Genomic DNA, 57,671 nt, shown 5'->3' with positions numbered 1-57,671 from the left:
GACCTAAGTAGGCCACCCCGAACTTCTCAGAACGCCACTTCAGGGATGGGCGCCAGAACCGAAAGGCACCGACTGCATGACCGAGACCCTGCCCGACGTCCAACTGCTCGAAGAAGCACGTCCAGGGCGAGTCCGTTCAGCAATCAGGCGCTCGGTCGTCCAGCGCGGCCGTCTGGTCGATCTCGCGATCATGGTGACGTTCACCGTCGCGGCGATCTACGTGATGTCGAACCTGTGGAGCGACCTGCAGTCCGGCTACCTGTTCAACGCGGGGCGCGACCAGGCGATGTGGGAATGGTTCTTCGCCGACACCGCCCACGCGCTCGCGCAGTTCCGCAGCCCGCTGTTCAGTGACCTGCAGAACTACCCACTCGGCGTGAACCTGATGGCCAATACCGCCATGTTCGGGATCAGCATCCCGCTGGCCCCGATCACGCTGATCTTCGGACCCACGGCCACGTATGCGATCGGGCTGACTGCCGGCCTCGGCGGCACCGCTATCGCCTGGTACTGGGCATTCTCGAGACACGTACTGACCGGCGTCTCGGTCCGCTCCAAGGTCGCCGCCGCCGTCGGCGCGGGGTTCTGCGGATTTGCACCGGCCATGATCTCGCATGCCAACGGCCATCCGAACTTCGTCGCGTTCTTCGTGCTTCCGTTCATCTTCTTGCAGGTAGTGCGCATCTCGAACGGCAAGCGTCCGGTTCGCGACGGAATCGTTCTCGGCCTGCTCGTCGCGTGGCAGATCTTCCTCGGCGAAGAACCGCTCCTCATCTTCACGATGTCGGCGATGGTGTTCGGCGCCGCGTATGCCCTGCCCGACCTGGCCAAGTCACGCGAGGCGATCAAGCGCGCGATGCCCGGCCTCGTGATCGGCGGTGCGGTCACACTCTTGATCACCGCAGTGCCGCTGTGGTCGCAGTTCTTCGGCCCAGCGAGCTACGACGGCGTCTCACACGGTCAGGCCGGCAACGACACCGCTGCCCTCACCACGTTCCCGACCGAGTCGGTTGCGGGAGATCCCGAGGGCGCCGAGTTCCGGATGAACCCGACCGAGGAGAACGCGTACTTCGGGTGGCCGCTGGTGATCCTGCTCCTCGGTGCCACGGTGTGGTTGTGGCGCATCCGTCTGACCCGCGCTGCCGCCGCCGTGATCGTGGTCATGGGTGTGCTCTCGCTCGGTTCCGAACTGATCATCGACGGTGACAAGACCGGCATCACCCTGCCGTGGAAACTTCTCGCCGACCTGCCGCTGTTCGAATCGGTGCTCGAATCCCGTTTCGCCATGGGCGCGATTCCGGCGATCGGACTGCTGCTCACCCTCGGCACCTACCGCGCCTTTGTCGAACTTCGTGGACCGCGCCGCACTGCTGCCGGTGTCTGGCTGGTGGCTCTCGCCGTCGCGATGATTCCTCTCATCCCGACACCCATCGACGCCGATCAACGATCTGCGACGCCCGAATTCATCACCAGCGGCTCGTGGGAGAACTACGTCAGCGACGGCACCCTGGTGACGGTCCCCGTCGCGAGCGCGGAAGACGCCCGCGCACTGAGTTGGCAGGTCGACGCCGACTTCGGGTTCCCGATTGCCGGCGGATACTTCGTCGGCCCGGATTCGAAGACCCGCGCCGGAATCTACGGCGCCGAGTCCCGACCCACCTCGACCCTGCTGGTCAATACCAAACAAACCGGCAAGGTCCCGTTGATCGACGTGGGCACCAGGGCGAACGCACTGACCGACCTGCGGTACTGGCACGCCGACGTTCTGGTACTTCCGCGATTCAAAGGTGACGACGCCCTGCGCCACACTGTCGACGAACTGGTCGGCTTCGAGGCCAAGCGCGTCGACGACGTGTGGGTGTGGGACGTACGAGACCTCGTGAGCGGCAAGACCTCGAACCAGAGCTAGTCAACGGCGGGGTTGATCAGCGAGTCATGATCACCGGACCGTCTTCGGTGATCGCGACCGTGTGCTCACTGTGCGCAGCCCTGGCGCCCGAAACGGTACGAAGGGTCCACCCGTCGGCGTCGTGCCGGTAGTCGTCGGTTCCGTCGGCGATGAGCATCGGTTCGATGGCGATGACCAGGCCGGGACGCAGCCGGAAGCCTTTGCCTGCTCGACCTTCGTTGGGCACGTCCGGTCCTTCGTGCATCTCACGGCCGATGCCGTGACCACCGTGATCGGCGAGCATGCCGTATCCGAGGCCGCGCGCGTACTGTCCGATCGCGGCACCGATGTCGCCCAATCGGTTTCCGGGCTGGGCGGCGGCGATCCCGCGGGCCAGTGCCTGATCGGTCGCGTCGATCAGTGCCTGATCCTCACTGCTCCCCTGCCCGACAGTGAAGCTGATGGCGGAGTCGCCGCACCATCCGTCGAGTCTCGCACCGCAGTCGATGCTGACCAGGTCACCGTCACGGAGTCGGTACCCATTCGGGATACCGTGCACCACAGCATCGTTCACGCTCGCACAGATGGCACCGGGGAACGGTGTCGGCGCCGTTGCCGGCCGGTAGTTCAAGAACAGTGCCGAGGCACCGGCCGCCGAAATAACCTCCGCGGCAACGGCGTCCAATTCGAGCAACGTCACCCCGACGCTCGCCGCCTCACGCGCTGCAGCCAGAGCCTGCGCCGTGATTCTTCCCGCCGCCGCCATCGCGTCGATTTCGCCTGCGGTCTTGATTTCGACCATCTCGAACACCTTCCTTGTCGAATAACTATACCGGTATTACTATAAGCACATGGTGCGCGTACCGCTGACGGCGGAAGAACTCGAACGAGGACTACGACTGGGTGAACTCCTGCGATCAGCACGGGGAGACCGAAGCATGGTTCAGGTAGCGCTCGACGCCGGCATCTCGGTCGAAACGCTGCGCAAGATCGAAACCGGCCGCATCGCGACACCCGCCTTCTTCACCATCAGCGCGGTCGCGGAAGTGTTGGGTATTTCACTCGACACCATCGCCCGAACACTTGAAACACCACAATCCGAACAGGAAGTTGCATCCTGAGTAGTTCTCTCAGGATGTGCGGGCCCACACTCGCCTAACATCGTTCCTTGTGCCGTCTGAAGTAGTAGTGCCCCCGAAACCCGTGCCCACTGGCCCCGAAGCTCCCCGAGAATCGGATTCCCAGAGAGTCCGGACGGCACGACTCATCGCGATAATCACCGGCCTTCTGGGCCTGCTTCTCGCACTTGCGACGCCGTTCCTGCCCGTCAAGCAGGAAGCCGCAAGCATCGACTGGCCGCAGGGTGGGACCGTCAACAGCGTTTCGTCACCGCTGATCTCCTACTCGCCCACGTCGCTGGACATCACCATCCCGTGCTCGACCCTCGACCAGTTGGGCGGCAGCGGCGGCACACTGCTCTCGACCATGCCGAACGGGGCGCCGGACCGAAACGCCCGCGGCCTCACCGTCCGCACCACTGCCGACCGCCTCGAAGCACTCACTCGCGATTCGGTTCTGATCTCGGTTCCGCTCGATCAACTCAGCGGATGCACCGCGCTCACCATCACGACCAACTCCGAGCAGACCGTCGCGGCCGTCACCGGTGTCGACGGCGTCAGCACCACCCTGACCGGCGACTACCGCCCACAGGTTGTCGGCATCTTCACCGACTTGCAGGGCGCAGCGCCCGCCGGACTGTCCGCCCACATGGACGTCGACTCCCGGTTCTCGTCCAGCCCCACACTTCTCAAACTGTTCGCGATGATCGTCGCGGCACTCTCGACCATCGTCTCGCTGTACGCACTGCACCGGATCGACGGCGTCGACGGCCGTCGTGCGCGGCGCTTCCTGCCGGCGCGATGGTGGAAGTTCACCGGCATCGACGCCCTGGTGATCGGCACGCTGGCGCTGTGGCATGTGTTCGGCGCCAACACTTCCGACGACGGTTACCTGCTCGGCATGGCCCGAGTCTCGGAGCACTCCGGGTACATGGCCAATTACTTCCGCTGGTTCGGCGTCCCCGAAGCGCCGTTCGGTTGGTACTACGACGTGCTGGCGCTGTTCGCGAAGGTCAGCACCGCGAGCATGTGGATGCGCCTGCCCGCGTTGATCGCCGGCATTCTGTGCTGGATGGTCATCAGCCGCGAGGTGATACCGCGACTCGGTGTTGCGGTGCGCCGCAACAAGGTTGCCATCTGGACTGGCGGGCTCGTGTTCCTGGCCTTCTGGTTGCCGTACAACAACGGCCTGCGTCCCGAGCCCATCATCGCCCTCGGCGCTCTGCTCACCTGGTGCTCCATCGAACGCGCGATCGCCACCGGACGTCTGTTGCCCGCCGCGATGGCCGTGCTGATCGCCGCATTCTCGTTGGCCGCCGGGCCTTCCGGTCTGATCGCGATCGGCGCGTTGATCGCCGGCGCCCGGCCGATCCTGCAGATCCTGATCGCCCGCGGCAAGCGTGTCGGCTTCCTGTCCCAGATCATGCCGATCCTCGCGGCCGGAACCGTGGTTCTCGTCGCGGTCTTCGCAGATCAAACCCTCGCGACAGTTCTCGAGTCGACGAGGGTGCGAACGGCCGTCGGGCCGAACGTTCCGTGGTTCGAGGAACGGTTGCGTTGGGACGCATTGATGACCATCTCCCCCGACGGTTCGTTGGCGCGCCGCTTCGGCATGTTCGTCATGATTGTCGGGCTCGTCTTCTGCGTCATGATGATCCTGCGCAAGGGCCGGATCCCGGGCACCGCGATCGGGCCGTCGCGCCGGATCCTCGGCATCGTGTTCGCGTCACTGCTCCTGATGCAGTTCACCCCCACCAAGTGGACTCACCACTTCGGTGTGTACGCCGGTCTGGCCGCCACGGTTGCCGTGCTCGCCGCCGTCGGCGTGAGTGCGTCGAGCATGCGTTCGAAACGAAACCGCGCGCTGTTCGCCGCGGGCATCCTGTTCATCCTCGCTGTGGCGTTCACCAGCTCCAACGGCTGGTGGTACGTCTCGAGTTACGGCGTCCCGTGGTGGGACAAGCCGCCGTCAATCGCCGGCAAGGGATTCTCGACGGCCTTCCTCGGTCTGACGATCCTCGCGCTGCTGTTGGCCGCGTGGTACCACGTCATGGAGCCGCGCGAGCGAAACGGTGCGGAAGACAGCGTCAAGAAGACAAGGCGACTTCGCCTTCTCGCCCCGTCACCGTTGACCATCGCGGCCGGAGCCGTAGTGCTGTTCGAGGTGCTGTCCCTACTCAAGGGAGCCGTTGCTCAGTACCCCGCGTATTCGATCGGCAAGTCCAACATCGAATCCGTCTTCGGCGGAAGCTGCGGTCTCGCGGGCGAGGTACTCGTCGAGTCCGATCCGAACGCCGGCGTTCTGCAATTGACGGATCGGCCCACCGATCTCGCCGGCGCGGGTGCGTTCGGCGCGAGTGAGTCGACCGGATTCTCGCCGGACGGAGTCGCCGGCGACCTCACAGCCGACGCAGAAGACTCGACGGCAGGCAGTGCAAACAGCCTCGACACCTCGACCTCGCAGTCCGGCACCACCACGCCGGGAACCGGATCCGGCACCGCCGGTGGCTCGCAGTCGACGGCAGGCGTCAACGGCAGCAACGTCGCACTCCCGTTCGGGCTCGACCCCGCAAAAACCCCGGTGCTCGGTAGTTACGGGGCGGCGCAGGCCGCTGCGCTGACCACCGGTTGGTACTCACTGCCCGAGCGCAACGACGCCGCACCGCTCCTGACCGTCGCGGCCGCCGGACGCATCCGCTACGTCAACTCCGACGGCATCGTCACCCCCGGTGCGGTCCTGCAGGTCGAGTACGGCAAGAAGCAGGCAGACGGGAGCGTCGACGCGCTGGGACGTGTCGATCCGATCGACATCGGCCCGTCGCCGTCGTGGCGCAACCTGCGCGTTCCGATGGATCAACTGCCCGCCGACGCCGACACCGTGCGTCTGGTGGCCAGTGACACCGACATCAGTGCAGATCAATGGTTGGCGGTGACACCGCCGCGAGTGCCGACCATGCGCACACTGCAGGACGTCGTCGGATCCACCGATCCGGTGCTGATGGACTGGGCCGTCGGACTGGCCTTCCCGTGCCAGCGTCCGGTGGATCACCTGTACGGCATCGCCGAGATCCCCGAGTGGCGCATCCTGCCCGACCGCATCGGCGCGGAGTCCACCAACGCCTGGCAGGACCACTACGGCGGCGGACCGCTCGGCTGGACCACCGAACTGCTCTCGGCCAGGGCATTGCCGACCTACCTCGACAACGACTGGGATCGGGACTGGGGTTCGCTCGAGCAGTACACACCGCTCGATTCGGACGCAGTTCCCGCGCAAATGAACGTCACCACCGAGACGCGTTCGGGCACCTGGACGCCGGGCCCGATTCGTTACCAGTCGTAACTGTTACGCGTGGACCTACCAACCACCTGGGCACGGTAGGTCCACGCTCAGCCCTGACATACCATCGGTAGCCGTGCCCGACGCAGTGACAGCTTCACCTCAGACTTCGAGTTCGCCGCCTCCTGCTGGTCAGGATGCCCGCGAGCGTTTCCATCGCACTCGATGGGTTGCGATCATCGCCGGCTTGCTCGGCTTCGTGCTCGCACTGGCAACTCCGCTGCTTCCCGTCGTGCAGACGACGGCGTCGGTCAACTGGCCGCAGAACGGCGTGATCGGTGACGTCGAGGCACCTCTGATGGCGCAGGTTCCCATCGACGTCAACGCGTCGATCCCCTGCAGCGCGGTCAGCTCGCTGCCCGAGGGCGGCGGCATCCTGCTGTCGACGGCACCAGCACAGGGCGACGGCGCTGCACTCTCGTCGATGTTCGTCCGGGTGTCCGCGACCAGCGTCGACGTGCTCGATCGCAACGTCGTCGTCGCTTCGGCGGCGCGCGAGGACGTCGAGTCGAGTCGCTGCGGCGCCATCGCGTTCAGTTCTGACGTCAACCGGACCACGGCAGAGTTCGTCGGTCTGACCTATCCCGACGGCAATCCGATTCGTGGTCAGCTCGACGGAGACTTCCGCCCGCAGGTGGTCGGCGTCTTCAGCGACCTGCCCGACGGCGCTGCTCCCGAGGGCCTCGGCTTCTCGATGACGATCGACTCACGTTTCTCGTCGAGCCCCAGCGTCTTGAAGCTGGTCGCGATGATCGTGGCCGTCCTCTCGACCATCGTCGCTCTGGTCGCCCTGGCCCGCCTCGACGGCACCGACGGCCGCAAGCACCGACGCTTCCTTCCCGAACGCTGGTGGAAGTTCTCCGGCATCGACGGGGTTGTGGTCGGAACGCTGGTCGTCTGGCACTTCATCGGCGCGAACACCGCCGACGACGGTTACCTCCTCACCATGGCCCGAGTCTCGCCGGACGCGGGATACATGGCCAACTACTTCCGTTGGTTCGGCGTTCCCGAGGCCCCGTTCGGTTGGTACTACGAAGTACTGGCCGTAATGGCGAAGATCTCGACCGCGAGCCCGTTCATGCGTCTGCCCGCTCTGCTCGCCGGAATCCTGTGCTGGATGGTCATCAGCCGCGAGGTCGTCCCGCGTCTCGGCCGGGCGGTTCGCCGGAGCAACGTCGCCCTCTGGACCGGCGGGCTGGTATTCCTGTCCTTCTGGCTGGCATACAACAACGGTCTTCGCCCCGAGCCCATCGTGGCTCTCGGCGCACTGCTCACCTGGTGCTCCATCGAGCGCGCCATCGCCACCGGACGCCTTTTCCCTGCGGCGACCGCGATCTTGATCGGCGCCTTCACTCTTGCCGCCGCGCCCACCGGATTGATGTGTATCGCAGCCCTTCTCGCCGGTGTCCGCCCACTGGTGCGCATCGTCGTCAAGCGTCACCGGCTGGTCGGCACACTGCCGCTTCTCGCTCCGATCGCCGCTGCCGGAACCATCGTGCTGGTGGTCATCTTCGCCGATCAGACCTTCGCCGGCGTCATGGAAGCCACCCGCGTCCGAACGATCATCGGCCCCAATCTCGAGTGGTATCAGGACTTCCTGCGCTACTACTACCTCTTCGTCCAGACGGTCGACGGCTCGGTTGCCCGACGCTTCGCGTTCTTGACGATGATCCTGTGCCTCTTCACGACACTCTTCGTGTTGCTGCGCCGCGGCCGCGTCCCCGGCGCCGCGACAGGTCCGTCGTGGCGCCTCGTCGGCGTCGTCTTCGGCACGATGTTCCTGATGATGTTCAACCCCACCAAGTGGACTCACCACTTCGGTGCGTACGCGGGCATCGCCGGTTCTCTCGCCGCGCTGACCGCCGTCGCCGTGTCCGCGTCGGCCCTGCGCTCGCGTCGTAACCGATCGGTGTTCGTGGCCGGACTGCTCCTGATGCTGGCGTTGACGTTCGCCGGCATCAACGGCTACTGGTACGTCTCGAGTTACGGCGTGCCGTGGTTCGACAAGACCATCTCCTACGACGGCCGTGAATCCAACACACTGTTCCTCGCACTCTTTGCTCTCGCCTTGGCTTTTGCCGCGTGGCAGTACCTGCGTGAGGGATTTGCCGCCCCGCCCGAGAAGCCGAACACGGCCAAGGGCAGACGAATTCGCAAGTTCGCGGCCGCCCCGCTCACCGTGATTGCCGGTCTGATGGTCCTCTTCGAGGTGCTCTCCCTACTCAAGGGCGCAGTGTCGCAGTACCCGGCGTACTCGCTGGGTCGAAGCAACATCGAGGCACTCGCGGGCAAGACCTGCGGCATGGCCGAGGACGTACTGGTGGAGACCGACGTCAATTCCGGGAATCTGCGGCCACTGACCGCTCCCGGATTCAACGCCGAGGATCCGCTGTCCGGAGTTGATTCGAAGGGCTTCTCCCCCAATGGGGTTCCCAGCGATCTGACTGCGGATTACATCGAGGTCAAGCAGGGCATGGGCAATACCGACAACCAGAGTGTCGGCCCCAGCTTCGCCACCGGCTCCGGTGCCGGAACCAGCGGCGGCACCGGCAACGTCGGCGTCAACGGCAGCACGGCCAAGCTCCCCTTCGGTCTCGATCCTTCGAAGACGCCGGTCATGGGCAGCTACCAGCCCGGCGTACAGGAACCCGCTTCCCTCATCTCGAGTTGGTACGGATTACCCACTCGCAGTGAGGAATCACCGTTGGTGGTCATGTCCGTCGCCGGGCGCGTGTGGTCCGTCGACAACACCGGTGCCATCACGTACGGCCAGTCGCTGCTGGTCGAGTACGGCAAGACTCAGCCCGACGGAACCGTGCAGGTCCAGGGTTCGTACATGCCGCGAGACATCGGACCCGCACCGTCGTGGCGCAACGTCCGTATCCCCATCGACGAACTCGCGCCGGACGCCGACGCCGTTCGCGTGGTCGCGTTCGATCCCAACCTCACTGGCGATCAGTGGATGGCATTCACGCCGCCGCGCGTGCCCAAGCTCGAGTCCCTGAACTCGTACATCGGCAACGAGCAGCCGGTTCTCCTGGACTGGGCTGTCGGCCTTCAGTTCCCGTGCCAACGTCCGTTCACGCATCAGAACGGCGTGGCCGAGATGCCGAACTTCCGCATCCTCCCGGACCGGCCCCTGGCCGTCAGCTCCACCGACACCTGGCAGTCCGCGGACAACGGCGGCCCGCTCGGGTTCACCGAGGTCATCGCCGGGGCAACGACGGTTCCGACGTACCTGAAGGACGACTGGGCGCGGGACTGGGGCTCACTCGAGCGCTACGACCGGTACTTCCCGAATGCTGTTCCGGCAGAGGTGGAGACGGGCACCGCAACCCGCTCGGGCATGTGGATGCCCGGCGAGATGCGGGTGCACTAGCCGGCACTACCTACTCGGGTGACTGCTCGGGTGCGACGTACGGAGACGGCCGAGACCGCTCCGACAACGACGACGCACCCGAGTAGCTGCCCGATACCGGGCCGTTCGCCGAGCAGCACAACCGCCAGCAGTACGGCGAGTACCGGTTGCATGAGCAGGAGCGTCGCGCCCACCTCGGCGGGAAGTCGAGGGAGCGAGTGCCCCATCAGCATCCAGCCGAACACCTGGCCGACCAGCGCCAGTGCCGCGAGCCAGCCGAATGCTTCCCAACCCGGGACGAAATCGATCCGGCCCCAGAGTGATCCGATGACGGACCCGGCGATGCCCGCGGACGTCGTCGAGATCAACACCTGGCTCGCTGCCCGATCCGCCTCGCCCGTACGGCCGACCACGAAGATGTAGCCGCCGTATGCGATTCCGGAGACGAGCGAGAGCGCCGTTCCCCACAGCACGTCGTCGCCGGTTTCCCCACCTCCGAACACGCCGCCCGCCAAGGCAATTCCCGTGAACATGAACGGTAGGGCGAACACGAAGCGCATCGGAACCCGATTGCCGAATACCAACCAGGACAGTGCGGGCACGACAACCACCTGCACGTTCACGACGACGCTCGCCATCCCCGCGCCGATCATGAGAATCGACTGCGACCACAACGCGAAATCCAGTCCGAGCAAAAGACCGCCCAGCACCTGCAGAACGACTGCCCGCCGGCTCGGCTTGCCCACCCGGCGGTATTCCCGCCACGCCAACCACGCCAGTGGCGGCAAGGCCAGGAAACAACGGAAGAAGACGGCCGTCGAGGGCCCGACATCGGCCAGCTTGATGAGGAGCGAACTGATCGAGATCGCGGCCGCGCCTCCGACGACCAGCAATCGAGGGTCGATGCGCCCCTGAGGAGTACGGGCATGGGTCGGTGTGTGCGTGGTCGAGGAGGTCAGAATGGTCACTCGACAATGTTCCTGCCGCTAACTATTCAGCACAAGCAATTGTTCAGACCGTATATTCGGTAGTATTACTACCGTGTTGAATCTCGAAAGACTTCGCGCCCTGCACGCTGTCGCCGAGAACGGATCAGTGGCGGCAGCCGCCCGCACCTTGCATGTCACACCATCCGGAATTTCGCAGCAGTTGAATAAACTCGAGCGCGAAGTCGGTGTTCCGCTCCTCGAACCGCAGGGCCGCGGTGTGCGACTCACCGAAGCGGGCCGAATCCTCGCTCGCCGAACCGCAGAGGTTCTCTCGACGCTCGCCCAGGCCGAGGCGGAAATCGCGTCGCTGCAGAGCGAGGTGACGGGCCGCGTGCGTATCGGAGCCCTGGTCTCCCCCAGCAGGACAGTGCTGCCGCGAGCCATCGCCGAGATCAGGCACGCGCACCCCCAGCTCGAAATCACCTTCAACGAAGGCGAATCCGAAGAACTGCTCCCCGCACTGATTCGCCGCGACCTCGACGTCGTGGTGGTCGACAGTTGGAGCACTCTGCCCGTCGAACTTCCCGACGGACTCTCCTTCACGCCTGTGTACGACGACGTGGCGCTGCTCGCTCTCCCGGCGTCACATCCGCTGGCGGAGAACAAGGTTGTCGCGCTCAGCGAACTGTCCGAACATGCCTGGGCTACGTGGACACGGGGAACGGATTTTCACACCTTCACCGTCAGGACCCTGCGCGCGCAGGGGTTCGACCCTCGAATCGAGTACGAGGTCGCCGAGTTTCCCACCCAGGTCGAATTCGTCGCTCAGGGCCTCGCCGTCGCTTTGATTCCACGACTGGCGAGAGTTGTACCACCGGAAGGTGTTCGAATGCTCGACACGGCCCCGCCGCTCAGCCGAGACATCTACCTCGCCTGGCGGACCGACAGCGAGAGGCCCGCCGTCCTGGCGACGATAGAAGCGCTACGCCGCCAGTTCGACGCCCTCGGTGACAAGAAGAATTAGAGCGGCATCAAGTTGTGCTTGCGCGGGTTCTTGAAGATCGTCTTGTCCTTGAGCAACCTCAGAGCCTTGCGGATTTCGAGACGCGTCTGCGAAGGCTCGATCACCGCGTCGATGTATCCGCGCTCAGCCGCGATGTACGGCGTCGCGACGAACTCGTTGTAGAAGTTGATCAGCTGAGCACGCACCGCGGGTGCGTTCTCGCCCGCCTCGGCGAGCTGACGACGTCCCATGATGTTGACGGCACCCTCGGCACCCATCACGGCGATACGTGCCGTCGGCCATGCGAGGTTGATATCGGCACCGAGCTGCTTGCAACCCATGACGGCATAACCGCCGCCGTACGCCTTGCGAACCACCACCGTCACCTTCGGGACAGTAGCTTCGATGTACGCGAACAGGAAACGCCCGCCACGCTTGATGACACCGACCTTTTCCTGATCGACGCCGGGAAGGAAGCCCGGTGTGTCGACGACAAAAACGAGCGGGATGCTGAAAGCGTCGCACAGGCGCACAAAATGGGCAGCCTTGTCGGAGCTGTCTGCATCGAGGGCGCCACTGAGGTACGTGGGCTGGTTGGCCACGACACCGACGGGCAGGCCGTCGACGCGGGAGAACCCGGTGATCACGTTGTGCGCGACCTGGGCTCCGATTTCGTGGAAGGTTCCGTCGTCGAAGATCCGCAGAATGATGTCGTGCATGTCGTAGCCGGCGTTGTCGGCATCCGGCATGAAGGCGTTGAGTTCGAGATCCGACTCGGTGATCTCGGGTTCGAGGCCCGGGTTGATCAGCGGCGCCTTCTCCGTGCACGAGGACGGCATGAAGCTCAGGTACTCACGGACCCAGTCGAATGCAGCCTTCTCGTCGGGAGCGACGTGATGGATGTTTCCGTACTCCGCCTGCTTGCGTGCTCCGCCCAGATCCTCGAGGCTGACCTCTTCGCCGGTGACCGACTTGATGACGTCGGGTCCGGTGACGAACATGTACGACTCTTCGGTCGCGACCACGACGTCGGTGTTGATCGGTGCGTACACGGCACCGCCGGCGCACTTACCGAGGATGACCGAGATCTGCGGGCAGACGCCGGACAAAGGCTCCTGACGTGAACCCATGTTGGCGTACCAGGCCAATGAGGAAACGGCATCCTGGATTCGAGCTCCACCGGAATCGTTGATACCGACGACCGGGCAACCAACCTTCAGCGCAAAATCGTTGACAGCTGCGACCTTACGGCCGAACATCTCTCCGGCGGCACCGCCGAACACAGTCTGATCGTGCGCGAACACGGCAACCGGCCGCCCCTCGACGGTTCCGTGACCGGTCATGACGCCGTCGCTGTACGGATTGTCCTCGCCCGCCATCTTCACCAGGGCGCCGACCTCGACGAAGCTACCGGGATCGAGCAACATGTCGATGCGCTGGCGCGGCGTACTGTGCCCTGCTGCATCGCGCTTGGCAATGGCCCGAGCCGAGCCGGGTTCCTTTGCCTTCTCCAACTTTTCGCGGAGTTCAGCGAGCTTCTCCGCGGTGGTTGTCGTCACTTCTGAACTCCGGTTTCCGATGCTTTGGTCTGGGCTGTCTCGATCTGGGCCAGCTTTGTGGTGAGGTCTGCCGCGACCTTCGCGATGTACGGCTCGTCGACGATCTGCAGGTGATCCCCGCCGATGTAGACGACCTCGAGGTTCTTCACGTAGTCACCCCAACCACCGTCTGCCTTGCGGGTCTTGAATGCAGGCTCGAGCGTCATCAGCTCGTCGTGGTACTTGTCGGCCATGTAGAGCACGACGTCTCCGTCGTAGCTGCTGAACGCGGCAGTCTGGATGGCGCGGTTGTCCAACCAGGACGTCCGCTGATGCTCGATGATGCCGCCGGGAATCTTGGCGCCGCTCATCTTGATCATGTCCATCAAGATCTGGATCTGATCCTCGTCGGCTTCGGTGGAGGCCAGAACGTCAAGCGGCAGCGGAACATCCAGGTTGTAGGTGCGCTTGGCGAACTTGCCGTAGCGCTCCCAACGCTTGCGACGTTCCTCCTCGGTGTCCGGCACGACCTCGCCGGCCATCACGGTGTCGAGAAGTCCGACCACACGCACGTCGGCGCCCTGCTCACGCAACAACTTCGCGACCGCATACGACATCACGCCGCCGAACGACCAGCCGCACAGCACGTACGGCCCGTCACCCTGGATCTCGCGAAGCAGCGGAACGTAGGCAGCAGCGCGGGTTTCGATCGAGCCCTCGACCCGCTCGAACCCGTACATCGGCGTGCCGGCAGGCAGGCGCTTGAGCAAAGGCTCGTACGTCACCGTCGAACCACCGGCAGCATGGAAGACGAATACCGGTACGGCCGTGGAACCTTCAGGACGGGCACGCAGAGTACGAACGAGTCCGTCGATCTTTCCGTCGTCCTCGAGGTACTGGCGAACGACGTCCGCAAGCTCTTCGATGGTGGTGGAGTCGAGAACGTCGTCGAGAGTGATCTCGCCGCCCGCACGCTCGGAAAGCCGAGCAGCAAGCTTCTCGGCGACCTCGTCACCGACGATCGGCAGATCGTTGAAGATGCCCTTGGCCGACTTCCCGGTGACGACGGCCCACGTCGCAAACGTCAAGCGCTCGGCCGCATCTCGCGGCGGAACGTCGGAGCCGGCATCGTCGGCAGTTCCGGCACGCGAAGGATCGGCGGGCGCGGCAGCCGGTACAGCCGCCGCAACGGGAGCAGTGGCAGGTAATTCCGTCGCCACCTCGGCGGGAGCAGCGTCCTCGTCGTCAGCAGCATCGGCCGCCAACTTCTCCGCGGCCTGCTTGTCGGCCATCGCCTGAACCTCTTCGCGATTGTCGATCGCGTAACGCAGGTACTTGTTGACCTCGTTGAGGCTCGCGTCCTTGACTGCTTGGAGCTGGAGCTGAGGAATGTCGAACTCGTACTCGACGCGGTTCTTGATACGCATCGCCATGAGCGAGTCGAGACCCAGTTCGATGAGCGGAACCTCGGCCGGAAGATCCTCCGGCGAGTACCCCATCGACTCGGCGACAACGATCTTGAGGCGGTCGTCGAGGCTCTGCGAACCGTTCGGATCCCACTTGTCTCCGGCGTCTTCGACGACCTCGGCCAGGGTTTCCATCGTTGCGCTGGTCTTGACCGGCGCGCTGACGACCAGCTCGGGCAGCGGCTCACCGGACGTGACGACGGCGTCGAACAGCAGACGGAACGTAGCGCCCTCACGAGCGTGCACCTGCACCGACGCTCCACCCGGGTGCGGGTTGAGTGTCGTCGTCAGGGTCGCGGCACCGGCCAGCTCACCGTGCGGAACAGCGGCGGTCAGAGAGACATCCGAGAGCACCTGTCCGGCAGCAGCGCTCACCAGCACCGCCAGGTCGGTGACGGCGGACGCGTCGACCTCCCACACGTGGCGGCCGTCGGGCAGAGCGACGTGCGAACCGGGAACGCGAGCCGAACCACCGGCACTGACGCGAATGTCGAGCCAGTACGGCTTGCGCACGAACGCGGTACGCGGAACTGATGCGAAATCGCCTGCGGGAAGCAGAGATTCGAGATTCACGGCATGGCCGTGCACGTACAGCTGCGCGAGAGCAGCAAGCACACCTGCGGACTCGTCTTCCTTACGCTTGAGCGTCTGGATGAGCTCCATGTCGTGCAGGCCCGAATCGAAAGCAGTGGCCGCCACCGACATCAGCGTCACCGGGTTGGGTGCAAGCTCGACAAAAGTGGTGTGGCCGTGGGCAACTGCACCGCGCACCGCATTGGTGAAGTACACGCTGTGGCGAAGACCCTTGACCCAGTACGCCTCTTGATGGATCGGCTCGTGACCGGGACGGTAGAAGGTGTCCTTGTCGACGGACGAGTAGACGCCGAGCTTCAACGTGGTCGGCTCGATACCGGCCAACTCCGCGGCGAGTTCGCCGAGCAACGGATCTACCTGCGACGTATGGCTGGCGCCCTTGGTCTGCAGGACACGCGCCATCTTGCCGTCGGCCTCGGCGGCAGCGACGATCGCCTCGATGTCCGGCTGCGGTCCACCGATCACCGTGTGCGTCGGAGCTGCGTAAACGCAGACCTCGAGCTTGGGGTACGTGGGCAGCAGCGCCTCGATCTCGGATGCGCTGTACTCGAGCAGTGCCATCAGACGGATGTCGTCACCGACAAGTGCGCCCTCGGCCTCACCCATCAGCCGTGAACGTGAACAGATCACGCGGACAGCGTCTTCCAGGTTCAGACCGCCGGAAACGTACGCGGCAGCGGCCTCACCCATCGAGTGCGGAACCACGGCTTCGGCCTCGGCTCCGTGGTGGCGCAGCAACGCAGCCAGACCGACCTGGATGGTGAAGATTCCCACCTGTGCGGTCTCGACGTTGTACTCGATCGAATCGTCGAGGAACATCTCGACCATCGAGTAACCGGCCTCGTCCTGGATCAGCGCGTCGACCTCGTCGACGGCTGCCTTGAAGGCCGCGTTCTCCGTGTACAACTGCTTGGCCATCTTGCGGTGCTGCGAGCCGAAGCCCGAGAACACCCACACCGCACCCTTGGGCGACGGCGAGTCGGCCGAGAAGACGCCCTGGGCCGGCTTGCCCGCGGCGACAGCGCGCAGCGAGCTGATGGCCTCGGACCGCGTCTTCGCCACAACAGCGGCGCGCGAGCGTCCGTGGTTGCGACGCGAAAGTGTGCGGGCGACGTCGGCGAGGGGCGTCTTGCTTCCCTCTTCGGTCTCGAGCCAGTCGGCCAGATCGGCAGCTGCGCGGCGACGACGCGAAGGCAGCGCGCCGGACACGGCCAGCACAACCGTGATCTCGTCCTCTGCTGCCGGTTCGTCCACGACCGGGGCATCCACAACCGGTTCTTCGACGACGGCGTCGGCAGGCACGTATTCCTTAACCACGACGTGGGCGTTGGTTCCGCCGAAACCGAAGCCGGAAACACCGGCGACGGCCTTACCGGTGTAACGCGGCCAGTCGGTGGCCTCGGGCGTCACCTGCAGGTGCGCCTTCTCGAAGTCGATGTGCGGGTTGGGGCCCAGGTAGTTGATCGTCGCGGGAATCTTGTTTTCCTGCATCGCCAGAACGACCTTGATCAGGCCGGCGGCGCCTGCAGCTGCTTCCAGATGCCCGAAGTTGGTCTTCGCGCTACCGAGCAGTGCCGGCTTGTCGTCGTCACGGCCACGACCGACAACTCGGCTGAGAGCGTCGGCCTCGATGGGATCACCGAGATCGGTACCCGTTCCGTGAGCCTCGATGTAGTCGACGGTGGTCGGCACGATGCCGGCGTCGCGGTACGCGAAACGCAACACGTCGGCCTGGGCATCGGGGTTGGGCGCGAGCAGACCGTTGGAACGGCCGTCCTGGTTGATCGCGGATCCGGCGATCACCGCCAGGATGGAATCGCCGTCACGCTCGGCGTCTTCGAGGCGCTTGAGCACAACGAGTCCACCACCCTCGCTGCGAACGATTCCCTGAGCCTGAGCGGAGAAGGCACGCAGTTTGCCGTCGGGAGCGAGCATCCCGGTCTGATCGAAACCGAGAGTTCCGGGAGGGGCCAGCAGCATGTTGACGCCACCGGCCAGCGCGATGTTGGAATCGCCGCTGCGCAGCGAGCGCACAGCCTCGTGAACGGCAACCAGCGAAGACGAGCACGCGGTGTCCAGAGCGATGGACGGTCCACGGAAATCGAAGAAGTACGAGACCCGGTTCGCGACGATGGCCGTCGACGTTCCGGTCAGCGCGTACGGGTGCGCCGTCGTCGGATCACTGACCGCGAGCAGCTGGTAGTCGTTGGCGGAACTGCCGATGAAAACACCGACCTGCTTGCCCTTGAGCCCACTGGCCGGAATGCGAGCGTGCTCGAGTGCTTCCCACGCGAGTTCGAGAGCGAGGCGCTGCTGCGGATCTACGTTGACGACCTCGAGCGGAGACATCGCGAAGAACTCGGCGTCGAAACCCTTGACGTCGTCGAGGTACCCGCCCTTGGTGTTGGCGTTCTCGACCGCAGCCTTGATGGCGGGGTCTGACATGAACTCGGCCCAGCGGTCCTCGGGGAGGTCGCTGATGCCGTCGCGTCCGGCCGCCAGCATTTCCCACATGTCCGAAGGCGTGTGCCCGGCACCGGGGAATCTTGTGGAGAGTCCGACGATGGCGATGTCGTGAGCGTCCGTCGCGGCGCCTGAGACGTAGTACGACGCGTCGATGGTCTCCTCCGGCGCCTCGGGCTCACCTTCGATGATCCGAGTCGCCAGCGAAGCGATGGTGGGGTGTTGGTAGGCAACCGTGGCGGTCAGCGTGACGCCGAGCAGATCCTCGATGTCGCCGCTCAGCGCAACTGCGTCGCGTGAAGCGAGCCCGAACTCTTCCATCGGGCGGTCGTCCGTGATCGTCGACACCGGCTGACCGGTCGCGTTGGCGATCCAGTTGCGAAGCCACTCACGCAACTGCGCGACACTCATCTCGCTCACAACGTCTTTGCTCTGCGCACCATCTTGTTCAACCATCAACTCACCAAGCCACCGATCATGAAGGGACTGCTCCTCAAACGCTATCGGGGAATGCGGTCTGCTGATAGCCGCCTCGCAACGTTCCCTCGATATAGCTCGCTTTACACGCGCGGCGAGCGATCTTGCCGCTGGACGTACGCGGAATCGAACCGGCAGGAACGAGCAGGATGTCTCGGGCCGTGACGCCGTGACGGGAAGAAATCGCCGCACGCACGGTGTCCGCGATCGGCTGCGGATCCGCCTTGCCTGCACCAGGAGCACGCTCGGCCACGATGACCAGCTGCTCCGAGGAATCGTCGTCGTCGAACTTCAGACCCGAATGCGTGTTGGAGAACACGACAGAAGGCAACTGGTTGGCCGGTACGGCAAACGCAGCGATGAATCCGGGACGCAGAGCGGGGCTGGCTTCCTGAGCCGAAGACTCGAGGTCCTGCGGGTAGTGATTGCGGCCGTCGACGATCACGAGGTCCTTGACGCGACCGGTGATGTACAGCTCGCCGTCGACGTAGACGCCGAAGTCGCCGGTACGCATCCAATTGGCATCCGCCGGTGTGCCCTCGGTGTGGCTGTCTTCGCTCAACCGGTTGTCCAGCTTGTTGTGGAAGGTCTCGGCCGTCTCGTCGGGGCGTCCCCAGTAGCCGATGCCGATGTTCTCGCCGTGCAGCCAGATCTCGCCGACGTGATTGTCGGGAACCTCGGTCAGCGTCTCGGGATCGACGATCGCCGCCCACTGACTGCGCGAGACGTACCCACAGGAGACCTGCGCGATCGCGTTCTCGGAGTACTGGTCGACGATGACCATGCGGCCCTTGTTGAGTTCCGTGCGGTCGACGTAGATGACCTTGGCCTCGTCGGAATGCTTGGTGGAGGAGACGAAGAGCGTCGCTTCGGCCATGCCGTACGAGGGCTTGATCGCAGTCTTGGGCAGACCGTACTGAGCAAAAGCCTCGTTGAACTTGCGCATCGACGACGTCGTGACCGGCTCACTGCCGTTGATCAGTCCGATGACGTTGCTCAGGTCGAGTGTCTCGCCGTCCTTCGGCAAGCCGCGTGCGGCAGCATGCTCGAACGCGAAGTTGGGAGCAGCAGCAAAAGTGCCGGCGCCGTCGGACACCGCAGCAAGTTCCTTGATCCACCGGTACGGCCGCTGCACGAAAGCGCGCGGGCTCATGATGGTGATGTACTTGCCGCCCAGAGCAGGCAGGATGACCGTCAGCAGGCCCATGTCGTGGAACAGCGGCAGCCACGTGACGCCGCGTGAGTCCTCGTTGAGCTCGATGGAATCGACCATCTGGAGCGCATTCGTTCCCACAGCGCGGTGGGTGATCTCCACACCGGCGGGAACTCGGGTCGAACCGGAGGTGTACTGCAGGTACGCGATGTCGTCGAGCTCGATGTCGGGGCGAACCCACGTTTCACCGACGGTGTCGGGAATCGCGTCGACGGCAATGATGCGCGGTCGCTCGGCAGCGGGAAGCGAGCGGAACAACTGACGAACACCGGCTGCCGACGATGCGGCAGTCAGAATCGCGGTCGGCTTGCAGTCACCGAGAACAGCGTGGAGACGGTCGCTGTGACCGGGCTCGTCCGGATCGAAGAGCGGCACCGCGATGGAACCGGCCTGAATGGCCGCGAAGAACGAAATGACGTAGTCGAGCCCCTGCGGCGCAAGAATCGCAACACGGTCCCCGCGCTTGGTGACCTGCTGCAGACGGGCTGCAACAGCCCGCAGACGCACACCGAACTGCTCCCAGGTCAGCTCCAGGGCTTCACCGTCACGCTCGCGTGAGTAATCGATGTACCGATACGCGAGCTCGTCCGCGTTGACACGCGAGTGTTGCTCGACGTAGTCGACCAGCGTGAAGCCTGGTTGCAGGCGGATCTGGCCCTTCTCGTCGAGAAAGCCATCGAACAGCGCGTTCATTCCATCTCCTCCGAAGCGATCACACAAGCACTGTCCTTCATGCCTGCGCCCCAGACTTCCTTCGCTCTCTCGGGTCCATCTTCGATCAATCGAATCGCACTTTGTGCGCAACTCACCTGAATCACTTCATCGATCCCAAACCATCGATATGTTACAGATTCGCATCGTCCGTATTCTCCGGCCTACTCGCCCGCCAGTAACGGGATGATCGGGGCGAACGCTTCCATCTGCGTCGGGAAGACCCCGACGTACGACATCGACGTCTTTTCGCGGACCAGTCGAATCTGGTCTGCGATTTCCTCGAAAGTGCCCACAGCCAGGTAGGGAGAGTTCAGCAACTCCTCCACGCTCAGCTTACGATCCACTTCGATGTTCGGCGGAAAACCTTGTTCCAGAGCGGCGATTGCCATCTCGGCAGCCTGCTCTCGATCGTCGGTGATCATGATCATGGTGATGGTCCAGTTGAGTTCGATCTCATCGAAACGCTCGCCGGCGGCTTCGCGGATCCGCTCGACACGTTCGATGGTCTTTTCCATCGTGATTCCGGAGAGCAGAAGGCGCCCGTCACGGTTGGTCGGTGTGGCGACCGAGATGATGTCCGCGTACTTCGCCGCGAGAGCTAGCATCTTCGGGCCGCCGCCGCCCACGATGATCGGTGGCCGCGGGCCCTGCCGCGGTCGGGGGCTGCCTTTGAGGCCGCGCACCTGATAGTGCTTGCCTTCGAAAGTGCATTCCTGCCCGCGCAGCAGAACGTCGAGAATCTGCAGAGACTCCTCGAGCTTCTCGATACGAACGCCCGGGCTCTCGTATGCGATGCCGCCCTTGTCGAACTCTTCCTTCATCCAGCCCGCACCGATGCCGAGTTCGAGTCGGCCGCCGGACAGCACATCGATCGTCGCCGCGTCCTTCGCCAGTACAGCTGGATGGCGGAAGCCGTTGGCCAACACGGCGGTGCCGAGACGGATCTTGTCCGTGGCCACCGCGAGCGCTCCGAGAGCGGCGATCGGGCCGACCTGATTACCCAGGTGATCCGGAATCATGAACGAGTCGTAGCCGAGTTCCTCGGCCTTCTGCGCAAGCTTGACGAAACGTCGCGCACCACCCTCTTCGGCGTTGCCCTCGCCACCGGCCGCAAACCGGAATTTGCGTCGGGCATCGCTGCCGTGGGTGGAACTCATATATCGATCTCCTGTGATGGACACGTACGTCGTACTCGAACTAAAAACTCGGACAAACCGAACCTACTCGCCAGTCACTTACGTGACAGCACTGTAGAGGAAGCCCCCGGACCGTGCAGCACTCTACCGGGACCAAACGAGCAGATTACCCGCGAGCGAACTCCCGAGACGCCCGATTGTGACGAATCAACAGTGCGGCGGTGACTCAACTGTGGGGCGGCGTCGGCGCGGCGTCGATCTTCTCCGCAGCCCACTGTGCCATCCACTGGGTGGCCGTCGTGCCGTTCGGATCAACTTGGAAGGAGTTGTACATCGCGTGCACAGGATTGTTGTAGTACTCGAGCAGTCGCGGTGCCGAACTCAACCAGTTCGTCGGATTGAGAGCAGCGGCCGGAGCGTCGCAGATACCGTCACTGGGCGCACAGATCTGATAGGTCCGGTCGTTGAGGTCACCGAAACCGCCAGGCCTCGGGCCGGTCATCGTGAGACCGGGAAGCTTCAGCCCGTTCAGCGACAACTCGGCGCCGACACCGGCAACGCTTGGGCCAACGGTGTTTCCGAACGCCGGATCGCGCCGACCGTCGGCAATCAAGCCGACGCCCAGAACCAGATCGGCAGGCACCGCGCCGCTGCCGTCACCGATACTCGCTGCGACGTCACCCGCGATCACCGCTCCCTGGGAGAATCCGGTCAGGACGTAGCTCGTGAGCGGGCACTCGGCGTGCCGCTTGATCAGAAAGTCGTTAGTCGCAGCAGTTCCCGCGGCCCGACTGTTGTTGTAGGACTGCTGTCCGTCCGGCGGGATCGCAACCGGATTCGAAAACTGTGCGACATACGGAACGGTGTAGACGTCGGCCCGTGAAGTATCGAACTTCTCCTGCAGAGGACGGGTCACGTTCAGCATCAACGACGCCGGATTGGCCGTCGGGTTGTACGGGTCGTCGGTAGCGCTCGACTCCCACGTACCGGGTATGGCTACCACCTGGACATCGGGGCAACTGGCCGGCTGAGACACCGGAGGCTCCGGACTCGGCGGGATCGGAGTCGGCGAAGGCACCCGCCCGGCCAGGATGTACCAACCGCCGATCACGACCGCTGCGACCACAAGAATGATCAGCAGCGGGATCAGGCACCCACGACGCTTTCCAGACCTCGCCATTTCCCGCTCCTACTTGCAGTAGGTGGCGTTGGCGACGTCGATGTAGATCTGAGCGTTCGCACCTGCCTGATCGGGAGTGATCTGCTTGCCTTCCGCCGACGCTTCCTGGCCGACGAAGGCGGTCACGAAGGTCAGGACCTCGTCGTCGGTCTGAGGACCGGCAGCGCAGATGTAATTGGCCGTGTTGACGGCGATGCTGCCGTCACCGGCCGGGGTGATGCCCTTCGCCTTCAGTCCGTCGAGGAATTTCTGTGCCTCGGGGCTGACCTCGACGACTGTGGGACCCGGGAAGCCCTCGATGCTCTGCGGCTGTTCCGGCGGCGCGGTGGCCGCGGCTCCCGGACTGGTGGGCGCGGCCGATGCCGTCGTGGTCGCCGAGGCGGACGCAGACGCCGAACCGCTCGAGGACGAAGCCGCAGCGGACGTCGTGGTGACCGGATTGGAGGTTGCAGTGGAGTCGTCACTACCGCACGCGACAAGTGCGCCACCCGTGGCGAGCGCCAGGGCGCCGACCGCGATCGCGCGTGCACAAGTGTTTCGGTTACCCGAGAAAAGCGACATCAATGTCCGTCCTTGCCTTCAGTCGAAAGTCCATCAACAGGTTACGCAACGCACGCGGGCGGGCACCGATCCGTGATCGGGCCCGCCCGTCGTGCACCACTGTGAGTTAGTGAACTTCTGTCTTGTCACCGATCACCGTGATGTAGCCGAACTGGAAGTTCTGCTGGACACCACCGGGAATGTCGAACTTGTCACTGATCGGGAATCCGAGTCGTCCACCTTCGTATCCGACGCTCTTCCAACCGTCGAAGAGCGGGCCGTTCTCGACGGACCAAGCACCGGTGCCGGGGCTCCAGTAGATGTTGCCGCCCTCGAACTCGGTGAAGCGTCCGTTGTCCTTGATCGGAACCTCGTTCGACTTCGGGAATCCGAGCCAGCCGTTCTCCCAGCCGAGTTCGCCGTACTTGCCCATGATCATTCCGAGAACCGCGTGAGTTCCGTTGGCGCTGCTGTACATTGCGCCGATCTCGAATCCCTGGACCTTGCCGGGCTTGCCGGGGGTCGCGATCTCGTCGGCGGTCGGGTAGCCGAGCGGGCCACCTTCCCATCCCTGTGCGGACCACTCGGCGAGGATGTCGCCGCTGACGGGGTGAGCGCCGGTCTGCGGGGTCCAGTAGATGGAGCCGTTCTGGAAGTGGTTGAAGCGTCCGCGTCCGTCGGGCGTACCGAGTTCGGGTGTACGCGGGAAGCCGAGCGGGCCGGCCGCTGCTCCGGTGTTCATGTACGCGCCGGCGATACGACCGGCGACAGGCTGAGCGCCCGTTCCACTGGTGAAGTAGATGCGACCGTTGCGGAAGTCCTGTGCCAGGCCACCCGCGACGCTGTACTCGGGCGTGATGCAGTCGCCGATCCAACCGTTGGCTGCAGCCGTCGCACCGATTTCACCCGACGTGCCGCACGCCGGCTTCTCGACCTCGACGCCGATGGCGTTGGCCAACTGCGGCCACAGCTGATGAAGCTCGAACTGCCAGTACGGCCACGAGTGGGTACCGGACGGGCGGTAGTTGACCTGCGCGGGGATTCCCAGCTGGTTCAGCTTGGTCGCGAAGGTCTGCGAGGTCAGGCGAGCGAGGATCTCGAGGCCCATGCCTGCGTAGTTGGTGCTCACACCGGGAATTCCCGACGGCTGGTCGTACGGGCCGGTCGTACCGCTACCGCTGGAGACGTACAGGCTGACGCCCTTGAGCTTCTCGGCGAGCGCGTACGGATCGTGTGCAGCCCACTGCGCGTTGGACGGCGGTCCCCACATCGCGGCCGAGTTGTATCCACCGGCGTCGGTCATCGCGAACTGGATTGCCTGAGGCATGCCGAGCGAAGTGGTGGTGAGGATGCCGGACAGCGAAGCCGCGAACTTGAAGAAGCCGGGGTTACGCGCCGTGAGGAACATCGCGGACGTTCCGCCCATCGACAGTCCGACGACTCCGCGCGTCTGCGTGGTGCGCCAGTCCTTTTCGAGGATGGAGGGCAGTTCCTTGGTCAGGAACGTCTCCCACTGGTAGTTCTTGCCGTTGTCGGGCTGGAGCCAGTCGGAGTAGAAGCTGGATTGACCGCCGACGGGAAGAATGACGTTGACGTTCTTGTCGGCGTAGAAGGACTCTGCGTCGGTTTCGTAAGTCCAGGCGTTCTCGTTGTCGGTCGCGCGAAGACCGTCGAGCATCCAGACCGAGGGGAAGCTGGCCGACGGATTGACGTTCCAATCGCGGGCCAAGAGGATCTGCACCTGAATCGGGATGCCCATCGCGGGAGAGTTCACCCACAGCGCGACGCGACGCTCACTGAGCCAGTCGACCTTCGTGACCGCTGCGCCGGTGGGGTTCTGGGTAGCGGCCGGTGCGGCCTGAGCAGGTGCCGGCGCGGCTGCCGCGGTTCCAGCCGTCGTCAAGCCCGCGGCGATCGGCAGAACCAGCATCGCTGCCAGTGCGCCGACGACCTTTGTCCGGAAGGTTGCCCGGGACCGGCGACGGTCCTCCGTGGCAAGGCCTACTCGCATGAGCTCACTCTCTTTCCTTACGTTCGGTCCGCGCGTCGATCGTGGAGCCGCCTGAGCGGCCAGACCCCCGTTGAAACTATTTCTACACGCAAACGATCCCCGCTTGGGGTAGCCGCGCTGTTACTGGTGGTGCAATTGTTACTGACATCCGGCGCTCGTGCAGCACCTGAATACACAAGTGCCGTCCCGGTTCTCCTTCGAGGAGTCCGGAACGGCACTGGTGAAGTGACTAGGTCACGGGATCGCGCACGATCACCAAGCGTTCATGGTGTCGAGGATCTGGCCGCGAGCCTTCCACAGCTCTGCCGACCAGTACGGCCACGAGTGCGTTCCGTTGGACGGGAAGCTGTAGGTGGCCGGGATACCCAGCGAGTTCATGCGGATCTGGAATGCACGGGTGTTGACCAGGGCGAGAGCTTCGAGGCCCATGCCGTTAGCCGTGTTGTAGTAGTCGATCGGTGCGCGCGGGTGGTCGTATTCACCCGGCAGGCCGCTTGCCGACGAGATGTACATCGACAGGCCCTGCAGACGCGGCGCGAAGACGAACGGGTCGTTGCGCAGCCAGGACGGGCTCCACGGCGGTCCCCACATGGAGTCGACGTTGAAGCGACCGGCATCGAGCATTGCGACGCGGATTGCCTCGCGCATGCCGGGAGCCGAGATGTTCAGGTAGCCCGACAGCGAACCGGCGAACTTGAACTGGTCACGGTGGTAAGCAGCCAGCGTCAGAGCGGCGCTGCCACCCATCGAGAGACCGAGAACCGCGTTGTTGGTGGGCGAAACGCCGTAGTTCGCGAGGAAGTTGGGGAGTTCCTGCGTGAGGAAGGTTTCCCACTTGTACGTGATCTGCTGGCCGTTGAAGTTCGACGGTGCATACCAGTCGCTGTAGAAGCTGGACTCGCCACCGACGGGCATCACGAGGGTGATGTTGTCGTTGCGGTACTGGTCCATCGCATTGGTCTCGAAGCTCCACGCGTTGGCGTCGTTACGCGCACGCAGGCCGTCGAGGAGGTAAAGAGCAGCGTTTCCGCCGCGAGCGGCCCACTGGACCTGGACCTTGATGTTGCCCATCGAGGAGGGCACCCACAGCTCGTCGTATCCGCCCGACTGGACGGTGCGGCTGGGAGCAGTGTGCGCGGGCGCAGCAGAGGCGACAGCACTACCGGCAACACCTGCAGCAAGGGGAAGCACAAGTGCTGCGGCACCGATGGCCAACGCTCGGTGCTTGAGGCGCTGGGTCAGCCTCTTTCTGGCAAAACGCATGGATACTGCTCTCTCTCTTCGTCTGCGGCACCCACTCGGTGAGTGGTTCCGGCGGATTCCGTCGGGGAACAGGCTTTTCTGCCAGCCTGAACGAGTTCAGGTCGGCAGCGGACCTCTTCCAAGTCACACTGCGCTCGCTGGACTTTATGTCACAGGTTCAGCTGTGACAAATAGACAGACCGTTACGTCCCAGTCCGCGAGCGACACCGTCGTCACCCCTGGGGGGGGCGATTCAGGTTAGGTGAATCGTCTTCGAGTACATCGTGGCCAATCGATTCGGTGTTACTGAATCGAAATATTCAAACCTTCAACCGTCGGTGATGCTGATCACATCACCTGGGTGACTCCGGTGGCACGAGCCCGCAGCGTTCCAATTCGTAGGCCGGAACCCGGTCGAATCGGTACTTCGCGAAGTCGAATGCCTGCTGAAAGTTCTGTTTGAATCGGGCCCAGGTCAGCTCGGAGCGGTACGACGTCAGCAGCTCCTGCGTTTCCGGGCAGGTGATGGCCAGCTTCGCGTCCGCAACCCAGTCCTCGTCGAGGAAGAACGGCAGCCACGGGCGAACGTCGATCATTCCCGTGTCCGCGACTACCCAGTCCGGATAGAGATTCTTGTCGTGCCCGATCCGGCCGTCCTCGAGTCGCTCGGTGTGAGCTGCCAGCGGGTACGCCAGCCCCATCTGATCGAGCACGCGGACGTCGAGGCCGACGTTCATGCTCGTCATTCCGAGGTTGAGGAAGAAGACGACGTGCTCGGCCGGCTCTTCGAGCGGTCCGGGCGGTGGGACGACGAACCAGGAGTCGTAGCTCGCCGACGGCAGCAGCAGCCCACCCTCCGGGGTGCGCGCGATGGTCTCGACCATGGCACGCATCCGCGGATAGTCGAGGTAGTCCTCGGCGAGGATCGGGTGCTTGTGACCGGTGTTGAGTGCGTAGAACGCGCGCTCGTCGACGATTCCCGAGCGACCCACCACGGAGCCTTCCGGCATACCCGTCGTGTTGGCGGCGAAGAAAGCCCAGATGATCGTGCCGATCCACAGCACCGCCGAGACACCGAAGATTGCGGTGTCTCGGTTACTGCCGAACGCTGACCGAGCGGGCACCCGCAACGGAATGACCGCGACCGGGATGAGCAGACAGAACAGCACCGGCAACAGGACGCGGCCGTGCATGAAGTCGCCGCCGACGCGCAGCGAGTAGATCCCGAGGATCAGCCCACTGCCGAGAATGAAGGTGACAATCGCCCGCGGGGTACGCAGGAACTGTTGAAAGCGCTGCCACAGGGGACGTGCTGGTTGATCGGTGGCGGTGGCAGGTGCATCCGCTCGGCTTCGCCACACGAGCAGCAGCGCACCGACGAGCAGGAACAGCAACGGCAACCAGAGAAGGTACGGCCCGACGAGGTTCCACAGGTACGCAAAACCCTGCGCCCACTTCGCGCCACCGGCGTCCTTCGACACCGCGGTATTCGGGTACGGCAAGGCGTAATAGCCCATTCGCCAGATCTGATAGGCCACCGGGACAAATCCGGCGACGACCACGATCAGCGTGCGAATCTTCCAGGTCAAGCCGGCGGAGAGAACGATCATCATCAACGCGGCAGCACCGGGAATCGCCATCTCGGGTCGAACCAGTGGTCCGAGACCGGCCACGAACGAGAGAGTCAGGATCGACGCCGTGGACGGCGTCGACGCCTGAGCCCACCGAACGAGCAGTAGCCACAGGAGCGCGATCCAGAAGATCACCAGGCACGTTTCGAGCCCGGACGTGGCGAAATCTCTCGCAGGCGGGACCGCGATGTAGACGAGAACACCTGCCGGGACCAGCAGGATCGTTCCTCCCGCCGACGGCCGAACGCCGCGGTACAGACGACCGGTGCCGAGCATCGCCAGCACGACGGCGGCCGTCGAGAGCACGAGCGCGATCGTCAGGACGACGTATTCGAGGCGGATCTGTGTGAGCCAACTGAACGCGTAGACGATGTACGTCCACGCGGTACTCGTGTTCGCCTCGACACGCTCACCCGCATTGAAGACCGGGCCGTTTCCCGCCAGCAGATTGCGGACGGTTCGTAAGACGATCAGTCCGTCGTCGGCGATCCAGCGACGCTCCCACGCACCCCAGAACATGAGGGCAGCAGCAAGCACCACCCCGCCGAGAAAAACTCCTCGACTGAGGGTGGTGCGATTCGCCGCAGTGTCGACGTGCGGGTCGGCCTCGGTGCGTGGCTCAGACGAGGTAGACAGCGACACCCACTACTCCGATCCACGCAATCGCGAGGAGTTGCAGCACCCGGTCACCGAGCGCGATCTCCTCAGGCTCTCCGGCTTCGCCGCCGTCGACGTCCACCGCGTATCGCAGCACCGCGATGGTGAACGGCACCATCGAGATGGCGTACCAGTTGGTGCCCTTGATGGCGTCCTGTTGGAACGCCCACAGTCCGTAGCAGAGGACCAGCGTCGTCGCTGCCATCGTCCACACGAAACGCAGGTACGTCATCGTGTAGCTCTCGAGGGACTTACGGATCTTCGCGCCGGTCTTCTCGGCCAACTGCAGCTCGGCGTAGCGCTTGCCTGCGGCCATGAAGAGCGAACCGAACGCCATCATCAGCAGGAACCACTGCGAGAGATCGATCTCGGCGGCAACGCCACCGGCGATCGCTCGGAGCAGGAAGCCGGACGAGACGATGCAGATGTCGATGACGGCTTGATGCTTCAGACCGAAGCAGTACGCGAGCTGAATGACGATGTACACGCCCATGACCACGGCGAGTTGCCAGTTGGCCAGGAAGGACAGTCCGATCGCGCCGGCCAGCAGTACGACTGCCATGCCGTAGGCGATATTGACGGGCAGAACTCCGGCCGCGATGGGGCGGAACCTCTTCGTGGGGTGTGCTCGGTCGGCTTCGACGTCCATCGCGTCGTTGACGAGGTAGATGCCCGATGCCGCCATACAGAACACGACGAACGCCAGCGCGACGGGCAGGAGCACGTCGGCTTCGGTGGCGGTTCCGGCCGCGATGGGCGCTGCCAGCACAAGGACGTTCTTGACCCACTGACGTGGGCGAAGCGCCTTGACGATGCCGGCGGGCAGCGACTTCGGGGGTCCGCTGACCGTAGCCGGTTCCTCGCTCATTTATCTCCACATTTCTGTTCGGCTCTGGCTTCTTCGACCCGGCGAACTACCGCCGCGGATGCGGCTCCCAGTGCCGCTCCGGCGAGTACGTCGGTCGGGTAGTGAACTCCCAGGACCAGACGCGAGAGCATCATCGGGGGCACCAGCAACGCCGGTAAGGGTAGCCCGGTAAGTCGACCGATCAGCACAGCCGCTGCCGTCGTCGACGTCGCGTGTGAAGACGGGAAGCTGAGCTTGCTCGGTGTCGAGACGTTGACCTGCACCGACGGATCTGAAGGCCGCTTGCGCCGGACGACTCGTTTGATCACCACGGAGGCGGCGTGTGCACCGAATGCTCCGACAGCTGCTCCGGCCCATTCGCGTCGACGCGGCTTGTCCACGGCAGCTCCGACGGCAGCGATCGCGATCCACCCGAGGGAGTGCTCACCGAAGTGAGACATACCGCGGGCGACCTTGACAGCTCCGGGCAGTTGCCCGACGGTCGATTGAATTCCGGCCAGAATCTGTACTTCAGGAGATACCGAAGACACGTTCCCACCTTTCCGTGCTGGTCAGTGAAGGAACGGCGTCCTGGTACTGCTTCTTGAGCTCAGGGAAACGTGCGGCGAGCTCGCGCCGCAAACGCATGGCTTCCTTGAGCAGTTCGAGGGCCTGCTTGGGGTTGCGCTTGCGGTAGACGACGCCGCGGCCGTCGGCGGTGGTGACGGTGACGCCGTCGACCTGTGAGAGCAGGTACCACCTGGCGTCGATGGTCGGCACGTTGAGCTGAGGACGCTCGTGATGCTCCGGGTGCGCAGGCTTGAGGTTGTGTACCACGGCCTTGCCGACGCGGACGATCTTCGCGACCGGATTGGTCGGCGCGCTCACGTCCCCGACCTCGGCGCCGGAGGGCAGCGGTAGCGCGGTCGCGGAGGGCACCACGACGGCGTCGGGGTACTCCTTGCGCTGCGCGTGGACCTCACCGAGTGCCGTCGGCAGCATGTTCGCGACGTGTTCCGGTCCGGCGAGGAAGTCCGCGATTGCCTTGTTCTGGATCGCGACGGTGGAGTACTCGAGGCACAGCAGGTGCTTGAGAGTCGCCTTCACCGTGTTGACGACAAGGCCGCGGCCGTTGCCCGGCATGTGGAGCGCGGCCACCACCAGACGGTTACGGAGGTGGAAGTACGCCTGCCAGTCGATGGCGTCGTCCTTGTCGCTCCAGGCCATGTGCCAGATCGCGGCACCGGGCAACGTGACGGTCGGGTATCCGGCTTCCTTTGCGCGCAAACCGTATTCGCAGTCGTCCCACTTGATGAACAGAGGCAGCGGCTGCTTGAGTTCTTCCGCGACCTGGCGCGGGATCATGCACATCCACCAGCCGTTGAAGTCGACGTCGATGCGGCGGTGCAGCAGTTTCGAATCTCGCAGCGAATTCTTGGAGAAATCGTGGTCGTATTCGACGTTCGGCGCGGCAGACCACATGAAGATCCCGCGGTTGACCACTTCACCCATCACGTGGAGGTGGCTGCGTTCCTGCAGGTTGAGCATTTGCCCACCCACCAGCATCGGCGACTTCGCGAAGCGCGAGAAAGCGAGCGCGCGAAGGATCGAGTCGGGTTCGATCTCGATGTCGTCGTCCATGAACAGGATGTGCTGGCACTGCGTGGTCTTGAGTGCCTCGTACATGATTCGGCTGTATCCGCCGGAGCCGCCGAGGTTGCCCTGATCGTGAATGGCGAGCCGATCACCAAGTGCTGCAGCAGCTTCGGCGAACCCGGGTTCGTCGCGCACCTTGCGGGTGCCCTGGTCCGGCATGATGACGGCCTTGATCACGTCCGACACCAGCGGATCCGAAGACAGCGCAGCCAGAGCCTTGACTGCGTCGGTCGGGCGATTGAACGTCGGAATACCAACGGCGACCGTCGCTTCGCCGGGAGCCTCGACGGGCGCGTACCAGCCACCACTTTCTACGACTACGGCTGTATCAGTGGTGATGTCGAACCAGATCCAGCCGCCGTCCTCGAACGGTGCCAGTTCCACCTCGAGTTCGACCGCGGCATCGCCGTCGGCAAATTCCTTGCCTTCCACGTGAATTCGCGAGGAGTCCGCCTTGGAACGGTAGACATCGACGCGGCCGTGTCCGGACAGTTCGAGCCGAAGGACCACAGATTTCAGGATGGACCAGCGACGCCAGTAGCTGGCGGGGAACGCGTTGAAGTACGTGGCGAAGGAGACCTCTGTCTCGGCTCCGAGCGCGACGGACGTACGCGAGGTGGAGTGCGCCCGACGACTGTTGGTCGAGGCTTCCTCCAGGTACAGCGTGCGAACGTCGAGTGGTTCGCCGGCGCGGGGAAGGATGATCCGAGAGAGCAGGGACTTGCCGAGGTAGGTCACCTCGTCGCCGGTGACGGTGTCTTCGCCTTCGAGTAGATGACGTGCGTTCATTCGTTCTCCCCTGCCAATTCCGCACCCGTTTCGAGATGCGGGCGCAGGGTGTTCTCGAACATGGTCAGCGCACTGGCGATTGCCATGTGCATGTCCAGGTACTGGTAGGTGCCGAGACGTCCACCGAAGAGGACCTTGTTCTCCGCGGTCTCCTTCTTGGCGCGTGAGCGGTACGCGGCGAGCTTCTCGCGATCCTCGGGCGTGTTGATCGGGTAGTACGGCTCGTCCTTCGCCTCCGCGGCACGTGAGAACTCACGCATGATGACGGTCTTGTCGGCCGGGTACTCGCGCTCCGGGTGGAAGTGACGGAACTCGTGGATGCGGGTGAACGGGACGTCCGCGTCGTTGTAGTTCATGACGGGGGTGCCCTGGAAGTCTCCGGTGGGCAGAACCTCGGTCTCGAAGTCGAGGGTGCGCCATCCGAGCGAACCTTCGGAGTAGTCGAAGTAGCGGTCGAGCGGGCCCGTGTAGATGACAGGTGCGTCGGGGCTGGCGGTGCGAAGTTCGTCGCGGACGTCGAAGTAATCGGTGTCGAGGCGGACCTCGATCTTCGGATCCTTTGCCATGTTCTCGAGCCACGCCGTGTAGCCGTCGACGGGCAGACCCTCGTACGTGTCGTTGAAGTAGCGGTTGTCGAAGTTGTAGCGGACCGGCAGGCGGCTGATGTTCGCCGCGGGCAGCTCGGTGGGGTCGGTCTGCCACTGCTTTGCGGTGTAGTCACGCACGAATGCTTCGTAGAGCGGGCGTCCGATCAGGGAGATCGCCTTCTCTTCGAGGTTGGAGGCATCCTTCGAGTCGATCTCGCTGGACTGCTCGGCGATGAGGGCGCGTGCTTCTTCGGGCGTGAAGTACCGACCGAAGAACTGCGACACGAGGCCGAGTCCCATCGGGAACTGGTACGCCTGTCCCTTGTGCAGCGCGAAGACGCGGTGCTGGTAGTTCGTGAACTCCGTGAACTGGGTGACGTAGTCCCAGACCTTCTTGTTGGAGGTGTGGAACAGGTGGGCACCGTACTTGTGGACCTCGATGCCGGTCTCCGGCTCTGCCTCCGAGTATGCGTTTCCCCCCAGGTGGTGACGGCGATCCAGCACCAGCACGCGCTTACCCAGTTGGGTAGCGGCACGCTCGGCGATGGTCAGCCCGAAGAATCCCGAACCGACGACGATCAGGTCGTACTGGGCACGGGCGGTCTCTGAATTTGCAGCGGTCACGATGAACCAGGGTATCGGACCTGTTCGGAAGCCGAGGGTTGGATGCGTCACCAGGGCCGATGCGGCAAGTCAGGACGCTGCGAGACCGACCAGACCCACGGCACTCGGCACACCCGTCGCATCGAAACCGATGGTGATCGGTTCGTCGACCGGAAAGTGCGCGGGAAGTAGAAGGAGTCCCTCCGACGCGCAGCGTTCGAGAAGTGCGCGGCGGGTGACCCTGGCGATGTCGGGGTCAGCGTCACCGCCCTGGCTGAGGTCCGGGTACAGAAACTGAATCGGATGGTGGATCACGTCGCCGGAGATGACGGCGCCACCGTCGGCGGTGCGAATCTCGATCACGATGTGACCGGGCGTGTGACCGGGCGCGCTGCGCACGACGACGCTTGTGCCTTCGGACTCGGCCAGGACATGACCGTCGTCGACTGCCGCCCACTTCGCCCCGTCCAGAACGGGACGGACGCTGTCCTCGAAGGTCTGTGCGAGATCCGAGACCACTCCTTCGTGTGGACCGTCGGCGGCGAGCTGTTCGAGCGCGGTCAGTTCGGTGCGGTCGAAAATGTAGGTCGCGCGGGGAAAGGTGGGCCGCCAGGTTTCGGCGTCGAGGTTGGTGTTCCAACCACAGTGATCGGGGTGCAGATGTGTGCTGACCACCAGATCCACGTCGTCCACGGCAACGCCGGTGGCTGCGAAGCGCGGGAGGTAGTCGGTGCCGAACATGTGATGCGGCAAGAGGTTCGGCCGGTGCTTGCTGTTGCCGTTGCCGGTGTCGACGACGATGGCCTTGCCGCCGATCTCCACCAGGTAGGTGTGGATGGCAAGTACGAGGTCACCGCTTTCCGCGTCGAAGAACTCCGGTGTCAGACGCACCGATACTTCCTCGATCTCCGTCTCACCCGCGTAGGGAAAAAGCTCTCGCGGCGGGAACGGCCAGTGCGCCAGTTCGGTCAGTTGGGTGATGCGCGCCGATCCGACGTCGATGGTGAAGCTCATCAGTGTTTGCCTTCCGAACAGCTCGATACCGCTTGTAGGCACACAAAGGGCACCCACCGAAATGCTCGGTGGGTGCCCGGTCGGTGTCAATGGTTTTCGACGCCGGTGATCAAAGACTCTTTGCGATGATGCCCTTCATCACTTCGTTGGCACCGGCGTAGATCTTCTGCACGCGGGAGTCCTCGTACATGCGCGCGATCGGGTACTCACGCATGTAGCCGTAGCCGCCGTAAAGCTGCACGCACCGGTCGACGACGGCGCATTGCTGTTCGGTGAGCCAGTACTTGACCATGGCGGCGTCGGCGCCGTCCAGCTCGCCGTTGAGATGATCCTCGATGCAATTGTCGAGGAACACGCGGCAGGTGCGTGCGATCGTCTGACACTCGGCCAGCTCGAAGGCGGTGTTCTGGAACTCGAAGAGACTGTGCCCGAACGCTTGACGCGCCTTGGTGTAGGCGACAGTCTCCTCGACTGCACGCTCGATGGTGCCGATGGCCTGCGCGCCGATGATGAGGCGTTCCTGCACCAACTGCGCCATCAGTTGGCCGAAACCGAGTCCCTCGGACTCGCCGAGGAGATTCGAGACCGGAACGCGAACGTCGGTGAAGGACAGCTCGGACGTATCGGCGCCGTGCTGACCGACTTTGTCGAGCACGCGGCCGACGGCAAAGCCTTCGCAGTCACGAAGATCCACGATCAAGAGCGAGACTCCCTTGGCCCCGGCCTTGGGATCGGTCTTGACGGCGAGCACGATCATGTCGGCGCTGCCACCGTTGGTGATGAAGGTCTTCGACCCGTTCACTACGTAGTGGTCACCGTCGCGGATCGCGGAGGTAGTGATGGCCTTGAGGTCGGAACCTGTTCCGGGCTCGGTCATTCCGATGGCGCCGAGGATTTCACCCGTGGCCATGCCAGGCAGCCAGGCCTTCTTCTGCTCTTCGTTGCCGTACTCGAGGACGTAGTGGGCGACGATGCCACTGTGCACCGAGTTGCCGAGTGCGTAGTCACCGCAATAGCCCTGCGCCTCGAAGACAGCGAGATCGTGCGCGAAAGTTCCACCGCCCCCGCCGTATTCCTCGGGAATCGAGCAGCACAGCAGGCCGAGCTTGCCGGCTTCGAGCCACACGGATCGGTCGACGCGATGCTGAGCGTCCCACTGCTCACGCTTGGCGATGAGTTCACGATCGAAGAAACCACGGGCCAGTTCGGCTACTGCGGTGATCTCGTCGTCGTGCCACGACGGCTTGCGCTTGGTCGCCATGATCAGACCCGCTTCAGCAGGGCTGCGAGTGCCTGTCCGCCGCCGATGCACATGGTGACGATGCCGAATTCGAGGTCGCGCCGGACCATGTCGCGGGCCGCGCGCAGGGTCAGGATGGCTCCGGTGGCGCCGACCGGGTGTCCGAGGGCGATTGCTCCGCCGTACGGGTTGGTCTTCTCCGGATCCAGGCCACTGTCACGGATGACGGCGATGGCCTGCGAAGCGAACGCCTCGTTGACCTCGGCGGTGCCGATGTCGGAGGGCTTCAATCCTGTTTGCGCAAAGAGCTTTTCGAGAGCGAGCACGGGAGCGTAGCCCATCAGGCCGGGCTCCATGGCTGCTGTCGTGACTGTTTCGAGCGTGACCAGTCCGGTGAGGCCGCGCTTGGCTGCCTCGGTGCCCGTCGCGAGGACGAGTGCGCCGGCGCCGTCGTTGATGCCCGACGCGTTACCGGCAGTGACGGATCCGCCCTCTTCGAATGCGGGGCGCAACTTGGCGAGGGTTTCGACGGTGGTTCCGGGCTTGGGATGCTCGTCCTCGGTGACTGTGACGGAGCGCCGACCACCGGTCTCGACGGGAGTGATTTCCTCGGCGAATGCTGCCTTCGCTGCGTCGGTAGCGGCGCGGCGCTGCGATTCGACGGCGAACTCGTCCTGCTGCTCGCGGCTGACGCCGTACTTGCGGGCGACGGCTTCGGCGGTGCGGCCCATGTGGGCTTTGCTGAACGGGTCGGTGAGCATGGCGACGGTGCCGTCGACGAGGCTGCGATCGCCGAGCTTGTAGCCGGATCGGGCAGCGAAGTCGTAGAAGGGCATGCGAGACATGCTCTCGTCGCCGCCGGCGAGGGTGATGGCAGCTGCGCCCCAGCGCATCTGCATCGCCGCAGACCACACGGCCTGCAGGCCGCTGCCACAGAGGCGGTTGACGGTGTAGGCAGGGACGTTCTCGGGCAGCCCGGCGGCGATGCCCACCCGTCGTGCGTTGTAGGCGTCGGGGCCGACCTGGCCGATGCAGCCCATGACGACCTCGTCGATGTCTTCGGGTGCAACGCCGGCGCGGCTCAGCGCGGCCTTGGCTGCTGCGGCGCCCAGCTCGTGTGCGGGGACGTCCTTGAAGACGCCACCGAAGCTACCGACGGGGGTCCTGGCCCCGTCGACGATGACGATCGGTTCGGGTGTGGTCATGATTGTCCCCATCTGCTGTGCTCACGTCGATTTCTTCGTCCGTGGCCGATACTAGGACATCGAAGTATCTCGCAGATGGGGACGTTGGTGTCAGGGTGTGGGAGCGCTCTCGGCCACCGGTACGACCTCGGTCTCGGTGGCTTCGGTGTCTTCGGGGTCTTTGTCGTTCCGATAGCGGTAGAGCCCGATACCCACGAGGATCGCTGCGAGTCCCAGGGACACGAACATCTGACTGCGAGTCGAGTCCAGAGTGAGCATGCCGATGCAGAGCGCGATGATGGCTGCGATCGTGGCGTAGGTCAGGTACGGGAAGAACCACATCTTCAGCTCCAGCTCCTGGCCCGACGCTTCGAGCTTGCGGCGAGTGCGCAACTGGGACACCGAGATGACGAGCCAGACGAACAGCGCGATCGCACCGGAGGAGTTGACCAGGAACAGGAAGACCTTGTCCGGGGAGAGGTAGTTCATGCCGACGGTCAGGAAGCCGACGATCGTCGAGACCAGAACCGCGCGCATGGGTACGCCGGTCTTCTCGATGCGTGAGAGCGACTTGGGGGCGTCGCCGCGACCGGCGAGGGAGAAGATCATGCGGCTCGCGGTGTAGAGACCGGAGTTGAGGCAGGACAGAACCGACGTGAGGACGACGACGTCCATGATGTTGCCTGCGGCCGGAATGCCGTAGGAGTCCATGACGGCGACGTACGGGCTGAGCGCGACGGACGCACTGTCCCAGGGAAGCAGCGTGACGACAACGGCGATCGAGCCGATGTAGAAGATGAGGATTCGCCAGACGACGGATTTGACGGCTGCGCGAACGGCTTCGAGCGGGTTGGCCGATTCACCGGCGGCGATGGTGGCGATTTCGGCGCCGAAGAACGAGAACACGACCACAAGGACTGCGGCGAGCATGGCTCCTGTTCCGTTCGGCAGGAAACCGCCGTGACCGGTCAGGTTGGTCATTCCGGGTGCTTCGACGCCCGGCATCCATCCGCAGATCGCCACGACACCCATGCCGAGGAACGCGATGATGGCGACAACCTTGATGGACGCGAACCAGAACTCGAACTCACCGAAGGACTTGACCGAGATGATGTTGGTCAGCGTCAGCACGATCATCAGAATCAATGCCCAGGTCCACTGGGGAACGCCGGGAACCCAGCGATTCATGATGAGGGCACCGGCGGTGGCCTCGATGCCGAGCACGATGATCCAGAACCACGCGTACAGCCAGCCGATCGAGAAGCCCGCCCAGCGGCCGATGGCCTTGTCGGCGTACGAGGAGAACGAGCCGGTTTCCGGCGACGCTGCCGACATCTCACCGAGCATGCGCATCACGAGGATGACGACGACGCCGGCGAGTGCGTAGGAAATCAGGACGCCTGGGCCCGTCTCCTGGATCGCCACACCGGAGCCGACGAACAGTCCGGCGCCGATGACGCCCGCGATCGCAATCATCGACAGATGCCGCTTCTTCAGCGTGTGCTGAAGTGCCGGCTGGTCTGTACTGGACATCAGTACTCCTTGTGGGCTGTTCGGGAGGTGGATCTTGGTGACGCTCTGCTGGAGCGCATTTTCGATAGCGCCAGTGTCGGACCTTCGGCAAGCTCGCGTCAGGCTCCACTTTGTACAAACGTGACCGCAGGCACTACAAAGTGGCGGGTTCGGGGTGCCAGACTGGACCCATGCCCATCACGCTCCGCCAACTCTGTGCGACCGACCAGTTCGGCCTCCGCGTCCTGGCCGGGCACGACCAGCTCGATCGCACCCTGACCTGGGCACATGTCTCCGAACTTCCCGATCCGACGCCCTTCCTCGACGGCGGCGAACTACTGCTCATCACCGGGGTGTCACTACCGACGACGGCCGCGGAAACGACCCGTTTCGTACGGACCCTGGTTGCGGCCGGAATTGCCGGAATCGGTTTCGGAACCGGCCTCGGATACGAGCAGGCGCCGCAGACTCTGGTGGATGCGGCCACCCGTTTCAGTGTGCCCCTTCTCGATGTCCCGTTGCGAACTCCCTTCATCGCGCTGACCAAAGCGGTCTCGAAGGCGCAATCCGACGACGACATGAAAGCGCTGCGCAGCAACTACCAGAGCCTGCGGCGACTGCTCCAGGCTGCGGTGACGGTCAACGGCACCCGGGCAGTCGTACGACGGGTGGCGGAATTGATCGGCGGATGGGCAGCACTGCTGGACTCGGCCGGTCATACCGTCGAGATCTCGCACACCGCCGCGGCCGCGGGAATCGAGCGAACGGCCCCTGAGCGCGATGCTCGCCCGATGGAGGTCAGCTTCCTCACGAGTGAGAACGAGGACGTCATCTCCCATCCCCTGCTGACGTCGAGGGGAAAGCTGATGGGATACCTCGTCGCCGGTTGCCCTGGCGCCGTCGGTTCGCTGAATCAGGGCATCGTCATCGCAGCCGCATCTCTGCTCACCTTGATGACGGCTCGGACCCGAGATGCGCAGTTGACGATGAACCACTTGCGCACCGTTGCGATGCATCAACTGTTCGAAGGCCAGAATGCGCTCGCCCGCAACATCTCCGGTGAACTATGGGGAGGATTTCCGGTCGAACCTTTCCAGGTCTTCCACGTAGCGGGTCCCAGCGGCCTGCTCGAGAGCGTGTCCGTCTCACTGCTCGACGGCCTCAGCCGCGATCTGGCCTTCGGCATCACCGACGGCGCACTGATCGCCGTAGTCTCGGCCACGGACAGTGGACGAATTCTCGCTCGTGTCAAGGAGATCGACGTAACCGTCGGCGTGTCGGACATGTTGTGGTGGGACGATCTTTCGCGCGCCAGACGCCAAGCCGCGCAGGCAGCAGCCGAGGCCGGCGCCCGCAACCTGCCCTCGATGCGGTTCGCCGAACTCTCGGAGAGTGGATTGTCCGCGTTTCTCGATCAGGATCGCTCGACGGCATTCGCGGCGGCACACTTGCGCCCGCTTCTGGAAGCGAAGGGCGGTAGCGATCTCTACCGGACATTGGCCATGTGGCTGGCACACAACGGGGTGGGCGACGCCGCGGCAACAGCGCTGAATATTCATCGACATACGTTGCGCAGCAGACTCGCTCGGATCGAGAGCCTTCTTCAGCTCGATCTCGGCTCCCCCACGGAACGCGCGGAGTTGTGGCTCGAGTACCGTCTGCTCGGCGACGCTCCGACCATCTGACAAGTCGACCGATATCCCCTGAAGCGACCTGAAGGGCCCCCACCGGATTGCGGCGGAGACCCTTCAGAGTCGATACGTGCGAGTCGCTACCGACCGACCTTCCCCTAGCTTCCGCCCGTCGGTATCCACTCGCGGAGCACGTTGGCATCAACTACCTGCGCACCCAAAACCTTTGTCCAGATGATGGTTCCGTTTTCGTAGACACGGAAAGTGCCTGCTTCGGAGGGCAACTGCATCTCCGGGCCGACAGGAGCACCGAGAGAGCCGGTTTCACCGCCGAGCTCCCGATACTTCTTCTCGATCTGCGTCTCCGTAACCGTACCCGATGGATCCTCGGATGGCGAATTGGATTCCGGCACTGTTGATTCCGAATCCGGTGCCACTACCACACCCGCACCGTCACCGATGGTGAACCAGTCCGATTTCAGGCCGAGTTTCTGACGGAACTGCATTCCGGTCGCGCCGACCGTGCCGCTTGTACCGACTACCTCGACTGCCGTCACTCGTCCACCGTCGGTGCCGAATCCGTTGCGCGAGAGAATCTTGAGCGATTGCAGCGCGCCGACCCCGAAGGCGTCCGCAATCTGCCCTGCGGTCAGATTCACGGTCCAATCGTGATTGGGAGACAGTGCGTCGCCAAGATCTTCGACGGCCGGGAACTCACCGCCGGAGCTGTAACCTCCTGTGGACGAGGAGAATTCAGTGGCCACGATCTTGCCGTCACGTGACAGAACGGCGCCGACGGTGGAGCGAACCGCTTCGGTGGTGCGGGGATCTTCCTTACCCGCCCCGCCGTACACCTGGCAGTCCTGTGTGTCGCAGGTGTCGGCATACGAGGACCGATGTTCGGTTGCAGCGTACGATCGCGCTGCCACGGCTTGAGCCCGGAGTGCTTCGGCCCCACCGGAATCGGCCCATTCCGCCTTTGCCTCCACCGGTACTACGCCGAGCAGGTAATCCTCCATGTCGAGAAGATTCACCGTCCGCGCCGAGTCGTTGTCGAGCACGACGCCGAGGGCACCACGATAGGGCGCGTCGTTGTCGCACAGCTTCAGGAGCTGGTCGGCGGGTCGATCAGGACCGAGATCCACCGGGTCCACCCACGGATGATCGGTGACCGCTTCCCAGACGACCCCACCACCACATCCACTGGTGACGACCACTTGTGCACCGCCACCGGGCAGTGCAGTGAGGTGGGCGGCCTCGCCGGGCGCGGTGCGCTGGCCGTTGACCACCAGGCCGGCGTCGGAGTAGACGTCGAGCGTCGAGTTGTCCTGGGCCGTGAGCCGCACACTCATCTGCGCGGGCGGAATGGAGTCCAGGACAGTTCCGCCGTAGTAGTGACTGAGGATTCGCTCGCCGGACCACCCGTCATTCTTGGCATAGCCGTAAGCGCCCCACTGGCCCATTCCGCGGCCGTGTCCGTTGCCGTGACCGGAGAGCGTGAATTGTGTATCGGCGGCGACGGCGTGCAAAATCGACGGCTCGTCAGCGCGGATTTGCGTGAAACCTCCGATCGCGACGCCGAGTGCGAGAGCTGGAACGAGTCCGAGGACCGAGACCCGCATCAGTGAGGTTCGCCTCCCGGGTCCGCCCACCAGAAAGCGACCTGCGCGACCGGACACAGGCTTCTTACCTGCAGTTCCGCTTCTTCCGCTTCTCGCCATCAATGCTCTCCTCATCGCTACCGGCCTCACGAGTCCGCGAAGTCGGTACTCCGCGCGCAGGCCAGTCCACAACGATTTAACTAAAGTCTCACCCTAAGGTTGAGCGTTATGGACTTTTGTGACTAGTGTGGCAAGAGTGTTTGGAGTTAGCAACACCAGTCACACGAGTCACACCAGCATCACGAGTTGCAGACGTACGCGTCCGAAAACTGGAGTTCAACCCCAGAACATGGCATCCGACCTGCTCGGATCCGGTTTTGAAGGATTCCGTTCACGGCCGTCATCGGCCCTGAAGTTCGCTCGCAAGTAACTACAACCGAGGAGTAATCCCTTGCCACACCGTCGACCGAAGCCCTCGCTCGTACTCGGGGCTGTAGCCGCAGTGGCTGTCGCAAGTCCTTTTGCGGTCTACGGCTTCACGAGCACTACGTCCGATGTACGTTCCGCGAACGAAACGACGTCAGTAGCAGTGCCGACCCAGATCGCAGAGGTGCTCCTCGCGTCGGTGCCCGACATCATCATTCCGGTCAAGGAGCTGACCGGTCTCGATCTCCCCGACATCAACCTCGGTGATCTGAGAAATCTCAAGCTCCCGACCGAAATCCCGCTACCTCCCGGGATCACGCTGCCGACCGAGCTGTTCCCGGCACCCGCTGCTCCCGGCGGCCCGACCGAGACCGCTCCGGTTCCTTCCCTGGAAGAGCCAGGCGCTGTGGTCAAGGAAGTCACCCGCGACTCTCCGTTCAGCATGGTCGCGTTGACCTCGGACACGATCGCCTCGGCGCAGTCCAAGGTCCGCGCCCTCGCCGAAGACGGCACCTGGGGCCCGTGGTTCACCCCTGACGCCATCGACTCCGCCAGCTCGGATCAGGCCACCAACTCCGGCACCGCCACCGAACCGGTCTTCGTCGGCGCCACCAAGTCCATCCAGATCCTCACCCCGCAGGGTGCCGCTGCCCCCGCAGCCGAGGCTGTGCCGGTTCCGGCTCCGGAAGCAGCACCCGTGCCGGAAGCCGCACCGGCTCCGGAAGCCGCACCCGCTGAGGCGCCTGCGCCTGCTGAAGCACCCGCGGCCACCGGCGAACTCGGGTACACCCCAGCTTCGGTGTCCAAGCCGCTTCGCCAGGTGACGACGGCAGCAGATGCCGTCACCGCCGTGTTGATCGACCCGGGTGCCAGCGAGGCAGACAGCAATCTGCAGGCCGTCGCAGCGCCGCTCGGCGGCAGCGGACCGTCCGTCATCACCCGCGCACAGTGGGGCGCAGACGAGTCACTTCGGTGCGACTCCCCCACGTACGACGACTTCATCGGCGGCGCGACCGTTCACCACACCGCGGGTAGCAACAACTACACCAAGGAAGAATCGGCCGGCATCGTCCGCTCGATCTACGCCTACCACGCACGGACTCTCGGCTGGTGCGACGTCGGATACAACGTCCTCGTCGACAAGTACGGTCAGACCTTCGAAGGCCGCGCAGGCGGACTCGACAAGGCAGTGCAGGGCGCACACGCCGGCGGCTTCAACGAGAACACCACCGGTATCGCGATGATGGGTGACTACTCCACCGTCGAGCCTTCGCAGGCGACGCTCAACGCCGTCGGCAAGTTCCTCGGTTGGAAGCTCGGCATGGCTGGACTCGATCCCAAGGGCCGAACGACGATGTACTCCGAGGGCACCGAGTTCACGCCGTACCCGCAAGGCGCAGCAGTCGATCTGCCGATCATCTTCGCGCACCGCGACGTCGGAAACACGGCTTGCCCTGGCGATGCCGCATACGCACACATGAACGACATCCGGAACATCGCGGCCGCGAACATCGGGGGATCGTTGAACCCGTCGAACCCCTCCAATCCGTCGACGCCTGCGCCCAAGCCGACCACTCCGGTCGACACGGTCACCGGTGGCACCGGATCGTCGATCCCGGATCTGGTCACCCAGATTCTGAAGATCACCGACAATTCACCGCTCGCGCAGAAGTGGATCGCCGAAGGTGGTGACCTCGGACGCCTCGGCCAGGCGCTGTCCGGAATCCTGCAGGCGAAACTCGGCAACCAGGGTGCGTTGTTCCAGAACGGCGCTGTTTACACCTCACCCAACGGCGGAGTGTTCACCGTGCTCGGCGAGATCTTCAAGTCGTGGCAGAGCTTCGGTTCCGACGCTGGTGAACTCGGATTGCCGATCTCGGACGAGTACTCGATCCCGGACGGCCTGCGCAGCGATTTCGAGAACGGTTCGCTGATCTTCAACCAGATCACGGGCATGGTCACCAAGGTCCTCAAGACCTACAACGAAACCTTTGCCCAGGAAATGGCCAACAGCGCGCCTGTCGGCTGACAGTCGAGCAGTACACGTCCTCGGGCGCTGGTGGGTTCTACGACCACCAGCGCTCGAGGACTTTTGCGACCCCGTTCTCCGAATTGGTGTCCGTGACCTCGTCGGCTGCGGCTTTGGCTTCGGGGTGAGCGTTCCCCATGGCCACGCCGAGGCGTGCCATCCCCAGCATCGGGATGTCGTTGGGCATGTCCCCGAAGGCAACCAGACCCGACAGGTCGAAACCGAACCGCTCCGCGGCGGCAACCAGTCCCGATGCCTTCGTGATTCCCGGCGCCGAAAGTTCGATCAGTCCGTTCTCGGTGGAATACGTCATGTCGGCGAGCGCACCGACGTGTGGGGCGAGCGTGTCGTACATCGCCGTGCTGGTCATGCCCGGACGACGAATCAGGAGTTTGACGGCAGGCGCCGCAAGCACTTCGTCCTCGGACATCTCGGTGTTGTCCGGATTGAGCCAGGCGTGTTCGTAATCCGGTGAGCTGACGAACTGCGGAGTGGCGGCGTCATGTGCGCTCTCCCCCACCCGTTCCGCGGCCAAACCCGACCCGGGGAGTGCGACCAAAGCCAGTTCGGAGAGTTCGGTGAGTGCGTCGACCGACAAGGTCGCGGCACTGAGGACGCGGTCGGCGTAGCTGTCGTACACAACGGCTCCGTTGGCGCAGACGGCGAGTGGCGCGTATCCCAAGCCTTCGACGACGGGCGAAATCCAACGCGGAGGACGCCCGGTTGCCAGTAGGAACGGCGTGCCGGATTCGACGACGGCATGCACGGCGGCGCGGGTGCGGGCGCTGACCAACTCGTCGTGATCGATCAGGGTGCCGTCGACATCGGAGGCGACCAAGGTCGGGCGGTCAGGGCTGATACGACGGTCTGGGCTCACACCGCCATTGTGCCCGTCCGGTACGACGGTCTCGTTCAGCGCGCCCGCTTCGCGCGTCCGCACCGCACCGGACATCGCGAAACCTCGAGAGATTCGCACAAATCGCATTTCAGTCCGACCGGTCTGGTATCTATTGCGGGAGAACACGACTTTCACAAAGGGAGAAACGCCCATGTCCGTGCCGCCCGATCTGCCCCCGCCGCCCTACGGGAACTCCCAGCCCTATGGGAACTCCCAGCCTTACGGGAACTCGCAGCCTCAATTCCAGGTGCCTCCGCCGCAACCGCAACCTGAGAAGAAGTCGAGGAAGTGGCCGTGGATTGCCGGTGCGGTCGTCGTGTTGCTCGTCGTCGCAGGCCTCCTCGGTGGACGCGACAAGGACGACTCGAAGTCCACCGCTGCACCGACCACCACCGCTGCACCGACTACCACTGCTTCTACGACGCCTGCAGCTGTCGCACCGATCGTCAGTGCGCCGCCCGCTGCTCCCGCCCCGCCGTCCAGCAAGGTGGCGGCGCCCACGACGACCACTTACCAGGCGCCTGCACCTGTGGTCACTCCGACAGTTGCGCCTGCCCCGGCCAGGCCGCAGGTCAGTTCCGGTCAGCGAAACGCCGTCCGATCTGCCCAGCAGTACATCGACATGACTGCCTTCTCCCGCAGCGGACTGATCGAACAGCTCGAGTACGAAGGGTTCTCCACCGAGGATGCGACGTACGCGGTGGATAATTTGAACGCGGACTGGAACAAGCAGGCTGCACTGAGCGCCGAGCAATACCTCGAGATGACGTCGTTCTCCAGGTCCGGACTGATCGAGCAGCTCGAATACGAGGGCTTCACGAGTGCGCAGGCCGAGTACGGAGCTGACGCCGTGTACTGACGCATCAGCGCACAGCGCCCTTCTCTCAACGCGCCCGCTTCGCTCGTTCCTGTGCGTCCATTGCGGCGGCTTCCTCCGGTGTGGGTGCGCCACCGCCGAGTCGCCGCGGCACCCAGTACGCCCCGGGCTCGTGCACGAACCCGTCCTGCACGTGGCGCAGGATTGCATCCATCTCGATGCGCAGGATCTCGCTCAATGCTTCGGCGGGCTCGACCGGATCGATCGGTGCGCCCACTTCCACCGAGATCGGGAAGCGATTGCGGCCCAGATTCTTCGGTCCACCCTTGGTGACGATCCGCTGGGCGCCCCAGACGATGAGCGGAATGATCGGAACACCGGCGTCGATGGCCATCCGAGCTGCCCCGGATTTCATTTCCTTGATCTCGAAGCTCCGGCTGATCGTCGCCTCCGGGTAGACGCCCACCAACTCGCCCCGCTTCAGGGCGTCGACTCCGGCTCGATACGCCTGCGCTCCGGCAGAGCGATCGACTTCGATGACTCCGCATCCACGCATGAGGAAGCCGAGTACCTTGTTGTCCGCCAACTCGGCCTTGGCCATCACCCTGAGCTTGCGTTTTGCGGTGCCGACCGCCAGAGCGGCCGGGATGAAATCGAGGTAGCTCGTGTGGTTGATCGCGATGACGGCGCCACCGGACACCGGGACGTTCTCAGTCCCGGTGCGGGTGACCTTCACACCCTGGAAACCGCTCAGACCACGCGCGACTACCTCGACGGCGGTGTAAACGGGTTCGAAGGGCATGGGTCAGCCTTCGGACTTCCGCGCCTCGCGAGCTTTGGCCTTTGCCGCGGCTTCGTCGGCGTCCATCTTGTCCGCCTGCTCGAGCGTCGGCGCGCTGCCACCGAGGCGGGCCGGCACCCAGTACTCGCCTGCCGGATGGTCGTAGTTCTTCTGCAGATCGAGCAGCAACTCCTGCATTGTCGAGTGCAGCTTCGCCGTCAGCTCACTCGCCGGCTCGAAGGGCGCGATCGGCTCGCCGACGGCAATGGAGATAGGAGTGTTGGTGCGGCCCAAACGCTTCGGATAACCCTTCGTCCAGACGCGCTGAGCGCCCCAGATGACGACGGGAACGATCGGGACGCCGGCCTCGATCGCCATCCGGGCGGCGCCGGACTTGAATTCCTTGATTTCGAAGCTCCGACTGATCGTGGCTTCGGGGTACACACCCACCAATTCGCCGCGCTTGAGGAAATCGACGGCTGCCTTGTAGGAGTCGGCGCCCGCGCCGCGGTCGACCGGGATGTGCTTGAGGGCCCGCATGATCGGTCCGGAGATCTTGTTGTCGAAGACTTCCTTCTTCGCCATGAACCTGATGTAGCGCTTCGGGGTCCGCGCCGGCAGTCCCGCATATGTGAAGTCCATGTATCCGGTGTGGTTGATCGCGATCACGGCGCCACCGGACGCCGGGATGTTCTGCTCGCCCTTGACGGAGAACTTCAGGCCCTCGAAAGCGAAGACGGTACGGGCGATGCCGATGACTGTTCTGTAAACGGGATCCACAGTTCGCTAGCGTAGACGGGAATCCGTGATCTGACCCGCAGCAGTTATGGGGTGGATGTTGGTCAGAATGTCGCAAAAGGGGCGTACGAACGAATGAAGTCGGCAGGACGAGCGGCAGTGGGGGCAGTCGCACTCGCCATGACGTTGGCGATAACCGCATGTGAGGACGACGGACGGACGGGAATCCTGACCGACGAACCGTCTCCGCCCACGACTGAAACCACGACGACAACCACTCTCGCGCCCACGACGACTATTGCGCCCGCCGCGCCGGTCGCGCCACCGCCGGTTAGTGACGTACCCGGCAATCCGGCCGCTGCGCCGGCCTTGGCAGCCTGGGCGACGGACCTGGTGTCTTTGGACGTGGACGCGCTCACCAACGCGTGCTGGACGATGCCGCCCACCACGGTCGCCGACCGATACTCGGATGTGCCCGCCATCCTGACGGCCATCTCGGCACCAGGTATCGACGGCCAGTACGCGGTCACGTGGAGTGGCGGCGGACTCTCCGTCGCCGCCAAGCGCTCGGAGATCGCCTCCGGATATGCGTGCCCGTTCGTCTTCCCTGCGGGGCAATCCAATTTCTACACCCCGGCTGACGCATCCCATGCAGTCGTCAGGTTTCTCTCGCGCGCAACCGGACGGCCGGTCAACACCCGTGACGTCGAGACGTTCTATCCGCTGATCTGCCCCGGCAACGGTCCGTGGGATCCGGACGGCACCGGGGCCACCGGACAACCGCCGCTCAAGCTCGACCCGAATCAGCTGGCCGGTATCAAGTCTTTTGATGCCGAAGCTGCAACAGTCACTCCGGTTCGCGGCGACTACGTCCGTGTCACCCTGCCCGTCAGCGACGGAACCGGTAACTCACGCTCGATGCAGTTCACCCTGTCGATCGGCCCCGAGGGATATTGCCTCGGGGCCGCGACCTGAGCTGCTTCGGTCAGGAACCGAACGGAAGGAAATCGCTCGAACCAGCACTGCCGGAACCGAGACTGCCTGAGCCACCGCCGGTTGCAGCCTTGATCTGAATTGCGTGGGCAGTCGAGGTCGAGCCCGTGAATCCGTCTGCGCCGCTGTAAATTGCCGTGATCGAGTGCGTGCCAGTTGTCGTGAAGGTGTGGTTGAGCGCCGCGATCCCGTTGACCACCGCAACAGCGTCACCGATCGGGGTGTCCCCATCCATGAACTGCACGGTTCCACCGTTCTGCACCGAACTGACAGCCGCCGACAGGGTCACCGACTTGTTCACGACGGCATCGGCAGGCACCGTCACCACAGTTTCCGTGGTGACATCCGAAGGCGCAGGAGCCGTCACATTCACCGTTCGAGCCTGCGCCGAAGACCCGATTACACCGGCTCCGCCCGAGTACACCGCCGTGATGCTGTGTGCACCAGCAGAATCAAACGTATGCGACAGACCAGCAACTCCGGCCGTCACCGCTGAAGGACCGCCGATTGCAACGCCGCCGTCGTAGAACTGCACGGTACCGACACCGACAGCGTCATCCGACGACGTCCGGACGGTTGCCCACAAATTTTTCATCACACCAGTTTTGGCGTCGGTGGGGACGTTCAGTTCAACTACGGATTCCTGGTCGGCAACGCTGACCTGAACAGACTTCGCACTCGCAACCGAGTTCTTGAATCCGGCGCCCGCAGTGAAATCAGCGGTAACACTCTGCACGCCAGCAACATCGAACGAATGGCTCAATGTCGCAACGCCCGAGGAGACTGCAACCGGAGAACCGATCGCCGCACCGTTCGACTTGAACTGCACAGAACCCACAGCGTTCGAGGGAGCCACGGTAGCGGTCAGATCAACCGCGCTGCCCGTGATCGCCGTAGCCGGAACCGAGAGTGACGTCGTGGTCTCGACATCGACCGGAGCCGGATCCGACACGGTCACCGTCTGAGCCGACGCCGAGGAACTCACAAACCCAGCGCCAGCGCTGAAATCAGCCGTAACGCTCTGCACGCCAGCAACATCAAACGCATGCGACAGCGTCGCAACACCCGACGCAACTGCCACCGGAGAACCGATCGCCGTGCCGTTCGACTTGAACTGCACAGAACCCACAGCATTGTTCGGAGCAACCGTCGCTGTCAGATCAACAGCAGTACCCGTGATCGCCGTAGCCGGGACCGAGAGCGACGTCGTCGTCACCACATCGACCGGAGCCGGATCCGACACGGTCACCGTCTGAGCAGACGCCGACGAACTCACAAACCCCGCACCGGCAGTGAAGTCAGCGGTAACGCTCTGCGCGCCAGCAGCATCGAACGAATGCGACAGAGTCGCGGTCCCACCGGAAACCGTCACCGGAGAACCGATCGCCGCACCGTTCGACTTGAACTGCACCGAACCGACAGCAGTGCTCGGAGCCACCGTCGCAGTCAGATCAACCGCAGTACCCGTGACCGCAGTAGCCGGGACCGAGAGTGACGTCGTGGTCTCGACATCAACCGGAGCCGGATCCGACACGGTCACCGTCTGAGCCGACGCCGACGAACTCACAAACCCCGCACCGGCAGTGAAGTCAGCGGTAACGCTCTGCGCACCAGCAACATTGAACGCATGCGACAGAATTGCGGACCCACCGGTAACAGTCACCGGGGAACCGATCGCCACACCATTCGACTTGAACTGCACCGTACCGACAGCGTTCGAGGGAGCAACCGTCGCGGTCAGATCAACCGCCGCACCGGTAATCGCCGCAGCCGGAACCGACAGTGACGTCGTCGTCTCGACATCAACCGGAGCCGGATCGGACACCGTCACCGTCTGAGCCGACGCCGACGAACTCACAAACCCAGCGCCGGCAGTGAAGTCAGCGGTAACACCCTGAGCGCCAGCAGCATCGAACGCATGCGACAGAGTCGCAACACCCGAAGCAACTGCAACCGGAGAACCGATCGCCACACCATTCGACTTGAACTGCACCGAACCGACAGCGTTCGAGGGAGCCACGGTAGCTGTCAGATCAACCGCAGAACCCGTGACCGCAGTAGCCGGAACCGAGAGTGACGTCGTCGTCACCACATCGACCGGAGCCGGATCAGACACCGTCACCGTCTGAGCCGACGCCGACGAACTCACAAACCCAGCGCCAGCGGTGAAGTCAGCCGTAACACTCTGAGCACCAGCAATATCAAACGCATGCGACAGAGTCGCAACGCCGCCAGTCACTGTCACCGGAGAACCGATCGCCGTGCCGTTCGACTTGAACTGCACAGTGCCCACAGCAGTGGAAGGAGCAACAGTGGCCGTCAGATCAACCGCCGTACCCGTAACCGCCGTCGCCGGAACCGACAACGACGTCGTCGTCTCCACATCCACCGGAACTGGGTTCGAGACTGCCACGTTCGCGGCGACGGATGTCGAACCCGCGTACGCCACCGCACTCGGCGTAAACACCGCCGTGACAGAACGTGAGCCAGCGGATCCAAAAGAGTGAGCCAATGTGGCCACACCACCGCTGACGGTGACAGGGGACCCGATATTGCTGCCGTTGTCCTTGAACTGGACAGTTCCTGGCACGTTGTTGGGCCCGACTGTCGCCGTCAGGTCTACCGACGAACCCACCGTCGCGGTGGCCGGCACCGACAGCGCAGTTGTGGTGTCGCGCTTGGCAACCGTCACCGATGGTCCCATGGTGGAATGATCTTCGGAGACTCCGAAACCACTGCTTCCCATCACGGTGCCCCTGGCGGTGACGCCACCACCGAGTGCACCGAACGCGCAAGAATCCGTGACGAGGTACGTCACGCTGAGTGTCCACGGATTGTTTCCGTTGACCAGCCAGCCGGCATTGGTCACAGTGACTGACGTTCCCGAGACGGACGACGGAGTGATCGCCGACGTGGATCCTCGCGTCAGTTTCGCAGACCCCGTTTCGTACGTCAGGCAGGCGGGGTGCACATCGACGAAGGTGTTGATGTACCCGTCGATACCGGACTTGGTGAGGGCAGTTGTGTACGTGATCTTGTCACCGAGATACACGGTGTCGACGTTGGAACTGCGTGTGAACCGGTACTTGCCCTCGGAGACGGTTGCCGTCGCAGCAGAGGAGATGGTAGCCGAGATGGAACCGACCGTGAGCAACGCCACCGAGGCGACGCCGACGAGCGCTATGCCACGACGAATCAGGTTACGCGACATGAAAACTTCTCCGACCTGAATCGCAAATCTCTTGGTGTGACATAGCTACTCCCGTCGACGGTTTTCGAATACTGCAGATGCTGTGACCAGATCAGGAACCGAACGGAAGGGACCCCAACGATCCGGTTCCGAGCGAACCGGTACCGCCGTTGCCGCCGTCACCGGGCGCCGCGTTGACCTGGACGGTGCGGACATCGGACGTGGATCCCGTGAATCCGGCTGCGCCACTGTAAATCGCCTTGATCGAGTGCACACCGGTCGTCGTGAATGTGTGGTTGAGGGCGGCGATCCCGTTGATTACCGCAACAGCCTCACCGATCGGTGTGTCACCGTCCATGAACTGCACGGTTCCACCGTTCTGCACCGAAGTGACAGTGGCGGAGAGAGTTACCGACTTGTTGACGGTCGAACTGCCGGGAACGGTTACTCCAGTGGCTGTTGCGATGTCAGACGGAGCCGGAGCGGTGACGTTCACCGTGCGCGCCAGCGCCGTTGATCCGGTGATTCCGGAGCCGCCTGAATACACCGCGGTGATGCTGTGAGTTCCCGTGTTCGTGAACGTATGCGACAGGCCGGCAGCGCCAGCCGTCACGGCTTCCGGACCACCGATCGCGACGCCGCCGTCGAAGAACTGCACGGTGCCTTCTCCGACGATTCCGTCAGTCGATGTCCGAACGCTCGCCCACAAGTCTGTTTCCACACCGGTTTTCGCTTCACCGGGCACACTGAGCAATGTCACGGAGCCCTGATCGGCGACACTCACCTGGACGGACTGAACACTGGACGTTGATCCGTTCACTCCGTTAGTACCCGAGAACACCGCCGTGATGTCGTGCGAACCGGCCGTGGTGAAGGTGTGGTTGAGCGTCGCTGAACCGCTTGTCACCGCGATGGCGCCGCCGATATTCGTACCGCCATCCTTGAACTGCACCGTTCCGCCGTTGCCCGCAGGAGACACAGTGGCTTTGAGGTCAACGGCACTGCCGGTGTCAGCACTGAGCGGAACAGTCACGGTAGTCGCCGAATCAGCTGCTGCAGTCGACACGGTCACGGTCTTGGGGGCCGAGATCGAGCCGCCGAATTCTGCACCGCCGGAATAGACGGCCGAGATGCTGTGCGCACCGTTGGTAGTGAACTGATGCGAGAGTGTCGCCGACCCGTTGACCACTGCTACCGCACTTCCGATGTTCGCCGCACCATCTTTGAACTGGATGGTTCCTGAGCTTGGCGTCGGCGAGACCACCGCAGTCAAATCCACGGCTGCGCTGGTTGAGGCAGCATTCGGCGCGTTGAGCACTGTCGACGTGTTCTGTTGAGCGAGAGCCACTGTGACGGTCGAGGGTTGGGAAGCCGAGACACCGAAGCCGGCGGCACCAGAGTACTCGGCAGTGATGCTGTGTGCGCCGGTAGCGGTGAACGTGTGCGCAAGAGAAGCGATTCCGCCACTCACGGCAACCGGGCCGTCGATCGCAACTCCACCGTCCTTGAACTGGACGGTTCCACCGTTGGGTTGCGGGTTCACAGTTGCCGTCAGGGTGACGGCAGCGTCCTTGTTCGCGGTGGAAGGCACCTGAAGTGTCGTGGTCGTGTCTTGCGTGGAGCTCGAGATGTCGATCGTCTGCGCCTCTGCGGTCGAACCGTCGAAACCTGCAGTGCCGGAATAGACTGCGGTGATCGAATGCGCGCCGGTGGTGGTGAAAGTGTGGGCAAGCGTCGCTGCTCCGGCTGTCACCGGAATCGCGCCTCCGATGTCGATCCCACCGTCCTTGAACTGCACCGTTCCACCGTCGGTTGCCGGTGAGATGTATGCGTTCAGGTCGACGGAGGTCTGCTCGACAGCGCTCGCCGGCACGGTTACCGACGTGCTCGTATGTTCATTGGGTGCCGCCACGTTCACTGTCTGTGCTGACGACGTGGATCCGAGAAACTCGAGAACTCCCTCGTATGCGGCGGTTATGGAATGACCCCCCGATGTCGAGAATGTATGCGGCAGTGTGGCAACACCATTGACGACGGTGACTGGAGCACCGATGTCGGTCCCCCCGTCCTTGAACTGAACGGTGCCGCTGGTCGGCGCCGGCGAGACCTGCGCGACCAGATCCGTCGACTGGCCGACGGTGGCCGTCGTGCCGGATGTCAGGGCTGTTGTCGTCGCCACCTGTGTGACGACGTTGACGGTGGCCAGCGCCTGGCCGCCTGCATTCAATCCGCCATTGTTCGAATCACGCGGCGAGCAGTTGTACCGCTCCCAGTACCCCGGCCACAATGTCTCGTACTGCAGGAAGGTGAATGCGTTTTTCGGGGAGTTGAACGAGCCCGAATCACCGTCGGTCGCACGAACCTTCGGCTGCACGGTGCTGCCGGCAGCACCGGCAACCACCGTCACATCGATCGCCGGCAACCGGAAGGTATTCCCCGCTGCGACCTCGATTCCGCCGTCGCTGTTCTTGCTCGAGCTCGGGCCGTTGCTGCCCTTGTTGTTCGAGTCGGCAGTCTGGTTGTTCCCCGAAATACGTAGATGTGATCCTGCGCCGTCCGGCGAACCGCCGTCGTTGATCCGAATCACCGACGGAGCCACACCTGACAGATTCGATGATGAACCTGCCACCACTCGCGCATCCACGAAGGACACCCCCGAAGGAATGTCGAAGTCGTACTTGAGTCGCGTCCACTTACCGACACTGCGACCCGCATGGCCACCTGTCGGCACCGACATTGCATTCGGTTGCACCCGGTACGTGAACGTCGACCCTGCCACTACCTTCTCCGGCGCCGACACCGTCACACCCGTCGAATGAAACACATCCGAGATGTCAACGGCCAAATGCTCATAGCCGTCACACCCCAACTTGAAGTCAACACTCTTCTCCACGGGCGGCGATGACGACGGAGCTGCCGAAGCAACACCACCGGCCACCAACGCACCACCGACCAACGCCGCCACCACAACCGCGGAACTTCTTCTCACAGACACGAATACTCCTCAGCTAGCAACGCACGAAGGTCAGGAACCGAACGGAAGAAAATCACTGGATCCGCCACCACCGTTGCCGGTCGAGGCCTTCTCGACGAGGACGGAGGTAGCCGCCGACGTCGAGGCAGAGAATCCGGCAGCACCGCTGTAGACAGCGGTAATCGGGTGAGCACCCACCTTGTCGAAGGTATGCCCCACGGTGGCAACGCCGTTGACCAGGACGACCGCCTGACCGATCGGTGTGTTGCCATCCATGAACTGCACGGTTCCACCGGCAGTCTCCGAGGCGATGACGTTGGCGCTCAACGATATTTGTGAACCCACCGTGACTGTGCCGGGTACGGATATGACGGTGGCGGTCGAGATGTCCGACGCGGTCGCCTCCGATACGTTGATCGAACGGGCTTGCGCTGTCGAGCCGTTACGTCCTTCTGATCCGCTGTAGGTCGCGATGATCTCGTGTGCACCCGTAGTGGAGAAAGAATGTGTCAGCTTGGCTACTCCGTCGAATACGAAGACGGGCGCACCCAGGCTGACCCCTCCATCGGAGAACTGAACCGTTCCACCGGTCGAAACAGGCTGCCCACTCGGCAATTCGAACACCGAAGCCCAAAGGTCGGTGGCGGCGCCGGTCTTGGCTTCGCCGGGAACACTGAGCAGAGTGGCGGTGCCGAGATCCGCGAGACTGACCTCCACGGTGCCCGGGGTGGACGTGGAGCCGTCGAATCCGACAGCGCCGCTGAATGCAGCGGCAATGTCGTGAGACCCCGAATTCGTGAAGACGTGGCTGAGCGTCGCGACACCATCGACCACGTTGACCGGATATCCGATAGGTGCGCCCGCGTCCGTGAACTGAACGGTGCCACCGGAAGGCTTCGGTTCAACCGACGCCTTCAGATCTACTGCGCCACCAGTCCTGGCAGCCGCCGGGACGGTCACCGTTGTCGACGTGGCGACATCGGAGGACGTCACCTCGATGCTCTGTGCCGCCGAAACCGATCCGGCGGACGTCGGATCACCGGAATAGAGCGCGGTGACCGCGTGCGTTCCAGCCGTCGTGAAGGAATGGGTGATGACCGCTACGCCGTTGTCGACGGCGACAGGGTCACCGACCGGTACACCCGCGTCGGCGAACTGAACGGTGCCACCCGCTGGTGCGGGACTGATCACCGCGCGCAACTCAACCGGGTTCCGGGTCGTTGCCGATGACGGCACGGTGACTACCGTCGTGGTCCCGGAGATTCCGTCATCGATCGTGATCGTCTTCGGCAGCGATGCCGAGGCTGTGAAGCCCGCCGTTCCCGAGTAGATCGCAGTGATCGAATGACTGCCCGCCGAATCGAAACTGTGAGTAAGGTTTGCGGTCCCTCCGACGAGTTCGACCGGGGCGCCGATATCGACTCCACCGTCCTTGAACTGGATCGTTCCGCCAGTAGGTGTTGGGAAGACTGACGCGGACAGCGCCACTTCGCCGCCGGTCGCGGCTGACCCGGAAAGGTTGACGAATGTTGTCGTCACCGAATCTGCCGCTGCGACTCCCACGATCTGAGGAGTTGACGTCGATCCCGCAAATTCGGATGTTCCGCTGTAGATCGCTGTTATCGAGTGCTGCCCGGAGGTTGCGAAGGAGGTGGTCAGCTTGACCTGCCCGGAGGTAACCTGCTGCGGCGCACCGACATTGTTCGATCCGTCCTTGAACTGAACCGTGCCACCCGTCGGCGTCGGTGAGATTGTTGCACTCAAATCCACTGGCGCGTTGAGCGCCGAATTCTCGGGCGCGGTCACTGCTACCGATGTCGCAGTGCGTGCGGACTGGACCTTGATTACCTTGGCCGCCGATGTCGATCCGGAGACTCCGGGTACGCCGCTGAATTCAGCAGTGACGCTGTGGTCGCCGGCCGTCGTGAAGGTGTACGGAAGTGCGGCGGTTCCGTTGACGACCGCGACCGGTCCACCGATCGGGTTGCCTCCGTCCTTGAACTGAACCGTGCCACCAGATGTTCCACCGGAAACGCCCGCAGACAGGGTTATCTCGGTGCCTACGTAAGTCGAGGCCGGTAGGTTGAGCTGTGTGGTCGAGGGTGCATCAGCGCTCGATACTGCGATGGTCGCCAGCGCGCCTGCCCCGCTGTTGAGCCCCGATCCCGTTCCGTCCCGCGGAGAGCACTTGGTCGGCGCCCACTGGGTTCCACCGAGGAAGGTGGCTTTGGCGAGTTGGGTGCTGAAATTCTCGCTTGCGTTGTAACTTCCGGCGCTGCCGGACGTCCGCACCTTCGGAGTGATTGCCGTCCCGGCAGTGCCCGCGACGACGGTTACCTCGACGGCCGGCATCTGGAACCAACTGTCCCCGTTGCCGTTGGACGATCCGTCCAGATTCTTCTTGAGTTTGGGAGCACGGATGCCCCCTTCGCTGTTGGTGCTGTTCGAAGTGCCGTTGGCAATCACTTCGTTGTTGCCCGACAGTCGAAGCAGAGGCCCTGCCGAATCGGCTGAGCCCGACGTGTTGATCCTCAGCACGCCTGCCGGAACCCCATCGAGGTTCTTACCCGTGTTCGGCAGCACAGCGGCCTGAACGAATGTCGTGTTGTTCGGAATCTCGAAATCGAACTTCAACCTCGACAGATTGCTGGTCGTCGCGCCGGAATCACTGTCCGGGTATGAAGCCGGGCCAGGCTGGATCGTGAAAGTGAATGTCTCTCCGGATACCACTGTGGTCGGCGCATTGACGATGACTGAATCGTCTTTGGTCTTGTCGACGTTGATGGCCGCCGATGCGCGACACGTACTTTTGAATGAGGTCGTGGTGGTCTGCGCAGCAGCCTGCCCACCACCTATAAGCAGCATCCCGGCCACCAGGGCAGCGCCGGTCAGAGGCGCGGCGCAGTGCCGGAGCGTCGAGATGTGCATTGGTTCTTCTCTCGGAATACTCGAACAGAGCGAAAATCAGGATTGAAGCTGGACGCCCGTACAGTACCCGCCAAAAGTAGCACGTGTATCAGTTTTTTCGGACAAACATTCACAAATTGCCGATACCTACGCTAACGACCAATCGCCGAGTCTTTCGGCAGTGCAATGCCCCTTGCACCCATGGGCGCAAGGGGCATCACATCATCGGAGAATCAGGAACCGAACGGCAGCGACAGCGATCCGAGCGAACCGGAGCCTCCACCCCCGTTACCGACGTTCACAACCGATGCAGTCGACGTGGAACCCGTAACTCCCTGGGCTCCGCTGTAAACCGCGGTGATCGAATGATTGCCAGTCGTGGTGAAGGTGTGGCTCAACACAGCCTGCCCACCTACAACATCAACAGCCGACCCGATCGGAGTCGTTCCGTCGAAGAACTGGACGGTTCCCGACGTAGCACCGGAAGAACTGACCACAGCCTTCAGCTGCACCGAGGTGCCGACCTTTGCCGAAGACGGAGCCGTCAACGACGTAGAGCTCTCGACATCCGACGGGGTCGGAACAGTGACATTGACGTCGACGGATTCCGCTGTGGATGAAGTGAACACACCGGATCCACTGAATACGGCCGAGACTGCAAAGGTGCCTTCTGCTCCGAATACGTGCGGCAGCTTGGCAACTCCGTCCACAACCGCGACCGGGGCGCCCTGATCGACTCCACCGATCTTGAACTGGACC

General features: G+C 63.6%; 36 protein-coding genes (1 of these 36 running past the window's edge). 9 read left to right on the top strand and 27 right to left on the bottom strand.

Features of this window, described 5'->3' with window-relative positions:
* Positions 1 to 76: 76 nt before the first annotated feature.
* Positions 77 to 1,909 carry a glycosyl transferase gene (locus ACFQ6H_RS01005; protein ID WP_378642836.1) on the top strand — a complete coding sequence of 611 codons (1,833 nt, stop codon included), beginning with the start codon at positions 77 to 79 and terminating at the stop codon, positions 1,907 to 1,909.
* 16 nt (positions 1,910 to 1,925) lie between these two features.
* Here the strand turns inward: ACFQ6H_RS01005 and map are convergent, their stop codons facing one another.
* Positions 1,926 to 2,690, bottom strand: a complete 765-nt coding sequence (map, locus tag ACFQ6H_RS01000) for a type I methionyl aminopeptidase (protein ID WP_378536551.1) — start codon at positions 2,688 to 2,690, stop codon at positions 1,926 to 1,928.
* A 49-nt stretch (positions 2,691 to 2,739) separates the two neighbouring features.
* Here map and ACFQ6H_RS00995 point away from each other — a divergent pair, with 49 nt between their 5' ends.
* From ACFQ6H_RS00995 to ACFQ6H_RS00985, 3 genes are all read left to right on the top strand, one after another.
* Positions 2,740 to 3,009, top strand: coding sequence for a helix-turn-helix domain-containing protein (locus ACFQ6H_RS00995; protein WP_003943854.1), 270 nt, complete (start codon positions 2,740 to 2,742; stop codon positions 3,007 to 3,009).
* 82 nt (positions 3,010 to 3,091) lie between these two features.
* Complete coding sequence (locus tag ACFQ6H_RS00990; protein ID WP_378643389.1) at positions 3,092 to 6,346, top strand: arabinosyltransferase domain-containing protein; 3,255 nt, start codon at positions 3,092 to 3,094, stop codon at positions 6,344 to 6,346.
* Between the two features lie 73 nt (positions 6,347 to 6,419).
* Positions 6,420 to 9,722 (top strand): arabinosyltransferase domain-containing protein, encoded by a 3,303-nt coding sequence (locus ACFQ6H_RS00985; protein WP_378642832.1) that lies wholly within the window; start codon positions 6,420 to 6,422, stop codon positions 9,720 to 9,722.
* On the opposite strand, the gene ACFQ6H_RS00980 is transcribed toward ACFQ6H_RS00985, so the two are convergent.
* Positions 9,719 to 10,669 carry a DMT family transporter gene (locus ACFQ6H_RS00980; RefSeq protein ID WP_378642829.1) on the bottom strand — a complete coding sequence of 317 codons (951 nt, stop codon included), beginning with the start codon at positions 10,667 to 10,669 and terminating at the stop codon, positions 9,719 to 9,721. The two genes, ACFQ6H_RS00985 and ACFQ6H_RS00980, sit on opposite strands and share 4 nt — an antisense overlap.
* Positions 10,670 to 10,742: 73 nt before the next feature.
* Between ACFQ6H_RS00980 and ACFQ6H_RS00975 the strand changes: the two genes are divergently transcribed.
* Positions 10,743 to 11,654 carry a LysR family transcriptional regulator gene (locus tag ACFQ6H_RS00975; protein WP_378642826.1) on the top strand — a complete coding sequence of 304 codons (912 nt, stop codon included), beginning with the start codon at positions 10,743 to 10,745 and terminating at the stop codon, positions 11,652 to 11,654.
* On the opposite strand, the gene ACFQ6H_RS00970 is transcribed toward ACFQ6H_RS00975, so the two are convergent.
* The 17 genes from ACFQ6H_RS00970 to ACFQ6H_RS00890 all read right to left on the bottom strand — a co-directional run bounded on the left by ACFQ6H_RS00970 (position 11,651) and on the right by ACFQ6H_RS00890 (position 37,948).
* Entirely contained in the window at positions 11,651 to 13,192 is a 1,542-nt protein-coding gene (locus ACFQ6H_RS00970) for an acyl-CoA carboxylase subunit beta (protein WP_378633665.1), read from the bottom strand. The genes ACFQ6H_RS00975 and ACFQ6H_RS00970 overlap by 4 nt on opposite strands.
* Positions 13,189 to 18,150 (bottom strand): polyketide synthase Pks13, encoded by a 4,962-nt coding sequence (gene pks13, locus ACFQ6H_RS00965; protein ID WP_378642822.1) that lies wholly within the window; start codon positions 18,148 to 18,150, stop codon positions 13,189 to 13,191. The genes ACFQ6H_RS00970 and pks13 overlap by 4 nt, the downstream gene beginning before the upstream one ends.
* Before the next feature lie 37 nt (positions 18,151 to 18,187).
* Positions 18,188 to 20,077 carry a long-chain-fatty-acid--AMP ligase FadD32 gene (gene fadD32 / locus ACFQ6H_RS00960; protein ID WP_378536540.1) on the bottom strand — a complete coding sequence of 630 codons (1,890 nt, stop codon included), beginning with the start codon at positions 20,075 to 20,077 and terminating at the stop codon, positions 18,188 to 18,190.
* 182 nt (positions 20,078 to 20,259) lie between these two features.
* Entirely contained in the window at positions 20,260 to 21,255 is a 996-nt protein-coding gene (locus ACFQ6H_RS00955; RefSeq protein WP_378642817.1) for an LLM class F420-dependent oxidoreductase, read from the bottom strand.
* 205 nt (positions 21,256 to 21,460) lie between these two features.
* Positions 21,461 to 22,414, bottom strand: a complete 954-nt coding sequence (locus tag ACFQ6H_RS00950; protein WP_378536536.1) for a cutinase family protein — start codon at positions 22,412 to 22,414, stop codon at positions 21,461 to 21,463.
* Positions 22,415 to 22,423: 9 nt separating this feature from the next.
* Positions 22,424 to 22,975 (bottom strand): DUF732 domain-containing protein, encoded by a 552-nt coding sequence (locus tag ACFQ6H_RS00945; RefSeq protein WP_317553625.1) that lies wholly within the window; start codon positions 22,973 to 22,975, stop codon positions 22,424 to 22,426.
* Between the two features lie 106 nt (positions 22,976 to 23,081).
* Positions 23,082 to 24,965, bottom strand: a complete 1,884-nt coding sequence (locus tag ACFQ6H_RS00940) for an alpha/beta hydrolase-fold protein (RefSeq protein ID WP_378642808.1) — start codon at positions 24,963 to 24,965, stop codon at positions 23,082 to 23,084.
* 252 nt (positions 24,966 to 25,217) lie between these two features.
* Positions 25,218 to 26,228: an alpha/beta hydrolase family protein gene (locus ACFQ6H_RS00935; protein WP_230817654.1), complete on the bottom strand. Its 1,011-nt coding sequence runs from the start codon at positions 26,226 to 26,228 to the stop codon at positions 25,218 to 25,220.
* A gap of 332 nt (positions 26,229 to 26,560) precedes the next feature.
* Positions 26,561 to 28,480: a flagellar motor control protein ZomB gene (gene zomB / locus ACFQ6H_RS00930; RefSeq protein ID WP_378642804.1), complete on the bottom strand. Its 1,920-nt coding sequence runs from the start codon at positions 28,478 to 28,480 to the stop codon at positions 26,561 to 26,563.
* Positions 28,458 to 29,363, bottom strand: coding sequence for a decaprenyl-phosphate phosphoribosyltransferase (locus ACFQ6H_RS00925; RefSeq protein WP_003943808.1), 906 nt, complete (start codon positions 29,361 to 29,363; stop codon positions 28,458 to 28,460). The genes zomB and ACFQ6H_RS00925 overlap by 23 nt, the downstream gene beginning before the upstream one ends.
* Positions 29,360 to 29,893 carry a phosphatase PAP2 family protein gene (locus ACFQ6H_RS00920; RefSeq protein WP_378540801.1) on the bottom strand — a complete coding sequence of 178 codons (534 nt, stop codon included), beginning with the start codon at positions 29,891 to 29,893 and terminating at the stop codon, positions 29,360 to 29,362. The genes ACFQ6H_RS00925 and ACFQ6H_RS00920 overlap by 4 nt, the downstream gene beginning before the upstream one ends.
* A complete protein-coding gene (locus ACFQ6H_RS00915) occupies positions 29,874 to 31,787 on the bottom strand; it encodes a glycosyltransferase (protein WP_378642800.1) in 1,914 nt (637 codons plus the stop codon). The genes ACFQ6H_RS00920 and ACFQ6H_RS00915 overlap by 20 nt, the downstream gene beginning before the upstream one ends.
* Complete coding sequence (gene glf, locus ACFQ6H_RS00910; protein WP_378642797.1) at positions 31,784 to 32,998, bottom strand: UDP-galactopyranose mutase; 1,215 nt, start codon at positions 32,996 to 32,998, stop codon at positions 31,784 to 31,786. The genes ACFQ6H_RS00915 and glf overlap by 4 nt, the downstream gene beginning before the upstream one ends.
* Positions 32,999 to 33,067: 69 nt before the next feature.
* Positions 33,068 to 33,991 carry an MBL fold metallo-hydrolase gene (locus tag ACFQ6H_RS00905; RefSeq protein ID WP_378642792.1) on the bottom strand — a complete coding sequence of 308 codons (924 nt, stop codon included), beginning with the start codon at positions 33,989 to 33,991 and terminating at the stop codon, positions 33,068 to 33,070.
* Positions 33,992 to 34,100: 109 nt separating this feature from the next.
* Positions 34,101 to 35,252 (bottom strand): acyl-CoA dehydrogenase family protein, encoded by a 1,152-nt coding sequence (locus ACFQ6H_RS00900; protein WP_283306458.1) that lies wholly within the window; start codon positions 35,250 to 35,252, stop codon positions 34,101 to 34,103.
* Between the two features lie 2 nt (positions 35,253 to 35,254).
* On the bottom strand, positions 35,255 to 36,436 hold the full coding sequence (locus tag ACFQ6H_RS00895; protein WP_007731825.1) for a thiolase family protein: 1,182 nt from the start codon (positions 36,434 to 36,436) through the stop codon (positions 35,255 to 35,257).
* Positions 36,437 to 36,526: 90 nt separating this feature from the next.
* Positions 36,527 to 37,948: an amino acid permease gene (locus ACFQ6H_RS00890; RefSeq protein WP_378642788.1), complete on the bottom strand. Its 1,422-nt coding sequence runs from the start codon at positions 37,946 to 37,948 to the stop codon at positions 36,527 to 36,529.
* 170 nt (positions 37,949 to 38,118) lie between these two features.
* Between ACFQ6H_RS00890 and ACFQ6H_RS00885 the strand changes: the two genes are divergently transcribed.
* Positions 38,119 to 39,612 (top strand): PucR family transcriptional regulator, encoded by a 1,494-nt coding sequence (locus ACFQ6H_RS00885; RefSeq protein ID WP_378642783.1) that lies wholly within the window; start codon positions 38,119 to 38,121, stop codon positions 39,610 to 39,612.
* Between the two features lie 104 nt (positions 39,613 to 39,716).
* Here ACFQ6H_RS00885 and ACFQ6H_RS00880 read toward each other — a convergent pair whose 3' ends face one another.
* Positions 39,717 to 41,279 carry a SpoIID/LytB domain-containing protein gene (locus ACFQ6H_RS00880; protein WP_378642779.1) on the bottom strand — a complete coding sequence of 521 codons (1,563 nt, stop codon included), beginning with the start codon at positions 41,277 to 41,279 and terminating at the stop codon, positions 39,717 to 39,719.
* A 331-nt stretch (positions 41,280 to 41,610) separates the two neighbouring features.
* Between ACFQ6H_RS00880 and ACFQ6H_RS00875 the strand changes: the two genes are divergently transcribed.
* Positions 41,611 to 43,614, top strand: coding sequence for an N-acetylmuramoyl-L-alanine amidase (locus ACFQ6H_RS00875; protein ID WP_378642772.1), 2,004 nt, complete (start codon positions 41,611 to 41,613; stop codon positions 43,612 to 43,614).
* 37 nt (positions 43,615 to 43,651) lie between these two features.
* Here ACFQ6H_RS00875 and ACFQ6H_RS00870 read toward each other — a convergent pair whose 3' ends face one another.
* Positions 43,652 to 44,473, bottom strand: coding sequence for an HAD family hydrolase (locus ACFQ6H_RS00870; protein WP_378445767.1), 822 nt, complete (start codon positions 44,471 to 44,473; stop codon positions 43,652 to 43,654).
* Between the two features lie 190 nt (positions 44,474 to 44,663).
* Here ACFQ6H_RS00870 and ACFQ6H_RS00865 point away from each other — a divergent pair, with 190 nt between their 5' ends.
* A complete protein-coding gene (locus tag ACFQ6H_RS00865; protein ID WP_378642769.1) occupies positions 44,664 to 45,371 on the top strand; it encodes an Ltp family lipoprotein in 708 nt (235 codons plus the stop codon).
* Between the two features lie 25 nt (positions 45,372 to 45,396).
* Here ACFQ6H_RS00865 and ACFQ6H_RS00860 read toward each other — a convergent pair whose 3' ends face one another.
* Entirely contained in the window at positions 45,397 to 46,131 is a 735-nt protein-coding gene (locus tag ACFQ6H_RS00860) for a lysophospholipid acyltransferase family protein (protein ID WP_378642765.1), read from the bottom strand.
* Between the two features lie 3 nt (positions 46,132 to 46,134).
* Entirely contained in the window at positions 46,135 to 46,890 is a 756-nt protein-coding gene (locus ACFQ6H_RS00855) for a 1-acyl-sn-glycerol-3-phosphate acyltransferase (RefSeq protein ID WP_230817678.1), read from the bottom strand.
* Positions 46,891 to 46,983: 93 nt separating this feature from the next.
* Between ACFQ6H_RS00855 and ACFQ6H_RS00850 the strand changes: the two genes are divergently transcribed.
* Positions 46,984 to 47,823 carry a hypothetical protein gene (locus tag ACFQ6H_RS00850; RefSeq protein WP_378642762.1) on the top strand — a complete coding sequence of 280 codons (840 nt, stop codon included), beginning with the start codon at positions 46,984 to 46,986 and terminating at the stop codon, positions 47,821 to 47,823.
* A gap of 10 nt (positions 47,824 to 47,833) precedes the next feature.
* On the opposite strand, the gene ACFQ6H_RS00845 is transcribed toward ACFQ6H_RS00850, so the two are convergent.
* The 4 genes from ACFQ6H_RS00845 to ACFQ6H_RS00830 all read right to left on the bottom strand — a co-directional run.
* Positions 47,834 to 51,052, bottom strand: a complete 3,219-nt coding sequence (locus tag ACFQ6H_RS00845) for a beta strand repeat-containing protein (protein ID WP_378642758.1) — start codon at positions 51,050 to 51,052, stop codon at positions 47,834 to 47,836.
* A gap of 91 nt (positions 51,053 to 51,143) precedes the next feature.
* Entirely contained in the window at positions 51,144 to 54,026 is a 2,883-nt protein-coding gene (locus ACFQ6H_RS00840) for a beta strand repeat-containing protein (RefSeq protein ID WP_378642754.1), read from the bottom strand.
* A gap of 30 nt (positions 54,027 to 54,056) precedes the next feature.
* Entirely contained in the window at positions 54,057 to 56,933 is a 2,877-nt protein-coding gene (locus ACFQ6H_RS00835; RefSeq protein ID WP_378642751.1) for a beta strand repeat-containing protein, read from the bottom strand.
* Between the two features lie 212 nt (positions 56,934 to 57,145).
* Positions 57,146 to 57,671, bottom strand: the end of a protein-coding gene (locus ACFQ6H_RS00830; RefSeq protein ID WP_378643384.1) for a beta strand repeat-containing protein. It continues 1,802 nt past the right edge of the window; 526 of the gene's 2,328 nt are visible here — the last part of the coding sequence; the start codon falls outside the window, past its right edge — the gene reads right to left on this strand; it ends in the stop codon at positions 57,146 to 57,148.

It is taken from the genome of Rhodococcus sp. NPDC056506, assembly GCF_042794945.1.
In the GTDB taxonomy this organism is placed as follows: domain Bacteria; phylum Actinomycetota; class Actinomycetes; order Mycobacteriales; family Mycobacteriaceae; genus Rhodococcus_F.
The sequence above is the reverse complement of the archived record's forward strand: the minus strand, read 5'-3'. Positions and strand labels throughout refer to the sequence as shown.

Coding starts and splice junctions, on each gene's coding strand:
- ACFQ6H_RS00890 (WP_378642788.1), bottom strand. CDS start 37,948: ATGTCCAGTACAGACCAGCCGGCACTTCAGCACACGCTGAAGAAGCGG.
- ACFQ6H_RS00940 (WP_378642808.1), bottom strand. CDS start 24,965: ATGCGAGTAGGCCTTGCCACGGAGGACCGTCGCCGGTCCCGGGCAACC.
- ACFQ6H_RS00845 (WP_378642758.1), bottom strand. CDS start 51,052: ATGTCGCGTAACCTGATTCGTCGTGGCATAGCGCTCGTCGGCGTCGCC.
- ACFQ6H_RS00995 (WP_003943854.1), top strand. CDS start 2,740: ATGGTGCGCGTACCGCTGACGGCGGAAGAACTCGAACGAGGACTACGA.
- ACFQ6H_RS00835 (WP_378642751.1), bottom strand. CDS start 56,933: ATGCACATCTCGACGCTCCGGCACTGCGCCGCGCCTCTGACCGGCGCT.
- fadD32 (WP_378536540.1), bottom strand. CDS start 20,077: ATGAACGCGCTGTTCGATGGCTTTCTCGACGAGAAGGGCCAGATCCGC.
- pks13 (WP_378642822.1), bottom strand. CDS start 18,150: ATGGTTGAACAAGATGGTGCGCAGAGCAAAGACGTTGTGAGCGAGATG.
- ACFQ6H_RS00895 (WP_007731825.1), bottom strand. CDS start 36,436: ATGACCACACCCGAACCGATCGTCATCGTCGACGGGGCCAGGACCCCC.
- ACFQ6H_RS00945 (WP_317553625.1), bottom strand. CDS start 22,975: ATGTCGCTTTTCTCGGGTAACCGAAACACTTGTGCACGCGCGATCGCG.
- ACFQ6H_RS00850 (WP_378642762.1), top strand. CDS start 46,984: ATGAAGTCGGCAGGACGAGCGGCAGTGGGGGCAGTCGCACTCGCCATG.
- ACFQ6H_RS00885 (WP_378642783.1), top strand. CDS start 38,119: ATGCCCATCACGCTCCGCCAACTCTGTGCGACCGACCAGTTCGGCCTC.
- ACFQ6H_RS00925 (WP_003943808.1), bottom strand. CDS start 29,363: ATGAGCGAGGAACCGGCTACGGTCAGCGGACCCCCGAAGTCGCTGCCC.
- ACFQ6H_RS00860 (WP_378642765.1), bottom strand. CDS start 46,131: ATGCCCTTCGAACCCGTTTACACCGCCGTCGAGGTAGTCGCGCGTGGT.
- ACFQ6H_RS00880 (WP_378642779.1), bottom strand. CDS start 41,279: ATGGCGAGAAGCGGAAGAAGCGGAACTGCAGGTAAGAAGCCTGTGTCC.
- ACFQ6H_RS00935 (WP_230817654.1), bottom strand. CDS start 26,228: ATGCGTTTTGCCAGAAAGAGGCTGACCCAGCGCCTCAAGCACCGAGCG.
- ACFQ6H_RS00915 (WP_378642800.1), bottom strand. CDS start 31,787: ATGAACGCACGTCATCTACTCGAAGGCGAAGACACCGTCACCGGCGAC.
- ACFQ6H_RS00865 (WP_378642769.1), top strand. CDS start 44,664: ATGTCCGTGCCGCCCGATCTGCCCCCGCCGCCCTACGGGAACTCCCAG.
- ACFQ6H_RS00950 (WP_378536536.1), bottom strand. CDS start 22,414: ATGGCGAGGTCTGGAAAGCGTCGTGGGTGCCTGATCCCGCTGCTGATC.
- ACFQ6H_RS01005 (WP_378642836.1), top strand. CDS start 77: ATGACCGAGACCCTGCCCGACGTCCAACTGCTCGAAGAAGCACGTCCA.
- map (WP_378536551.1), bottom strand. CDS start 2,690: ATGGTCGAAATCAAGACCGCAGGCGAAATCGACGCGATGGCGGCGGCG.
- ACFQ6H_RS00905 (WP_378642792.1), bottom strand. CDS start 33,991: ATGAGCTTCACCATCGACGTCGGATCGGCGCGCATCACCCAACTGACC.
- ACFQ6H_RS00955 (WP_378642817.1), bottom strand. CDS start 21,255: ATGAGTTCCACCCACGGCAGCGATGCCCGACGCAAATTCCGGTTTGCG.
- ACFQ6H_RS00900 (WP_283306458.1), bottom strand. CDS start 35,252: ATGGCGACCAAGCGCAAGCCGTCGTGGCACGACGACGAGATCACCGCA.